51 protein-coding genes, 1 pseudogene and 1 riboswitch (1 of these 53 running past the window's edge) are annotated in these 57,671 nt (G+C 41.2%); of the genes and pseudogenes, 34 read left to right on the top strand and 18 right to left on the bottom strand.

Translation table 11 applies throughout. From position 1 onward, the window contains the following. The 3 genes in view from GLP24_RS14430 to GLP24_RS14420 are tightly spaced (at most 4 nt apart) and all read right to left on the bottom strand, a layout consistent with a single transcriptional unit that may run on beyond the window. Positions 1-717, bottom strand: the 5' portion of a protein-coding gene (locus GLP24_RS14430; RefSeq protein WP_232616189.1) for an HvfC/BufC N-terminal domain-containing protein. It extends 87 nt beyond the left edge of the window; 717 of the gene's 804 nt are visible here — the first part of the coding sequence; its start codon is at positions 715-717; its stop codon lies off the left edge, out of view. Beyond that, on the bottom strand, positions 692-1,555 hold the full coding sequence (gene bufB / locus GLP24_RS14425; RefSeq protein ID WP_407951511.1) for an MNIO family bufferin maturase: 864 nt from the start codon (positions 1,553-1,555) through the stop codon (positions 692-694). The genes GLP24_RS14430 and bufB overlap by 26 nt, the downstream gene beginning before the upstream one ends. Positions 1,556-1,559: 4 nt before the next feature. After that, complete coding sequence (locus tag GLP24_RS14420) at positions 1,560-1,835, bottom strand: BufA1 family periplasmic bufferin-type metallophore (RefSeq protein WP_101769542.1); 276 nt, start codon at positions 1,833-1,835, stop codon at positions 1,560-1,562. 247 nt (positions 1,836-2,082) lie between these two features. Between GLP24_RS14420 and uvrD the strand changes: the two genes are divergently transcribed. Beyond that, a complete protein-coding gene (gene uvrD, locus GLP24_RS14415) occupies positions 2,083-4,254 on the top strand; it encodes a DNA helicase II (protein WP_101769543.1) in 2,172 nt (723 codons plus the stop codon). Positions 4,255-4,332: 78 nt separating this feature from the next. Here the strand turns inward: uvrD and ggt are convergent, their stop codons facing one another. After that, complete coding sequence (gene ggt / locus GLP24_RS14410; protein WP_232616188.1) at positions 4,333-6,096, bottom strand: gamma-glutamyltransferase; 1,764 nt, start codon at positions 6,094-6,096, stop codon at positions 4,333-4,335. A 576-nt stretch (positions 6,097-6,672) separates the two neighbouring features. Between ggt and recQ the strand changes: the two genes are divergently transcribed. From recQ to GLP24_RS14395, 3 genes are all read left to right on the top strand, one after another. Next, complete coding sequence (gene recQ / locus GLP24_RS14405) at positions 6,673-8,517, top strand: ATP-dependent DNA helicase RecQ (RefSeq protein ID WP_101769545.1); 1,845 nt, start codon at positions 6,673-6,675, stop codon at positions 8,515-8,517. Between the two features lie 12 nt (positions 8,518-8,529). Next, on the top strand, positions 8,530-8,829 hold the full coding sequence (locus GLP24_RS14400) for a DUF3630 family protein (RefSeq protein ID WP_101769546.1): 300 nt from the start codon (positions 8,530-8,532) through the stop codon (positions 8,827-8,829). Between the two features lie 106 nt (positions 8,830-8,935). Next, positions 8,936-9,658: a 7-cyano-7-deazaguanine/7-aminomethyl-7-deazaguanine transporter gene (locus GLP24_RS14395; protein ID WP_232584096.1), complete on the top strand. Its 723-nt coding sequence runs from the start codon at positions 8,936-8,938 to the stop codon at positions 9,656-9,658. 293 nt (positions 9,659-9,951) lie between these two features. On the opposite strand, the gene elbB is transcribed toward GLP24_RS14395, so the two are convergent. Then, on the bottom strand, positions 9,952-10,602 hold the full coding sequence (elbB, locus tag GLP24_RS14390; protein ID WP_232616187.1) for an isoprenoid biosynthesis glyoxalase ElbB: 651 nt from the start codon (positions 10,600-10,602) through the stop codon (positions 9,952-9,954). Between the two features lie 376 nt (positions 10,603-10,978). Between elbB and polA the strand changes: the two genes are divergently transcribed. Together polA and GLP24_RS19990 are read left to right on the top strand one after the other, a co-directional pair. Then, a complete protein-coding gene (gene polA, locus GLP24_RS14385) occupies positions 10,979-13,750 on the top strand; it encodes a DNA polymerase I (protein WP_232616186.1) in 2,772 nt (923 codons plus the stop codon). A gap of 180 nt (positions 13,751-13,930) precedes the next feature. Next, positions 13,931-13,978 (top strand): hypothetical protein, encoded by a 48-nt coding sequence (locus GLP24_RS19990; RefSeq protein WP_438616993.1) that lies wholly within the window; start codon positions 13,931-13,933, stop codon positions 13,976-13,978. 678 nt (positions 13,979-14,656) lie between these two features. On the opposite strand, the gene yihA is transcribed toward GLP24_RS19990, so the two are convergent. Continuing rightward, entirely contained in the window at positions 14,657-15,325 is a 669-nt protein-coding gene (gene yihA / locus GLP24_RS14380; RefSeq protein WP_101769550.1) for a ribosome biogenesis GTP-binding protein YihA/YsxC, read from the bottom strand. 156 nt (positions 15,326-15,481) lie between these two features. Between yihA and GLP24_RS14375 the strand changes: the two genes are divergently transcribed. From GLP24_RS14375 to hemN, 5 genes are all read left to right on the top strand, one after another. Next, positions 15,482-16,099, top strand: a complete 618-nt coding sequence (locus GLP24_RS14375; RefSeq protein WP_232616185.1) for a c-type cytochrome — start codon at positions 15,482-15,484, stop codon at positions 16,097-16,099. A gap of 902 nt (positions 16,100-17,001) precedes the next feature. Next, positions 17,002-17,643 carry a class I SAM-dependent methyltransferase gene (locus GLP24_RS14370; RefSeq protein WP_232576184.1) on the top strand — a complete coding sequence of 214 codons (642 nt, stop codon included), beginning with the start codon at positions 17,002-17,004 and terminating at the stop codon, positions 17,641-17,643. Next, positions 17,643-18,197: a Der GTPase-activating protein YihI gene (gene yihI, locus GLP24_RS14365; RefSeq protein WP_101769553.1), complete on the top strand. Its 555-nt coding sequence runs from the start codon at positions 17,643-17,645 to the stop codon at positions 18,195-18,197. The genes GLP24_RS14370 and yihI overlap by 1 nt, the downstream gene beginning before the upstream one ends. A gap of 3 nt (positions 18,198-18,200) precedes the next feature. Further along, complete coding sequence (locus GLP24_RS14360) at positions 18,201-18,680, top strand: DUF2489 domain-containing protein (RefSeq protein WP_101769554.1); 480 nt, start codon at positions 18,201-18,203, stop codon at positions 18,678-18,680. A 147-nt stretch (positions 18,681-18,827) separates the two neighbouring features. Beyond that, entirely contained in the window at positions 18,828-20,201 is a 1,374-nt protein-coding gene (gene hemN, locus GLP24_RS14355; RefSeq protein ID WP_101769555.1) for an oxygen-independent coproporphyrinogen III oxidase, read from the top strand. A gap of 115 nt (positions 20,202-20,316) precedes the next feature. On the opposite strand, the gene add is transcribed toward hemN, so the two are convergent. The 5 genes from add to glnA form a co-directional block, all read right to left on the bottom strand. Further along, positions 20,317-21,321: an adenosine deaminase gene (gene add, locus GLP24_RS14350; protein ID WP_232576183.1), complete on the bottom strand. Its 1,005-nt coding sequence runs from the start codon at positions 21,319-21,321 to the stop codon at positions 20,317-20,319. Positions 21,322-21,454: 133 nt separating this feature from the next. Beyond that, the gene (glnG, locus tag GLP24_RS14345; RefSeq protein WP_101769557.1) at positions 21,455-22,864 is read right to left on the bottom strand and encodes a nitrogen regulation protein NR(I); all 1,410 of its coding nucleotides are present in this window, start codon (positions 22,862-22,864) and stop codon (positions 21,455-21,457) included. Between the two features lie 25 nt (positions 22,865-22,889). Further along, on the bottom strand, positions 22,890-23,942 hold the full coding sequence (gene glnL / locus GLP24_RS14340) for a nitrogen regulation protein NR(II) (RefSeq protein WP_101769591.1): 1,053 nt from the start codon (positions 23,940-23,942) through the stop codon (positions 22,890-22,892). 140 nt (positions 23,943-24,082) lie between these two features. Continuing rightward, the gene (locus GLP24_RS14335) at positions 24,083-24,661 is read right to left on the bottom strand and encodes a DUF4124 domain-containing protein (RefSeq protein ID WP_232616184.1); all 579 of its coding nucleotides are present in this window, start codon (positions 24,659-24,661) and stop codon (positions 24,083-24,085) included. A gap of 134 nt (positions 24,662-24,795) precedes the next feature. Next, positions 24,796-26,205 (bottom strand): glutamate--ammonia ligase, encoded by a 1,410-nt coding sequence (gene glnA / locus GLP24_RS14330; RefSeq protein ID WP_101769559.1) that lies wholly within the window; start codon positions 26,203-26,205, stop codon positions 24,796-24,798. A 599-nt stretch (positions 26,206-26,804) separates the two neighbouring features. Between glnA and typA the strand changes: the two genes are divergently transcribed. After that, positions 26,805-28,634 (top strand): translational GTPase TypA, encoded by a 1,830-nt coding sequence (typA, locus tag GLP24_RS14325; protein WP_101769560.1) that lies wholly within the window; start codon positions 26,805-26,807, stop codon positions 28,632-28,634. A 145-nt stretch (positions 28,635-28,779) separates the two neighbouring features. Here typA and GLP24_RS14320 read toward each other — a convergent pair whose 3' ends face one another. Continuing rightward, complete coding sequence (locus GLP24_RS14320; RefSeq protein WP_101769561.1) at positions 28,780-29,418, bottom strand: DUF2959 domain-containing protein; 639 nt, start codon at positions 29,416-29,418, stop codon at positions 28,780-28,782. Positions 29,419-29,565: 147 nt separating this feature from the next. Here GLP24_RS14320 and GLP24_RS14315 point away from each other — a divergent pair, with 147 nt between their 5' ends. Genes GLP24_RS14315 through GLP24_RS14305 form a run of 3 tightly spaced genes read left to right on the top strand, consistent with a single transcriptional unit; the run spans position 29,566 to position 31,922 of the window. Continuing rightward, positions 29,566-30,498 carry a virulence factor BrkB family protein gene (locus tag GLP24_RS14315; protein ID WP_407951510.1) on the top strand — a complete coding sequence of 311 codons (933 nt, stop codon included), beginning with the start codon at positions 29,566-29,568 and terminating at the stop codon, positions 30,496-30,498. Further along, positions 30,495-30,932 carry a D-aminoacyl-tRNA deacylase gene (dtd, locus tag GLP24_RS14310; RefSeq protein WP_232579376.1) on the top strand — a complete coding sequence of 146 codons (438 nt, stop codon included), beginning with the start codon at positions 30,495-30,497 and terminating at the stop codon, positions 30,930-30,932. The genes GLP24_RS14315 and dtd overlap by 4 nt, the downstream gene beginning before the upstream one ends. A gap of 60 nt (positions 30,933-30,992) precedes the next feature. Next, positions 30,993-31,922, top strand: coding sequence for a bifunctional GNAT family N-acetyltransferase/hotdog fold thioesterase (locus GLP24_RS14305; RefSeq protein WP_101769564.1), 930 nt, complete (start codon positions 30,993-30,995; stop codon positions 31,920-31,922). Here the strand turns inward: GLP24_RS14305 and GLP24_RS14300 are convergent. The 4 genes from GLP24_RS14300 to hslR form a co-directional block, all read right to left on the bottom strand. Next, a complete protein-coding gene (locus tag GLP24_RS14300; protein WP_232616183.1) occupies positions 31,868-33,847 on the bottom strand; it encodes an AsmA family protein in 1,980 nt (659 codons plus the stop codon). The genes GLP24_RS14305 and GLP24_RS14300 overlap by 55 nt on opposite strands. Positions 33,848-34,023: 176 nt before the next feature. Beyond that, entirely contained in the window at positions 34,024-35,655 is a 1,632-nt protein-coding gene (gene pckA, locus GLP24_RS14295; protein ID WP_152654082.1) for a phosphoenolpyruvate carboxykinase (ATP), read from the bottom strand. Positions 35,656-35,988: 333 nt separating this feature from the next. Beyond that, positions 35,989-36,867: an Hsp33 family molecular chaperone HslO gene (hslO, locus tag GLP24_RS14290; protein ID WP_101769567.1), complete on the bottom strand. Its 879-nt coding sequence runs from the start codon at positions 36,865-36,867 to the stop codon at positions 35,989-35,991. A 154-nt stretch (positions 36,868-37,021) separates the two neighbouring features. Next, a complete protein-coding gene (gene hslR / locus GLP24_RS14285) occupies positions 37,022-37,432 on the bottom strand; it encodes a ribosome-associated heat shock protein Hsp15 (RefSeq protein WP_101769568.1) in 411 nt (136 codons plus the stop codon). A 284-nt stretch (positions 37,433-37,716) separates the two neighbouring features. Here hslR and gspC point away from each other — a divergent pair, with 284 nt between their 5' ends. From gspC to GLP24_RS14205, 16 genes and pseudogenes are all read left to right on the top strand, one after another. After that, a complete protein-coding gene (gene gspC / locus GLP24_RS14280; RefSeq protein ID WP_101769569.1) occupies positions 37,717-38,601 on the top strand; it encodes a type II secretion system protein GspC in 885 nt (294 codons plus the stop codon). Positions 38,602-38,651: 50 nt separating this feature from the next. Continuing rightward, positions 38,652-40,670: a type II secretion system secretin GspD gene (gene gspD, locus GLP24_RS14275; RefSeq protein ID WP_101769570.1), complete on the top strand. Its 2,019-nt coding sequence runs from the start codon at positions 38,652-38,654 to the stop codon at positions 40,668-40,670. Further along, positions 40,670-42,172, top strand: a complete 1,503-nt coding sequence (gene gspE, locus GLP24_RS14270; RefSeq protein WP_101769571.1) for a type II secretion system ATPase GspE — start codon at positions 40,670-40,672, stop codon at positions 42,170-42,172. The genes gspD and gspE overlap by 1 nt, the downstream gene beginning before the upstream one ends. After that, positions 42,172-43,398, top strand: a complete 1,227-nt coding sequence (gspF, locus tag GLP24_RS14265) for a type II secretion system inner membrane protein GspF (RefSeq protein WP_101769572.1) — start codon at positions 42,172-42,174, stop codon at positions 43,396-43,398. Before gspE ends, gspF begins: the two co-directional genes overlap by 1 nt. 22 nt (positions 43,399-43,420) lie before the next feature. Next, positions 43,421-43,861, top strand: a pseudogene (gene gspG, locus GLP24_RS14260) (type II secretion system major pseudopilin GspG). Positions 43,862-43,872: 11 nt separating this feature from the next. Continuing rightward, positions 43,873-44,481 (top strand): type II secretion system minor pseudopilin GspH, encoded by a 609-nt coding sequence (gspH, locus tag GLP24_RS14255; RefSeq protein WP_221944477.1) that lies wholly within the window; start codon positions 43,873-43,875, stop codon positions 44,479-44,481. After that, entirely contained in the window at positions 44,481-44,840 is a 360-nt protein-coding gene (gspI, locus tag GLP24_RS14250; RefSeq protein ID WP_045036825.1) for a type II secretion system minor pseudopilin GspI, read from the top strand. The genes gspH and gspI overlap by 1 nt, the downstream gene beginning before the upstream one ends. Then, entirely contained in the window at positions 44,827-45,474 is a 648-nt protein-coding gene (gspJ, locus tag GLP24_RS14245) for a type II secretion system minor pseudopilin GspJ (protein WP_045036824.1), read from the top strand. Before gspI ends, gspJ begins: the two co-directional genes overlap by 14 nt. Further along, positions 45,471-46,505, top strand: coding sequence for a type II secretion system minor pseudopilin GspK (gene gspK / locus GLP24_RS14240; protein WP_101769575.1), 1,035 nt, complete (start codon positions 45,471-45,473; stop codon positions 46,503-46,505). Before gspJ ends, gspK begins: the two co-directional genes overlap by 4 nt. Further along, entirely contained in the window at positions 46,474-47,793 is a 1,320-nt protein-coding gene (gspL, locus tag GLP24_RS14235) for a type II secretion system protein GspL (RefSeq protein WP_232616182.1), read from the top strand. Before gspK ends, gspL begins: the two co-directional genes overlap by 32 nt. After that, positions 47,793-48,275, top strand: a complete 483-nt coding sequence (locus GLP24_RS14230) for a type II secretion system protein M (RefSeq protein ID WP_232616181.1) — start codon at positions 47,793-47,795, stop codon at positions 48,273-48,275. The genes gspL and GLP24_RS14230 overlap by 1 nt, the downstream gene beginning before the upstream one ends. A gap of 2 nt (positions 48,276-48,277) precedes the next feature. Continuing rightward, on the top strand, positions 48,278-49,036 hold the full coding sequence (locus tag GLP24_RS14225) for a type II secretion system protein N (RefSeq protein WP_232616180.1): 759 nt from the start codon (positions 48,278-48,280) through the stop codon (positions 49,034-49,036). A 143-nt stretch (positions 49,037-49,179) separates the two neighbouring features. After that, complete coding sequence (gene nudE / locus GLP24_RS14220; protein WP_107238088.1) at positions 49,180-49,737, top strand: ADP compounds hydrolase NudE; 558 nt, start codon at positions 49,180-49,182, stop codon at positions 49,735-49,737. Between the two features lie 3 nt (positions 49,738-49,740). Beyond that, on the top strand, positions 49,741-50,574 hold the full coding sequence (gene cysQ / locus GLP24_RS14215) for a 3'(2'),5'-bisphosphate nucleotidase CysQ (protein WP_232600425.1): 834 nt from the start codon (positions 49,741-49,743) through the stop codon (positions 50,572-50,574). A gap of 243 nt (positions 50,575-50,817) precedes the next feature. Further along, complete coding sequence (gene fabR, locus GLP24_RS14210; protein ID WP_101769581.1) at positions 50,818-51,450, top strand: HTH-type transcriptional repressor FabR; 633 nt, start codon at positions 50,818-50,820, stop codon at positions 51,448-51,450. Positions 51,451-51,477: 27 nt separating this feature from the next. After that, the gene (locus GLP24_RS14205; protein WP_101769582.1) at positions 51,478-51,840 is read left to right on the top strand and encodes a YijD family membrane protein; all 363 of its coding nucleotides are present in this window, start codon (positions 51,478-51,480) and stop codon (positions 51,838-51,840) included. Between the two features lie 70 nt (positions 51,841-51,910). Here GLP24_RS14205 and trmA read toward each other — a convergent pair whose 3' ends face one another. Next, positions 51,911-53,017, bottom strand: a complete 1,107-nt coding sequence (gene trmA / locus GLP24_RS14200; protein WP_152654074.1) for a tRNA (uridine(54)-C5)-methyltransferase TrmA — start codon at positions 53,015-53,017, stop codon at positions 51,911-51,913. 147 nt (positions 53,018-53,164) lie between these two features. Then, a riboswitch (cobalamin riboswitch) is annotated at positions 53,165-53,400 on the top strand. Positions 53,401-53,433: 33 nt separating this feature from the next. Between trmA and btuB the strand changes: the two genes are divergently transcribed. Genes btuB through murI form a run of 3 tightly spaced genes read left to right on the top strand, consistent with a single transcriptional unit; the run spans position 53,434 to position 56,840 of the window. Further along, on the top strand, positions 53,434-55,266 hold the full coding sequence (gene btuB / locus GLP24_RS14195; protein WP_232616179.1) for a TonB-dependent vitamin B12 receptor: 1,833 nt from the start codon (positions 53,434-53,436) through the stop codon (positions 55,264-55,266). 58 nt (positions 55,267-55,324) lie between these two features. Further along, the gene (locus GLP24_RS14190) at positions 55,325-56,023 is read left to right on the top strand and encodes a Dph6-related ATP pyrophosphatase (RefSeq protein WP_101769585.1); all 699 of its coding nucleotides are present in this window, start codon (positions 55,325-55,327) and stop codon (positions 56,021-56,023) included. 19 nt (positions 56,024-56,042) lie between these two features. After that, entirely contained in the window at positions 56,043-56,840 is a 798-nt protein-coding gene (murI, locus tag GLP24_RS14185) for a glutamate racemase (RefSeq protein ID WP_232578073.1), read from the top strand. Here the strand turns inward: murI and GLP24_RS14180 are convergent. Further along, complete coding sequence (locus GLP24_RS14180; RefSeq protein ID WP_221944417.1) at positions 56,809-57,270, bottom strand: RNA recognition motif domain-containing protein; 462 nt, start codon at positions 57,268-57,270, stop codon at positions 56,809-56,811. The two genes, murI and GLP24_RS14180, sit on opposite strands and share 32 nt — an antisense overlap. Positions 57,271-57,671: the final 401 nt, after the last annotated feature.

The raw sequence follows: 57,671 nt of genomic DNA, 5'->3' as shown, positions 1-57,671 counted from the left end.
GGCTGCAATTGGGCATTGCTGCTGACAGTCAGTTACTAAAGTGACTAATTCTGGCGTGACATGTTGCTGCCAAATTTGCCATTGGTAATGTTGTATCAGGGCGGTTTGCGGTTGATTAATATTTAATGTCGCTAATTGCTGTTGTTGGTGGTCATCATTGGTTTGATTAACGATTTCCCACAGTGACACTACCGCATATTGGCTGCTAAAGGTGTCAGTTGAGATTGGAATATGAAAATAATATTGCTGCGGAGTAATGTGACTAGCTTGATGTTCGAGTTGACGTAATTTCTCTAACGGTAGGTTGCCAGCGTGACAAGCTAAGCGGCTGACACAATCACGTTGCCATTCTAGCCGCGCTAAGTCGACCAAATAAGGCCGAGTGGAAACCAATGTCGGTTGAGCGGCGATGGTATCGCTAAAATGAGCGCCATAAACGGTGACATCCCCTTGTGGTAGCGGATGATTAAGAATGTGCTGTCGCGCGAGGAGGTTGAAACAATCGTCACCAATCATGGCGCTCACAGTGGAATAGACACTTGCCAGAACGTCGGTTAAGCCAATAATAAAATTATTACAGTACAGTTGTAGCCGTTGCTCTGCACTGAAATGATCATTGACGACGGTAGTGGCTAAATCATGTGGTTGATAATGCAATGCCGCCGCAAATTGATGTTGTAATTGCTGCAAATTAGGCGTGGTTGCTGATGGTGGCATTGGCGTACTCCTTCTCGATAATTGCTTGAGCCTTATTCGCTTCAGCCAATAATATTGCCAGTGGGGGAATATCAGCATCCCATTCAATTAAGGTTGGCGTCTCACTACCATGATTACGGATCCACTGTTGATACAATTGCCATACTTCATCACTGACAGGTTGGCTATGAGTATCAATCCAGATCTCACCCTGAGGCAGCTGTTTACGAATAAAGCCAGCAAGGTGTATTTCTTGTACTACAGCTGGATTGATCGCGGCTAAATACGTTTGGCAATCAAAACCATGGTTAAAACTACTGACATGAATATTGTTTAAATCTAATAACAACCCGCAGTCCGTTCGTTGTTGTACCGCCATTAAAAATTCCCACTCAGGAATGGTTGAGTGTTGAAACTGCAAATAACTCGATGGGTTTTCAATTAACATTTTCCGTTGGAGTACATCTTGAACTTGCATCACTTTATCGCAAAAATTATCTAACGCTTCTTCGGTGTAGGGCAGCGGTAATAAGTCATTAAAATAGTGACCATCAACCGAACTCCAACTGAGATGATCTGAAATTAAAAAGGGTTCTGTTTCGGTGATTAATTGTTTGAGCTGTTGTAAATGTTGAATATTAAGCGGATCGGCCGAGCCTAATGACAGCCCAATGCCATGACAGCTAATGGGGTAATTTGATTGTAATTGACGTAGTTGTTGGCGTGCTAAGGAATGGGGGTTGAAATAATTTTCGCTATGAATTTCTAACCACCCAAGTTGTGGCCGTTGAGTGATTATTTCAATAATATGAGGTGAGCGTAAGCCCACCCCAATAGATTGCTGAGATGAAAAATCCACTAAGTTACGCCTCCTTAGTTGAACCACCATGGAGGCGATCACAGAGTCCTTTGGGTACAACTACAAACGCATCTTTTTGAGCATCTTCTTTGGCTGAACCTGCGCAAGAACTGGTTTTAGTGGCGCAATCATTTTTACCTGCTTTACTGACGCCATAACATTTTTCTTTGGCCATTTTTTTGTCCATTCCGTCAGCAACGGCTGCTGTTGACGCGAGTGTTCCCGCTAATGCAATTAATCCCGTCATTACTGAGGCTAAGGCAATATTGGTCTTTTTCATGATAATTCCTTGATTATGATTAAGTGTTGGTTTGCTGTGATGTGGTGTTTTTTTAATAGCGTTAATACGCTCTCAGAATAATAGACAGGACAACCGCATAATTTATTACACTGAGATGTTAATTATTTTAATTGATATGTTGCTTTTGTGTTTCTGAATTTTGCGAAAATCGCAATAAAGATACCGAAGCAATCTTTATTGGGGCTGGTATAATCACCAGCATTGTATAAATAACCAGTAGATAGCGATGGACGTTTCACTTCTATTAGATGGACTCAATGATAAACAACGCGAGGCGGTGGCTGCGCCGTTGGGTAATCACTTAGTATTGGCGGGAGCAGGCAGCGGTAAAACCCGTGTGCTAGTGCATCGTATTGCTTGGTTGTTGGCAGTTGAACAAGCTTCCCCATATTCGATTATGTCGGTAACGTTTACCAATAAAGCGGCGGCAGAAATGCGGGGGCGTATTAATGAATTAATGCATGGTTCAAGTGCTGGCATGTGGAATGGTACTTTCCACGGCTTATGTCACCGTATGCTTCGCGCGCATTATTTAGATGCACGTCTGCCTGACGATTTTAATATTTTAGATTCTGATGATCAGATGCGGTTATTACGCCGTTTGATTAAAGCGCAGAATTTAGATGAAAAACATTGGCCTGCCCGTCAAGGTGCTTGGTATATCAATGCCAAGAAAGATGAAGGCTTACGTCCACAGCACGTTGAAACCTATAACGATCCGGTTGAAAAAACATGGTTACGCATTTATACCGCTTATCAAGAAGCGTGTGATCGTGCGGGTCTGGTTGATTTTGCGGAATTATTATTGCGTTCGTTTGAGTTATTACGTGATAACAAACATATTCGTGAACATTACCAAGCGCGTTTTAAACATATTTTGGTAGATGAGTTTCAAGATACCAACAATATTCAATTTGCGTGGCTACGGTTAATGGCGGGTCCTGATTGTCATGTGATGATTGTCGGTGATGATGACCAATCGATTTATGGTTGGCGTGGCGCACAAGTTGAAAATATTCAACGTTTTCTAAATGATTTCAGCAATGCATCATCGATATTTTTAGAGCAGAATTATCGTTCGACGGCCAATATTCTTAATGCTGCTAATGAATTAATTGCTAATAATACTGCCCGTATGGGTAAAAATTTGTGGACTGAAGATGGCGATGGCGAGCTGATTTCTTTGTATTCTGCCTTTAACGAACTCGATGAAGCACGGTTCGCTGTAGGTAAAATCAAAGAGTGGCGTGAACAAGGTGGAAGCCTTAGTGATACTGCCTTCTTATACCGCAGTAATGCCCAATCGCGAGTATTAGAAGAAGCATTGATTCAGGCAGGAATGCCGTATCGTATTTATGGCGGTATGCGTTTCTTCGAGCGCCAAGAAATTAAAGATGCGTTGGCTTATTTGCGTCTTATGGGTAATCGTAATGATGATGCTTCATTTGAACGCGTCGTCAATACGCCAACACGTGGTTTAGGTGAGCGTACCTTAGAAACAATTCGCTTAACTGCGCGCGATCGTGGCTTAACCATGTGGCAATCAAGTCTAATGTTATTAGATGAGAAAGTACTGGCGGGACGTGCGGCAAATGCATTACAGCGTTTTATTGAATTGATTAATGCGTTAGAAGATGACACCGCTGAATTGCCAATGTACCAACAGACGGATGATGTTATTCGTCACTCTGGTTTACGGGCAATGTATGAACAAGAAAAAGGCGAAAAAGCCCAAGCGCGAATCGAAAACTTAGAAGAATTAGTGACCGCAACCCGTCAGTTTGAAATTCCAGAAGAAGCGGCAGAAATGAGCCCGTTATCAGCCTTTTTAGCCCATGCGGCGTTAGAAGCCGGTGATGGTCAAGCGGATGCCTTTGAAGATGCGGTGCAATTAATGACAATGCACAGTGCCAAAGGCTTAGAATTCCCCGTGGTGTTTATGGTTGGCGTTGAAGAGGGAATGTTCCCAAGTTCACGGACTCTTGAAGAAGCTGATCGGTTAGAAGAAGAGCGTCGCTTGTGTTATGTCGGTATGACACGGGCAATGAAGAAGCTATATATCACTTATGCAGAAATGCGACGTTTATATGGCAAAGATAATTTCCATAAGCCATCGCGTTTTATTCGTGAAATTCCTGAGCAATATGTTGAGGAAGTACGAATGAAGGCACAAGTGTCACGTCCTGTAAGCAGTGGCCGTTTTAGCCAAACCCAAGTGAATAATAACTTCAATGAAACCGGTTTTAGTTTAGGGCAGCGAGTACAGCATCCTAAATTTGGTGAAGGGACGATCATTAACTTTGAAGGCAGTGGCGCGCAAAGCCGTGTGCAAGTGGCCTTTAATGGTGAGGGTATTAAGTGGTTAGTGACCCAATACGCTAAGTTAACCGCCCTATAATATCCTTTGAATAAATAAGCCCGCCAGTGATGACTTTTATGGTTAATCATTGGCGGGCTTTTTTATGTGTTGAGGTCGCTATTGAGCGATGACCTTACCTTCGCGGCGCGGATCGGCTGCTCCAATTAACTGCTGAGGCGCAATACTGATCGCTTGAATACCCGAGTTAAGATCTTTGACTGCGGTTTTATAACCTAATTGCTCAAACTTAGGTGCCCACGCTGTAGCTGAAGTATTTTGCTCAAGTTCAAAGGGACCAAAGCGATTATTGATGTTAGGTAAGTTAATGGCTTGCTGTAAATCCATCTCCCAATCAAGGTAAGCCACTAAGGTTTTGGCAATATAACCAATAATTTGACTGCCACCAGGCGATCCAATCGCTAATACGGGCTGATTATTGTGCATGACAATCGTCGGTGCCATTGATGAACGCGGTCTTTTTCCTGGTTCAATTCGATTTGCAATGGGTTTGCCATCAATGTGGCTGCGAAATGAAAAATCGGTTAATTCATTATTAAGTAAGAAGCCACCGACCATTAACCGTGAACCAAAACTGTTTTCAATGGTTGAGGTCATAGAGACCACGTTACCTTGGCGATCAACAATCGCAAAATGGGTAGTAGACGGTAATTCGATGGCTTCATCAGTCGTTTGAAGATTGGCATAATCCCATGGTGGCGATCCTGCTTCGACGCTGGTTAATTTTTTATTGGTGGCTAATAATTGCGCCCGCTGTTGAATGTAAGCCGGATCAAGTAGGCCTTTTGTTGGCATCGGTACATAGTCACTGTCTGCCATATAACTGCCGCGATCAGCAAACGCTAACCGTGACGCATCACCAATTAAACGCCAGCTATTAATATTATTAGCGCCCATTGTCGCTAAAGGATAATGGCTAAGCATGCCCATAATTTGGCCGAGGGTTAATGCGCCTGAGCTGGGTGGTCCCATGCCACAAATTTGATATTGGTGATAAGGGGCGCATATTGGAGCCCGTTGTTTAACCTTATAACTGGCTAAATCAATGCTGCTGAGTACCCCTGGATTACCGATGGCATTTTGAACCGTATTAACTATCTCTCGTGCAATATCCCCTTGATAAAATGCTTTTTGACCATAATCGGCAATTTTACGCAGGGTATCGGCATAAGGTTGATTAATTAATTTTTGGCCTGCTTGAATTGGCTGACCTTGGGCATCAAAAAAATAATTTTTAGTGACAGGCCAGCGTTGTAAATGAATGGCATCTTTCGCGACTAATGCGGCTAAACGAGGGCTCACAATAAAGCCATTTTTAGCCAGTCTGATGGCAGGTTGAAACAGTTTTTTCCAGTCTAATTGCCCGTATTGCTGGTGGCTATTCCACAATAATTTAATCGTACCGGGTGTGCCAACAGAGCGGCCGCCGACAACGGCATCATAAAACGCTAAAGGTTGCCCATTTTTATCCTGAAATAGGCGTGGTGTTACCGCAAACGGTGCTGTTTCGCGCCCATCAAAGGTCGTCATTTGGTGATTATCGCTATCCCAATACACTAAAAAGCCACCGCCACCAATGCCGGATGATTGCGGTTCAACCAGCCCTAAAACTAATTGGGTGGCGACCATAGCATCAATGGCATTCCCTCCCTGACGTAACATTGCCGCACCCGCTTCACTAGCATAATGATTGGCACTAGCAATCATCCATTGTTGTCCACTCACTAACTGAGATTGCTGGTGAGAAACACGGGTCTCAGGTGCAATAGCATCACTGATTTGTTGTGCGATTGCGGTAAAAGAGGGGACTGAACAGCAACCAATCGTGAGTAAACGTAACCATGATGGTGTGATTTTTAGCATGACAGATCCTTGTTATCAATAACACAACAGTGGGGAATAGTATGTTTGTCTTAAGTGTAATTAATGATGGCAGAAAAATGGCATATATCCCATTATTTTTAAGCATTATTGGTTGTGATTTTCGCGCTATATAGTGACTTTTATTAATTAGAGTAGCTTCAATGATATTAAGTTAATAAATAACACAAATTGCATCGGTATTTTGCGGCTAAATATGAATGTTAATTTAATGATTGTTGAATAACTAACCAGAGTGAATTATGAAGTTTATTGATAATTAATAATTTTATTATCTTATTAATTAGTTGGTTAAATTATAGTAAATAACTAACAGTGGTTTTTTTTATAAAAAATATTGAGTTTAATAAGATAAATTAAACAATAAATAGAGATTTATGCCGAAATGGTGATTGATAACGGTTAGTGTAATGAAATCGAGGTTGTTACAACGATGATGATCATTGCAGTTATCTTTTTTTAAAAAGCAAATGAATATGGTGTTCAATAGGGGGCTTATTCGCATCTAATGGTGATTTAGGTATAGAATGGCAGCCCTGTTTAGCGAAGAGTCTTACCATGTCAGCTGTTGCTCCTTTGTCCGTGTTGCCATCATTATTATCCAGCCAAGAAATTTTGCAGGATGTATTTGGCTATCAAGAATTTAGGCAAGGTCAACAAGCCGTGATTGATGCGATTACGGCGGGTAAAGATTGTCTGGTTATTATGCCAACCGGTGGTGGTAAATCTTTGTGTTACCAAATCCCAGCGTTAATGCAGTCAGGATTAACACTGGTTATCTCACCGTTAATTTCGCTAATGAAAGATCAAGTCGACCAATTAAATGCCAATGGTGTTAGTGCTGGCTGTATTCATTCAGCGATGTCACGTGAAGAGATTCAAGCGACGTTTGATGCGATGCAAACTGGCGAGTTACGGTTAGTTTATGCTTCGCCTGAACGGGTGCTAATGCGTGATTTTATTGAACGGTTGCAGCAACTTGATTTAGCGATGGTTGCTGTCGATGAGGCTCACTGTGTTTCTCAATGGGGACATGATTTTCGACCAGAATATGCGGCATTAGGGCTACTGAAACAGCAATTTTCACCGTTGCCTGTGATGGCGTTAACGGCGACGGCTGATGACGCAACACGACAAGACATTATTAGTCGGTTGGGATTAACCGATCCTCATTGTTATTTAGGCAGTTTTGATCGACCTAATATTCGCTACACCCTATGGGAAAAACATAAACCGTTAACGCAATTAAGCCGCTATTTGGCGACGGTGCGCGGTCAGTGCGGCATTATTTATTGTAATAGCCGCAAGAAAGTGGAACAGATCAGCGAAAAATTGTGTGAAAGTGGTATTCGAGCGGCGGCGTATCATGCTGGCATGGAGTATCAACAACGCAGCGCGGTTCAAGAGGCTTTTCAGCGGGATGATATTCATGTGGTCGTCGCGACGGTGGCATTTGGAATGGGGATCAATAAACCCAATGTGCGGTTTGTGGTTCATTTTGATATTCCACGTAATATTGAATCCTATTATCAAGAAACCGGACGTGCTGGACGAGATGGTTTGCCCGCAGAAGCGTTATTACTTTATGACCCAGCTGATTTAGCGTGGTTACGCCGTTGTGTTGATGAAAAACCTCATGATGCACAGCGTGATGTTGAATTGCATAAACTGCATGCTATGGGCGCATTTGCTCAAGCTCAAAGTTGTCGTCGCCAAGTGTTATTACATTATTTTGGTGAAGATCAACGTCAACCTTGTGGGAACTGCGATGTGTGCCTTGATCCCCCGCAACAATTTGATGCCGTTGAAGCCGCTCAAAAAGCCTTATCCTGTGTATATCGCGTGAATCAGAATTTTGGTCTTACTTATGTTATTGATGTTTTACGTGGAATGCAGAATCAACGTATTCGTGAATACGGCCATGATAAATTAACCACCTATGGTATTGGGCGTGAATATAGCCATGAATATTGGGTCAGTATTTTACGCCAATTGATTCATCGTGGATTCTTAACCCAAAATATTAGCCGTAATTCAGTGTTACAACTCACTGAGCAAGCTCGCCCATTATTACGTGCGGAAATGGCGTTATCATTAGCGGTTCCTCGGCTTGATACTGCTGCTCGCAGCAGTAAAGTGGATCGAATGGCTAATCGCCAGTATGACAAAAAATTATTTGCTAAGTTACGTAAACTACGCAAAGCCATTGCCGATGAAGAAAATATTCCACCGTATGTGGTTTTTAATGATGCCAGTTTAATGGAAATGGCAGAGCGCTTACCAAGCTCAAAAGGTGAATTTTTAGCGATAAATGGGGTTGGGCAGCGCAAGTTAGAAAAATTTGGAGTGGTCTTCCTGCAATTGATTGGGGAGCATTTAATGGCGGTCGATGAACATAACTAATGGAAGCTAATAATGGATTATGATTTTAGTCAAACGGAAATAAATATTGAGCAAGGCACATTAGTGGTCACCCCACCTTTGTTTGAGTTTGATAATTTTACGGTGGTCGCTAAGGTATTGTTACAGCGTTTAGATGCGACATTGATTGATCAAGAGCCAAGTGCCGACCTTCAACAATGGCTAATTGATTTTGAAGGCTGTCAGTTATTACTTAAAGCTGAATATTACACCGCATCGATGTGGCTTGAGTTACTAACCTTAAATGACATTGAGTCTTTAATTTTTATTCAACAGTTATTGTCTCACTACTAGGCAAATAAATGCTGTGCTGTATAATCGCCGCCCTGGTGTTGCTGGCGGTTATTGCTGGCAATGAAAATGTTTGGGTTCCCTCCCCCCAATGACAAAAAGGTCTTTCATGACTGCTTTATTTAAATCCAACGCAACAACATCTAATGTAACAACGACTGTTTTTTCGGCAGCTCAACAGCACAAGGCTTTATCATATTTGGTCGCGTTTCATTTATTAGTGATCGCCTCAAGTAATTATTTAGTCCAACTCCCGTTTACTATTTTTGGTTATCACACCACTTGGGGTGCATTTACCTTTCCGTTTATTTTTCTAGCAACAGATCTGACGGTACGTATTTTTGGTGCAGGAATGGCTCGCAAAATTATTTGGCGAGTAATGGCTCCGGCTCTTATTGTATCGTACGTATTGTCAGTCCTATTCTTTCAAGGTCAATATCAAGGCTTTGCTCATTTGGCTCAATTCAATCTTTTTGTTGCCCGTATTGCGATCGCGAGTTTTATGGCGTACCTATTGGGACAAATATTGGATGTGTCGGTATTTAATCGCCTACGCCAAATGAGGCAATGGTGGATTGCGCCAATAGCATCGACCATTATTGGTAATGCACTTGATACTACTGCTTTTTTTAGTATTGCGTTTTATCACAGCCCTGACGTTTTTATGGCACAAAATTGGACTGAAATAGCGCTGGTGGATTACAGCTTTAAATTAATTATTAGTTTGGGTTTGTTTGTACCTTTGTATGGGGTGTTACTTAACTATTTAATTAATAAGCTAACCACATTAAAACAATCATCACTTTCTGACACGGCAAGCGTGATTAAATAAGAGATGATGCTTTTTTGTTGAGGTAGGTTATAAAATGGCTCTAAGTGGGAATTAATCTCAATTAGATATTGTATTCTAGTTGAGAATGGTTATTATTGACGGGCTTTCAATCAACAGAGAACCCCCTTCTTCTGATGCTTGAGGCACGACATTGCTCACATTGCTTCCAGTATACTTCAGCTTGGTAATGGTGTTTAGTGTAGGGCTAAAAACCGATTACTACTTCTGCTGAGCGACGCATCACACAGTGCGTCGCTTTTTCTTTTTTAAGCGTTTAATTTTTATTATGCCGCTTATGCTAATTTTATTAATTCTCGTACCAGTTTATTGATCCCTGTTGCTGCTTCACTGATGTTGGTTGCCAACATATAAGCTGGTGTGGTTAATAGACGTCGTTTCTGATCCAACACAAAATCATCAACAGGGCACTGAATATGCTCACCTCCCATGGCATTAAATGCAGCAGCAGTGTCAGGATCATTACCGATCGTGGCTTTTGCGCCGGGACCATAGATCTGCGGGATCAAGGTTGGTGCAATACATAAATAACCCGCAGGTTTATTGGCTTGAGCAAACGCTTGGCAGGCTTGTTTAACGTCTTCGTTGATCTGGCATGCACTGCCATGGAGTGAAAAATCAGATAAATTGTTGGCGGCACCAAATCCACCGGGAACTAACAAGGCGTCATAGTCATTAATATTCAAGGTGGCGACATCAAAAATATTGCCGCGTGCAATTCGTGCTGATTCGACTAAAACATTACGGATTTCATGACTGACTTCACCATTGAGGTGATTAATGACCTGATATTGATCGATGTTGGGAGCAAAACAGTACCAACTTGCCCCTTGTTGTTCTATGGCTAATAACGCTAATACTGCTTCATGGATTTCGGTTCCATCAAATACACCTGAACCGCTTAAAATTACTGCAATTTTCTTCATAATGGCATCCTAACTAATCAAATATAGTTATATTGTTGTGATTATTGGCTTGATTAAGATTATCTAGTTAAGGTTGTCCACAATCAATGATCAATATGGGATCGAGGATCTAAATTGAAGTTTATTATTAAGTATATGAAAGTAAATACAATCATGAGTAAATTTTATTTTTATATAAAAAATGATCAACTGGCGTAAATTAAATACTAACAAAGTTATCCACAGAAAATGGATGAATAACACAAAACATCAGTTAACAGTTGCGGTTTGGCATGGCATTCTAGTCAATATTGCATTTTTCCTGTGGTGTAGGGGTAAATTTGGTCGATAATAGACCTAACCTGAACTACTTTCGCTCGGATATAAGAATAACCTTATGGCTACGATTCCTGAAAATCCATTGATCCTTATCGATGGATCCTCTTATCTTTATCGCGCTTACCATGCCGCACCTAACTTCACTAATTCTGATGGTGAACCAACGGGTGCAATTTATGGTGTGGTTAACATGTTACGCAGTATGTTACGTCAGTTTTCGACGGATCGTATTGCGGTTATCTTTGATGCTAAAGGTAAGACATTCCGTAATGACATATACTCTGAATATAAAGCAAACCGTCCACCGATGCCGGAGGATCTTCGCGGACAGATTGAACCATTACATGCAGTGATCAAGGCAATGGGATTACCGTTGATCGCGATCTCTGGGGTTGAAGCGGATGATGTGATCGGTACGCTAGCCACTCAAGCTTCACTGCAGGGGATGCCTGTATTGATCAGTACTGGCGATAAAGATATGGCTCAACTAGTTGATCAACATGTTACTTTGATCAATACCATGACAGATGTAGTCATGGATTCTGCAGGGGTTGTGGATAAGTTTGGTGTTGGTCCTGAGTTGATTATCGATTACTTAGCGTTAATGGGGGATCAGGCTGATAACATTCCTGGCGTTCCTGGTGTCGGTGAAAAAACGGCGACAGCGTTATTGCAAGGTCTTGGTGGCTTAGATACTTTGTATGCCAATCTTGATGATATTGCAGCGCTAGGCTTTCGTGGCTCAAAAACCATGGCTAAAAAGCTGATTGCTCATAAAGAAGTGGCTTATATGTCTTATAAGCTAGCGACGATCAAGCTTGATGTTGAATTAGAACTTGCCCCTGAACAATTATGTAAAGGTGTACCTGATACTGACGCACTAACTGAATTGTTTGGTAAATTACAGTTCCGTCGCTGGCTAACCGAAATGTTGGATGGCAGTGATGGCCGCATTGTTGCTGATGAAAGTGCAGCAACAGCGCCAACTGAACCTAAAATCATTGCGCCAACCATTGATCGTAGTGGCTATGAAACCGTCCTTGATGAAGTAAGTTTTAATAATTGGTTAACTCAGTTAAAAAATGCCGATGTATTTGCGTTTGATACTGAGACCGATGGTCTTGATTACATGACCGCTAATTTAATTGGGGTCTCATTTGCGGTTGAAGAAGGCAAAGCTGCCTATGTACCTGTTGCTCATGATTATCTTGATGCGCCAGTACAACTTGATCGTGATTGGGTCTTAGCGCAATTAAAACCATTATTAGAAGATAAAAATTTAGCTAAAGTGGGTCAAAATTTAAAATTTGATACCAGTATTGTTGCGCGTTATGGCATTGATATGCAGGGTATTAAATTTGATACCATGCTTGAATCTTATATCTATAACAGTGTGGTAGGTCGCCATGATATGGATAGCCTTGCATTACGTTATCTTGAGCATAAAAATATCAGTTTTGAAGATATTGCGGGTAAAGGTAAGAAACAATTAACCTTTAATCAAATCGATCTTGAGCAGGCAGGGCCATATGCTGCTGAAGATGCTGATATTACTCTGCGCCTCCATAATGCGTTATATCCAAAAGTTACCGCTGATGAAAAGCTGAATAAAGTATTTGAAACGATTGAAATGCCGTTAGTGCCAGTTTTATCTCGTATGGAACGTACCGGTGTTTACATTGATTCTGCCTTGTTAGGGGCGCAATCGATCGAATTAGCACAGCGATTAGATGAAATAGAAAAACTGGCTTATGAATTAGCGGGTGAAGAATTTAATTTAAGTTCACCGAAGCAATTACAAGCGATTCTATTTGAAAAAATGGGATTACCTGTTCTTAAAAAAACTCCTTCAGGCACACCGTCAACGAATGAAGAAGTACTGCAAGAGCTGGCATTAGATTATCCATTACCGAAATTATTATTAGAATACCGTGGCTTAGCGAAATTAAAATCCACTTATACTGATAAGTTACCTAGAATGGTTAATGCAGTAACCGGCCGTGTTCATACTTCTTATCATCAATCTGGAACAGTGACTGGGCGTCTATCATCAAGTGAGCCTAACCTACAAAATATTCCAGTTCGTAATCAAGAAGGGCGTCGTATTCGTCAAGCATTTGTTGCTAAAGCTGGGTATAAAATTCTGGCAGTCGATTATTCTCAAATTGAATTGCGTATTATGGCGCACCTTTCGGGTGACCAAGCGCTGCTGGATGCATTCCGAGAGGGTAAAGATATTCACGCCGCAACCGCCGCTGAAATTTTAGGGTTAGCGATTGATGAAGTGAGCACTGAACAACGTCGACGCGCGAAAGCCATTAACTTTGGTTTAATTTACGGCATGAGTGCATTTGGTTTAGCCAAGCAACTTGATATGGGTCGTAATGAAGCACAAGACTATATGAATGTGTATTTTGAACGTTACCCTGGCGTTTTAGAATACATGGAAAGTACTCGTAATAGTGCTGCCGAACTCGGTTATGTTGAAACCTTATTTGGTCGTCGTTTGTATCTTCCTGATATTAAAGCGCGTAATGGTTTACGTCGAAAAGCGGCTGAACGAGCAGCTATTAATGCCCCAATGCAAGGTACTGCAGCTGATATTATTAAATTTGCCATGATTGCCGTTGATGAATGGGTACAACAGCAACCACAAGGGCAAGTTAGTTTGTTAATGCAAGTACACGATGAATTGGTGTTTGAAGTAGAAGCATCAGTATTAGACAGTGTTACCGCTAAAGTACGAGAGTTAATGGAGCAAGCGGCAACGTTAGCCGTGCCATTAATTGCCGATACTGGTTGTGGTGATAACTGGGATCAAGCCCACTAATTAATACTGTTGTGTATTGATAATAAAATGATAGCTGATCGCAAGATTAGCTATTTTTTTGTTAAAAATAAGAACAATTATGTAAAAACTACTTACAATGTTATGAAAAAAAACTACAACAAAGACTTCCAAAAACTGAGCGATTGATATACAGTTGATGACGTAGGGTACAGAGGTAAGATGTTCTATCTTTCAGACCTTTTGTTTCACGTTATTGGATTTGGCTGATTCAGCTGCCCCAGTCTATTTATTGGACTGGGGCGTTTTTTATGGCGCCAATATCAAATTTATCTGCGTTATACTAACTCTCTAATATTATTTCTTTGTTTTATCTTTTCTATATTTTATCCCGATCTTGGCTTTTTTGTGTTTGTTTTTTACACAAAAGTGGCTGTGTTGCTGTTTTTTTATGATGGTTGTCACTTGTTTTTGGCTTTATGAGCTGTTTTTGTGGCTGGTTTTTATTTGCTGTCATATTTTTTAGAGCAAATACTTTAAATTTAAAATTGGCAGGCTATAATAGCGGTAGCTTCTTGTTCATATTTGATTTTGTTGGTTAGTTCATAATGATTAGCGGGCAAATAAAGACATGAAATAGCCATTCTCGGCATTGAGAATGGCTTTTTTTTTGGTTTTTTTAAATAAGCTATGATGTAATTTAATTTCATAAAAGTCATAAATTATTAATAATTAGCTGACTTGTTTTTTGATTAAAATAATGTATCGACATCAATTGGGTTAGCCGAATTTAATCGGGAAGCGGCAGTAGTATTAAGACTGGTGTGTTCTGAGATGATGCACTGCAAGCGGTGATCATTAGTATCGGGGATGGGGGATTTTAGTCATTAATAACCCCACCAATAATGATGGGGCTTTAGATGTTATTTATTGCATTGCGTGATGGTTTTATTCTGCAGATGGCAGATTAAAAACTTCACTATCGTCAGCGGCTAGTACACGTTGACGTTCTAATTCTGGTGCATACCACTCATCAAGTTTACTACGCACTTGATCTACGCCAATCCCTTTCAATGCAGAGAAAGCTTCAACCTGAACGTTACCGCCAAATTCTTTCGACATTTCACGGATTTTTAATACTTGTGCTTTACGCGCACCGCTTTTTAATTTGTCTGCTTTAGTCAATAGGACTAATACTGGCAAGCTACTTTCAATTGCCCAATTAATCATTTGCTGATCAAGGTCTTTCATTGGATGGCGAATATCCATCAGTACTACTAAACCTTGCAAACATTCACGGCGTTGTAGGTATTCACCTAATGCTTTTTGCCATTTTAGTTTGAGTTCAAGCGGTACTTGAGCAAAACCATAGCCAGGTAAGTCAATTAAGTTACAACCATTAATGATTTCAAACATGTTGATTAATTGCGTACGGCCTGGGGTTTTAGAAGTACGAGCCAAACCTTTTTGATCGGTTAGGCGATTTAGTGCACTTGATTTACCCGCATTGGAGCGACCAGCAAATGCGATCTCAACGCCGGCATCTTGTGGCAAGTGACGAATGTCCGGTGCACTTGTGATAAAACTGGTATTTCTATAGTTGAGAGGTTGATTCACTGTTAACTCCGTCAAGCGCTGATGTTGTAAAAAAAGCGCTTTTTTGTGAAATTGTCTAAGATATATTAAACCGTGTTTGGTTTATGGTCGTATTGTATACCATGTCACTGAGCATTACTTGTGGTACGGAAGCTCTATAATTATAAATGGAATGTCATGAAAAAATTAGTTTTAATATTTACTCTGATGGCAAGTTATTCGGTTGCTGCTCAAGGTGATATCGATGCGGGTAAATTAAAGGCCACTACTTGTGTTGGATGTCATGGCAGTGATGGTAATGCAATAATAGGACAATACCCTAAGTTAGCAGGCCAACATGCTGATTATTTAGCAAAACAACTTGCTGATTATAAATTAGCCGTGACCAGTAGCGGTGCTCTAGGTCGTAGTAATGCGATTATGGCGGGTATGGCTGCGGCATTATCAGCCACCGATATGGCCGATCTTGGTGCGTATTTTTCTTCTCTGCCTATTTCAGGCAATACCACGCCTGAAAATGTGATTGCGATTGCGGAGCCATTATACCGTTTTGGTGATTCCGACCGGGGCATTGCGGCTTGTATTGCCTGTCATGGCCCGCGAGGTAATGGTATCAGCTTATCGGGTTTTCCTAAAATTTCAGGACAGAATGCGGAATATATTCAATTACAACTACAGGCATTCCGTGCAGGAACTCGTAATAACGATCTTAATGCCATGATGCGCTCGGCGGCAGCTAAGCTCAGTAATGATGAAATTAGTGCACTCTCTGCTTATATTGGAGGGTTACATTAAGACTGGAATTATCAGCATAATTAACCTTGTTGCTTAGAATTACTCTTTTTTAATATTTTAGTAACGGTGGATTCGCCTGTCGTGTTGTAAGAGATTGACTATTACTAACTGTTATTATGGCAATTTCAGGTGTAGTCGATTATTTTTTGTTTTATAGAACAAAGACTTGTTTATTGCTGATATTTACGTATTCAAAAGTGTGATCTTGATACATTGTTTTAGATATGGCTTCAGGTAAATTATTCCCTGTCGACAAGGAGTGCGACACAGGATAGGAAGCGCTAGGATAGCTTAAGCAGTGACGCTTAAAGGAACCACAGGAAGTCTGGTCAGGAGACTAGGGTAGACGCGGGATGCATAAGGATTGTCAGGGTTGACACTCATGGAAAGAGAGTAGCTATAGCAATATGGCTCAGATACATCAGGACGATGTATCGCATAAGGATGGTGGTATAGTTATTGGAGCGTAACATTGCGATAGGGATCGCCAACTTAGGATGAGTTGTGACGCCATGGATGGGTGAAAATGGACGCGAAAATTCACTAGGATAGTGACGAACGATATTGGCATGGATAGCAATTATAATAAATGGATATTTGTTAAACCGGGACGTTGCTTGCTGGTTACGGAAAGACTAGACAGAATTATAAGCTCATAGCTTACCCCATAGAGCGATAGGTGCAGACCTATTGCTTTTTTTTTCGTCTAAATTTTGGTGTGAGTGAAGGTTATTTTCATGATTTACATGTGATATTTTACTTCTCATCCCGATATAATAGCTGAATAAATTGAACAATTTGTCAGCAGAACTACATCTTAACTGCAATTGGGTATAGAATAGCCCGCTCGATTTTACACCGCTGCTGCTGTTCGTAAACATTCAGTCGTTGTGGAGAAGATAATGGATAGATGTCCACTTTGTAAGAGTAAAGATAATCAATGGTTGGTGGCAGACACTAAACGTGATTATTTTCGTTGTTTACAATGTGCATTAATTTATGCCGATCCGACAACTCATTTAACGTCGTTCCAAGAAAAATATGTTTATGATCAACATCAGAATAATCCTGATGATGATTGTTATCGACAATTTTTAGGACGATTAGCAACTCCACTTGTGACACGATTACCATCACCTCCATTATTTGGATTGGATTTTGGTAGCGGCCCTGGGCCGACCTTGTCAGTGATGTTGGCTGAAATGGGGTATACTATGACAATCTATGACCCTTATTTTGCAGCACAATCTGCAGTATTGAATGGGCAGTATGATTTTGTTACTTGCACAGAAGCAATCGAGCATTTTTATCAGCCTGCGAAGGAATGGGGGCTGTTGCTACGTTTAGTCAAACCCGGCGGTTGGCTTGGGATTATGACCAAACTAGTAACTGACACTGATGCCTTTGGGCATTGGTACTATAAGAACGACCCAACCCATGTCAGCTTTTTTAGCCGTAATACGTTTTGTTTTTTAGCACAACGAGATGGCCTTGAAGTTGAGTTTGTTGGAAATGATGTGATTTTGCTGAGGAAACCCCAGTAATGACCCGTAAGAAAAGAGCTCGTGCTGTAGGATCAGAAGGTCCTGCTGTATACCGCGAAAAAACAAATACTAAAGTTGATGTTGAGACACGTGAACGCCAAAAAGCGAAGAAGCGTAAAGGTTTAAAATCAGGTAGTCGTCATTCTGCTGTTGAAGAAAATAAGCAGCGTAATGGTGGCCAGAAAAAAGATCCACGTTTAGGTAGCAAAAAATTAGTACCCCTAATTATTGAGCCTAAAAAGCCACAAAATAAGCAACAACGCCGTTTATCAGCAGAGCAAGAACTTGCAATGCTTGAAAATGATGCGCAATTAATGGTGCTATTAGATCGTATTGATGCTGGTGAAAAACTGGGTGCTGGTTTACAAAAACAAGTTGACCTGAAGTTAGACCGTATTGAGCGCTTAATGAAACAACTTGGTTTATTAGATGTTGTTGAAGAAGTTGCTGCGCCAGTGAAAGAAAGCGCTAAAGCTAAGTCAAAGCCTCGTTCAGATGATGATTTATTAGCGCAATTTGAAAATATGGATTTTGATAATTTCGATAAGGAGTAACCGTTGCAGGGAATAACACTTCTGTTTGTTATTGGTAGCGTAATTGTGGTTGGATTAGCATTATACGCTGGATTGTTATTGGCTAAGCTTTATAAGCAACAACAGCGGCATAAGCTATTTTTAGCTCGAGCTGCAAAGCAACAAGTTGAAGCAATTAAAACTAGAAATGACAATATATTAGAAAGCGTCTTTATTATTGCAATGGCATGTAAGCAAGATCAATGTGATATGTCAGAAGCCGCGATTCGGTTATATAAATTAATGGAAGTGTTGCAAGCAGATAAACAAGTTGATTTTGCAGCAACGTATCCGGCATTAACTGATTTATATCAAGTCGTTAAAGATATGCCGCGAGGCGATGCTCGCCAGCTAATAGAAAAACAAAGCCGTATGCGATTTGATCTTGAACGTATGAAAGCTGAGTCTCGTCTACAAGCTGAGATTAAACTTGAATTGGATGCAATCCTGTCAACTAAGGTTTAACTCGTCATCGTTATTATTAACACCGCCATTTATTGGCGGTGTTTGTTTTTGTACAGAGTGTAAATTGAACAACAGGGATAGGTTTTACTTTTTGTAAAATGGTGACACACTCTATGTATTATATATTTACCAAGTTGGAACAATGTCATGTCAAATGAGCAGATTATTTGGGATCAGGCCTTAATTGAAAAATATAATTATTCAGGCCCGCGTTATACTTCTTACCCGACCGCACTAGAATTTAATCAAGCATTTACTTCTGCTGAATTTGAGATGGCATGTCAGCAATACCCTGATCGTAAGTTATCGCTTTATATCCATATCCCATTCTGTCACAAGCTTTGTTACTACTGTGGCTGTAATAAAATTATTACTCGCCATCAAGATAAAGCAGATCAATATTTAGATGTACTTGAACAAGAAATTAAGCAACGTGCAACGTTATTGGGTGATCGTCAAGTCAGCCAATTGCATTGGGGCGGTGGTACACCAACGTTTTTAACGGCGGCACAAATTAGTCGTTTAATGACCGCGTTACGGGGTGCGTTTAATTTTGACGCGGATGCTGAAATTAGTATTGAAGTTGATCCTCGTAAAATTGAATTGGATATTCTTGACCATTTACGCAGTGAAGGCTTTAACCGCTTAAGTATTGGGGTACAAGATTTTAATAAAGACGTGCAGAAATTAGTTAACCGTGAGCAAGATGAAGATTTTATTTTTGCGATGGTGGAACGTGCTCGTGAGTTAGGTTATCGCTCAACTAATCTTGATTTAATTTATGGGTTGCCATTACAAACTAAGGCACTGTTTGCTGAAACATTACAGCAAGTATTGACCATGAAGCCGGGCAGATTATCAGTATTTAACTATGCTCATATGCCAACCTTGTTTGCTGCTCAGCGTAAAATTCATGAAGATCAACTGCCGAGTGCTCAAGAAAAATTAGCGATTTTACAAGATACGATTGCGACGTTAACTGGGGCCGGTTATCAGTTTATTGGTATGGATCACTTTGCGTTACCGGATGATGAATTAGCAGTAGCCCAACGCGATGGTATTTTGCACCGTAATTTCCAAGGTTACACCACTCAAGGTGATTGTGACTTGTTAGGTATGGGGGTTTCGGCGATCTCGATGATTGGCGACTGTTATGCACAAAATCAAAAAGAGCTAAAACTATACTACGGTCAGATGGCTGAGCAACAAACGGCATTGTGGAAAGGGGTGACCTTAGACGCTGATGATTTGTTACGCCGTGAAGTGATCAAGGCACTAATTTGTAATTTTCAATTAGATAAGCGTGCGATTGAAGCTGAGTTTAATATTGATTTTGATAGTTACTTTAGTGAAGACTTACAGTTATTACAGACATTTATTAACGATGAGTTAGTGACTGTGGGTGAAAATATTATCTATGTAGAACTGAAAGGTCGGTTATTGATTCGTAATATTTGTATGTGTTTTGATAAATATTTACGTAATCGTGCTCGCCAGCAGCAGTTCTCACGGGTTATCTAACCCTTAGTTAATTCTTAGTAATATTGTTATAAAAAACGCCTCGGTTTCACGTGAAACCGAGGCGTTTTAGTTTTGGCGTTATCACTTGCTTTGCTGGAGGGATAACTTACTGGAATTAGCCGCGTTGGCTAGCAATATCACGTAATGCCTGCTTTTCTGCCGCTGACAAGAACGCCAACTCAAGCCCATTGATTTGTGCTTGACGAATTTGAGCGATGCTTAAACCTACTTTTGGTGCGGCAACTTCATATTCGTAAGGTAGCTCAATCCCTTCAACTGCTGGATCATCAGTATTTAAACAAGCAAGAATACCGTGTTCAAGAAAGGTTTTTACTGGGTGTTTAGTAATATCTGCGACAGTACTGGTTTGAATGTTTGAAGTAATACAAGATTCAATACCAATACGGTGCTCAGCTAAGTAATCCATTAGTTTAGGATCGTTAACCGCTTTTACACCGTGACCAATACGGACTGCACCAAGTTCATTAATTGCTTGCCACATACTCTCTGGTCCCGCAGCTTCACCCGCATGAACGGTGATCTGTAAGCCAGCATCACGGACTTGTTTAAAGTGTGAGATAAACTGGGTGCCAGGTTGACCAAGTTCATCACCAGCAAGATCAATTGCGACTAATTTGTCTTTATGGCTTAGCAGCGCATCCAACTCTTGTTGACATGCTTGGATACCAAACGTGCGGCTCATAATACCAATCAGGTTCGCTTTAATACCAAAATCACGACAACCTGCTGCTACACCATCAGCAACCGCTGCAACGACATCGGCTACGGGAAGATTGTGTTTCATCGCCATGTAGTATGGTGAAAAACGCAGCTCAGCATAATCAATTTGAGCATTAAGGGCATCTTCAACGTTTTCATAAGCAACGCGACGACACGCATCTAAATCACCGAGTACTGCTACACCCCAATCCAATTTATTCAGGAAAGCGACGAGACTTGGTTCGGCTTCAACAATTTGTACGTGTGGACGCAATGCTTCAATTTCTGTTGCTGGTAAGGCAATATTAAATTGCTGACCTAATTCTAAGATCGTTTGTGGACGAATATTACCATCAAGATGGCGGTGAATATCCGTTAGTGGAAGATCTTTGTTTATCATGATTATTATGCTTCCCGAAGTTAAATATAGACTCAGTATACGCAATCACTAAATGACATTCATTACTGTTGCAGATAAATGTGCACTGGTGCAAGTCTGTAACCATATTACGATTAAGCTTTAATCATGAACATTAATCATGAATATGTAATTCTTTGAGCTTACGAGTGAGGGTGTTTCTTCCCCAGCCAAGTAATTTCGCCGCTTCTTGTTTATGGCCATGCGTATGCTGTAATGCAGTTTCAAGAAGAATTTTTTCAAACTGGGGTAATGCTTCAGCCAACAATTCAGTTTCACCTTGTTGTAGTGCTTGTTGTGCCCATTGTTGTAAGCCTTGATGCCAGTGTTGAGATTCGCGAGTCGTATGGGGTGTGACTGTATCGGTAATTTCTGGCGGTAAATCTGATGGTAATATTTCATTACCGCTTGCCATGACGGTTAACCAGCGACAAATGTTTTCTAATTGGCGCACATTACCCGGCCACGGCAATTGTGTCAGTTTCTCTGCTGTTTGTGGATGGAGTGATTTAACGTCGACACTGAGTTCATCTGCGGCACGTTGTAAAAAGTGGTGCGCGAGTTGAGGAATATCTTGGCGACGATCTTTGAGTGATGGCAAATGAACGCGAATTACATTAAGGCGATGGAATAAGTCTTCACGAAAATCCCCCGCAGTAACCAGACGTTCAAGGTGTTGGTGAGTAGCGGCAATAATTCGTACATCAACATTGACGGGAGCATGACCACCAACGCGGTAAAATTGCCCATCAGCTAATACTCGTAATAATCGGGTTTGAATATCTAAGGGCATATCACCAATTTCATCGAGAAATAAAGTGCCTCCATTGGCTTGTTCAAACCGCCCTTGGCGAACACTATTGGCACCAGTAAAGGCGCCTTTCTCATGGCCAAATAGTTCTGATTCGATTAAATCTTTGGGAATCGCCGCCATATTAAGTGCAATAAAAGCGTTACTGCTACGCGGACTATGGCGATGTAGTGCATGGGCGACTAACTCTTTACCCGTACCTGATTCACCATTGATGAGTACTGAAATTGACGACCGTGATAGGCGTCCAATGGCGCGAAACACTTCTTGCATTGCAGGTGCTTCACCAATGATCTCTGGTGCGTGTTTAGGCTCGATAGCGGGCTGTTGTTGACGTTTTTGTTCTTGGCTATGGCTAAGCGCACGTTCAACTAAGGTGACGGCTTCATCGATATCAAATGGCTTGGGAAGATACTCAAATGCCCCTCGTTGATAAGCGTTAACCGCTGAATCAAGATCAGAGTGAGCTGTCATTATGATAACGGGTAACGTTGCATAATCTTGTTGTAGTGCCTTGAGCAGCGTAAAACCATCAGTCCCGGGCATTTTGATATCAGATACGAGCACATCAGGTACACTGCGTTCTAATGCAGCCAATACACTATCCGCGTCAGCAAACGTTTTGCATTTCATTCCTGCATTAACGAGTGTTCGTTCTAATACCCAGCGAATCGAGTTGTCATCATCAACAACCCAGATTAATCCTTTGCTCATAATAAAATTCCTATGGTTGTCAGTGTTATGACTTAATCGGTAAATGAATGGTGAAATTAGTGTGCCCAGGCCAACTAAAGACTTCAATTTTCCCTTGATGCTGATCGATTAAATTACGCGCAATTGATAGCCCTAATCCAGTGCCACCTTCACGACCAGTGACCATTGGGTAGAACAATGTATCTTGAATATCGGAGGGAATGCCAGGACCATCATCGATGATTTCGATGGTGGCGGTAACACGGTGTCGTACCCCTTGAATTAAGCTTTGGTGGGCGGTACGGGTTTTTAATTTAATTGTGCCCCCCCCTTGACCTTTCAATGCTAATGCCGCGTTACTGACAATATTTAATAATGCCTGTTCCAGTTGTTCAGCATCCATATTTATATCGGGTAAACTCGGATCGTAATCGCGTTCAATGTTAATCGTGTCGTCTGTTTCAATGTTGACTAACTGACGCACTTTTTCTAACACCAAATGAATATTATCTGTTTTACGAACCCCTGGTCGTTGTGGGCCTAATAATCGATCGACTAAATTACGTAATCGGTCAGCTTGTTCAATGATCATTTGGGTATATTCGTGGTAGCTTTTATCGGGTAATACTTTTTCTAATAATTGTGCGGCACCACGTAAACCACCGAGTGGGTTTTTTATTTCATGGGCTAAACCACGCACTAATTCTTTGGCCGCTTGTTGTTGTGCATGTTGATTCAGTTCTTGGCTAATACGGCGCTGATGATCGATAGGCTTTAATTCTAATAAGATCAGTAATTGTTTTTGCCATGAAATGGGGCTGGCACTTACACCAAGTAAATGTTGTTGACCATCAATTACAAATGTTACATCGCTGTCGGCTAAACCTTGACCGCTGTGGAGCGTTGCTTTGACATGGTTAAAGTCGAGTGAGCTGTGTTGTAATAATTGTGGCAGTTGGCTACCGAGTAAACGACGTTTACTTGATGATAATAATTGCTCTGCGGCTGGATTGACGTAGCGGATCACTAAGGCTTCATCGAGTAATACAATGGCAGTGACTAAATTGTCGAGAATTATGGGCGTAAAGCTAGCATTCACAATCATCATCCTTATCGGTAACTAAGCAAAAGACGATTGATATTGGCATTCACCTTTCGCTGCTAAGTAATGCACCAAATTGGTGCATTAAAGTGTACTCGGTTTAATAGCGAACAGGCAGGGTTTATTGTAAATAGGTGTTAACGGGGTTGAATGGGACTATTTTTAGGGCGAGCCTGTGATACGCGGTGTAAATAAACCGTAATACTTTCAGATGAAGCAAGGATCTTGCCATTGTTAAGTAATTGGATTTGAATTTGGTGACTACCACGATCGATATTAGTCAGTTGCCACGTTAGATCGGTTTGAGGCGTGCCGTTAACTTTGCCATCGATGACTAATTGCGCTTGAAGCTTTTTATTGAGTTTACGGTTACTGACGGCACGCACTTTGATATCACCATCATTACTGCGAATGGTTTGCAGGTGCACTGGTGCGAGTAGACTAACGGTGGCAGCAGGAAGAGGGGGTTCAGTATCGGTAGTGATTGATATAAGTTCGATATTGTCAGCTTGATAGCTATCGATTACGGTTGTTTGGATATTTTGCTGCACTTCAGTAACGGAAAGTTCAACCGTGTTAGCTTGTTGGGTACCCGGAGTATCACTAAAATGGACCACACCATTATCATCAGTCCAAGAGTAGATCGTTGTTGTTGCTACTGCGGCGCTCGCTGCTGTTGTCAATAACAGCATTGATACTAGATTAATGAGTTTCATCCGTTAACTCTCCAGCAAGACCTTCATGGTCAATAAGGCCTGTATTGTTACTGCTTTTATTGTGGTAGCAAGATCAAAAAGACCTGCGTGTGAGGCAGGCCTAAATCTTAGTTGTTAAGTCATGAATCTATTACTTAAACTGAGTAGTAAAGTTCAAACTCTAATGGGTGTACTGCCATATTGATTTTCTCTACATCTTGCTCTTTTAGCGTGATGTAAGAATCAATAAAGTCATTAGAGAATACGCCACCAGAAGTTAAGAATTCACGATCATCGTCAAGCGCTTGTAGAGCAATTTGTAGTGACTCCGCAACTTTTGGAATTTCTGCGGCTTCTTCTGCTGGTAAGTCGTAAAGGTCTTTATCCATTGCTTCGCCTGGGTGGATCTTGTTAGCGATACCATCAAGGCCAGCCATTAGCATTGCTGCAAAGGCTAGGTATGGGTTTGCTGCTGGATCACCAAAGCGTACTTCGATACGACGTGCTTTTGGACTTGGTACGACTGGAATACGGATTGATGCAGAACGGTTACGCGCTGAGTAAGCCAACATAACAGGTGCTTCGTAGCCAGGGACTAGACGCTTGTATGAGTTCGTGGCAGGGTTAGCAAAGGCGTTGATTGCACGTGCGTGCTTAATGATACCGCCGATGTAGAACAATGCCATTTCTGATAGGCCGCCGTACTTATCACCAGCAAATAGGTTAACACCGTCTTTAGCCAGTGACATGTGAACGTGCATACCTGAGCCATTATCACCAACCAGTGGTTTAGGCATAAAGGTTGCTGTTTTACCAAATGCGTGCGCAACGTTATGAACCACATACTTATAAATCTGAATTTCATCAGCTTTATTGGTTAAGGTGTTGAAACGAGTTGCGATCTCGTTTTGACCTGCGGTCGCGACTTCATGGTGGTGAGCTTCAACAACCAGCCCCATTTCTTCCATGATCAAACACATTGCAGAGCGAATGTCTTGTGATGAATCAACAGGGGCAACCGGGAAGTAACCGCCTTTAACGCCTGGACGGTGACCTTTGTTACCACCTTCAATTTTGGTGCCGCTGTTCCATGCTGCTTCAATGTCATCAATCTTAAAGAATGAACCCGACATATCAGTATTAAATCGAACGTCATCAAAGAGGAAGAATTCTGGCTCTGGACCGACTAAAACATTGTCAGCAAAACCTGCTGAACGCATAAATTCTTCTGCGCGTTTAGCGATTGAGCGCGGGTCACGATCGTAGCCTTGCATTGTTGCAGGCTCAAGAATATCACAACGAATATTTAGAGTTGCGTCTTCAGTAAACGGGTCAAGTACCGCACTTGCAGCATCAGGCATCATTACCATGTCTGATTCATTAATGCCTTTCCAGCCAGCTACAGAAGAGCCATCAAACATTTTACCGTCTTCAAAAAAATCAGCATCGATTTGGTGAGATGGAATAGAAATGTGCTGCTCTTTACCTTTGGTATCGGTAAAACGTAGGTCAATAAACTTAACTTCATTTTCCTGGATCAGCGCTAGTACGTTTTCAACTGACATCTTGAGTAACCTCCGGTGTTTTTTGGGCGATGGCCGCAAACTTTGTGCTCATACTGTGGTGAGCAAATCTAAAAGTATTAAAGCGAAAACCATGCCAACTTTTAAAAGCCCCTAAAAATGCGTGTTTATAGCATTTAGAGAACTTTTCCCTATCCTTATTTGCACTATTATGGTGAAGCGCTGCACCAATTTAGTGCAGCGGTAGAATGTATTGAAAGAGGTGCAATATCTCTTTATTCATTCATCCATTCAATAGTCGTACTACTATGGTGATGAGGCTAAATATTGTCAATCTGTGAGGTAGATAATTTTGGGTTTTATTGTTAATTGAGCGCTGTCTAAACGTTGTAAAAAAGGACATTGATTATGCTTTTGGGTGAATTATTACTTATTTATCGTACGAATAAAGCGTATAAAAAAAATAAAAATAGCCAAAAAAGTGAGTAAAAATGCGGCTCTAGAGCGGAATCATAAAAAAGCTGGTGATATAAATCACATATTTCGTGGGTTTTAGCGTAAAATCTGTTAAATTATGAGCCGTTTTTTTAATCAAGTAGCCTCTATTAAGACGCTGCATGTTCTGAGTGAATCTGAAACTAATGTCTAATCAATCGATCGATAACTTAAGAAATATCGCAATTATTGCTCACGTTGACCACGGTAAAACTACCCTGGTTGATAAACTCCTACAGCAATCTGGCACGTTAGAGGGTCGCGGCGAAGCCGAAGAACGTGTTATGGATTCTAATGATATCGAAAAAGAGCGTGGCATTACCATTCTTGCTAAGAACACAGCAATTAACTGGAATGACTACCGCATCAATATCGTAGACACCCCTGGACACGCAGACTTCGGTGGTGAAGTTGAGCGTATCATGTCTATGGTTGACTCTGTATTGCTTATCGTTGACGCAGTTGACGGCCCAATGCCTCAAACTCGTTTCGTAACGCAAAAAGCGTTTGCATACGGTCTTAAGCCAATCGTTGTAATCAACAAGATTGACCGTCCAGGTGCACGTCCTGAGTGGGTTATGGATCAAATCTTTGACCTATTCGACAACCTTGGCGCAACTGACGAACAACTAGATTTCACAACTGTTTACGCATCAGCGTTAAATGGTTGGGCAACAATGACTGAAGGCGAAGTTGGCGAGAACATGGAACCATTGTTCCAAGCTGTTGTTGATAACGTTGCTGCACCATTTGTTGACGTTGATGGCCCACTACAGATGCAAATCTCTCAGTTAGATTACAGCTCTTACGTTGGTGTTATCGGTGTTGCTCGTATCACTCGTGGTACTGTTACTCCAAACCAACAAGTTACTATCATTGGTGCTAACGGTGTTAAGCGTAACGCTAAAGTAGGTACAGTTCTTGGTTACCTAGGTCTTGAACGTCACGAAATTAGTGAAGGTAAAGCTGGCGATATCGTTGCAATCACAGGTCTTGGTGAGCTGAAGATTTCTGATACGATTTGTGACGTAAACACTGTTGAAGCATTGGTTCCATTGTCTGTTGATGAACCAACTGTAACCATGACTTTCCAAGTAAACACTTCTCCGTTTGCTGGTAAAGAAGGTAAGTTTGTTACTTCACGTAACATCCTTGAGCGTCTACAGAAAGAATTAGTACACAACGTAGCATTGCGCGTTGAAGAAACTGAAAGTCCAGACCGTTTCCGTGTTTCAGGCCGTGGTGAACTTCACCTATCTATCCTGATTGAAAACATGCGTCGTGAAGGTTTCGAGCTAGCAGTATCTCGTCCAGAAGTTATCATCAAAGAAGAAGATGGTAAGCTAATGGAACCGTTTGAAATCGTAACTATCGATGTGGTTGAAGAGCATCAAGGTAGTGTGATGGAAAAAATCGGTATCCGTAAGGGTGAGCTAAAAGATATGGCACCAGATGGTAAGGGCCGTGTTCGCATGGACTTTATGATGCCTTCTCGTGGTCTTATCGGTTTCCAAACAGAATTCCTAACAATGACGTCTGGTTCTGGTCTTATCTACCATACGTTTGATCACTACGGTCCTCACAAGGGCGGTATTATTGGTCAACGTGCTAACGGCGTATTGATCTCTAATGGTATGGGTAAAGCAGTAACTTACTCACTATTTAACCTACAAGAGCGTGGCCGTCTGTTCGCAGAACACGGTGATGAAGTATATGAAGGTCAGATCATTGGTATGCACAACCGTGCAAACGATCTAACTATCAACTGTCTACGTGGTAAGCAGCTAACAAACGTTCGTGCATCTGGTACTGATGAAGCACAAACACTTTCTCCTGCGGTTAAGTACACGCTTGAGCAAGCTCTAGAATTCATCGATGATGATGAGCTAGTAGAAGTAACTCCAGAAAGCATTCGTATCCGTAAGAAACTTCTTACTGAAAACGATCGTAAACGTTCAGGTCGTGGCGGTAAGTAATTACCCCTAGCTGAAGTTTACTAATACAATCCCTCGTTTGGCAACAAGCGGGGGATTGTTGTATCTGGAGTGTGAAAATATTCCTGAGACAAAAAAAGAGCTAACACTGTTAGCTCTTTTTTTATATATACCAAATAAGCGCTGATTACTTTTTCAAATGACCAATAAAGCGATTTGATTCAGCAATCGCATGGTTCATATCTCGAATAGCACCAGAGATTTCAGTTTGTAATGAATTAAATTGCCCCTGAAGTGAGCCAATAGCAGCGGCATTAAGGTTATGCTTCAGATAAAGGGTGTTATCACGTAAAGTATCTAAAACGGGCTCCATCTTCTTCTCTGCGCGTTTCATGGCTGTTAGCATCTTATTGTACGATGCTTTTGTAGTTTGTAATTTACGTTGGCTGTCCCGTTTAAGAGTGGCACTTTTATACAATGACAGTTCTTGTTGCCATTCATCAAACATTGCATTCGCGACATCTTCAATTGCTGCAATACGATCATTTACATTTTTGACTGCGGCTTCGCTGTTTTGATATTGGCTGTCAATGTCCTGATAAGCTGACTCAAGCTTCCCGCCATTAAATTGATTGAGTGCTTTTAATCCTTCAAGGGCGCTAGTAAATTGTTTTTGGGCATCTTGTTGGGCTTGATTGGCGTCTTCAACCCGATCAACCATAATATCGCGTTTATAGACCCCTACTTTTTCCATGGCTGAATAGTAGGCGGTTTGACAACCTGAAAGTAAACTAACACTTAGAAAAAGTGCAATAAAATACGGCATGTTTTGCTCCTTGGTGAGACATGCAAAATAACAAATAATGATATTGCTGTTGCGGGTTAAAGTAACGATATTGATAGAGAAAGATCAATGGCAACACGTAACGGTAGTATGGCTATATTCCATAACAGATAGGTAGAACACACTATTATGGCCGACAAAGAACAACCTGTGAAATTTGTATTGTGGCTACGGTTACTGCGAATAATGGAATATTTTGGTTATTTAATCCAGCGTATAAACCATGACCGCTTAACCGTAACCGCAGGCTCAATGGCCTATGTGACTTTATTATCATTAGTACCGTTATTAGCGGTTATTGTTTCTGCGTTGTCGGTAGTACCTGCTTTTGCGGGAGTTGGCACTCAAGTTCAACAATTTGTTATTACACATTTTGTGCCAGCAGCTGGAGCGGTGGTAACCACGTACTTAAATGAGTTTGTTGCTAATGCTGGCAAAATGACGGTGGTCGGTATTGGTGCATTATTTGTGGTTGCTATGATGCTTATTTCTTCAATTGATAAATCATTAAATTATATTTGGCGAGTAAAGCAAAAACGGCGTTGGATAATTTCATTAGCTGTGTATTGGATGATTCTTACTTTAGGCCCTATCCTTTTGGGTTCAAGTCTTGCATTGAGTTCATATCTAGGCTCATTGGTATTATTTGAACATCAAATATTACACGGTGTAGTTCAACAATCATTGCAATGGTTACCTTCAATGATGTCTGGTTTGGCCTTTTTATTACTCTATGCTTTGGTCCCTAATTGCAAGGTACTGTTTAAACATGCGCTTTTGGGTGCTTTATGTAGCAGTATATTATTTGAATTGAGCAAAAAAGGCTTTGTGATTTACTTAGCCCATTTCCATTCCTATCAAATGATTTATGGTGCATTGTCAGTGATCCCTATTTTGTTTGTATGGGTATATTTATGTTGGTGTATCGTATTGCTGGGAGCTGAAATCACCGCCAGTTTAGGAGAGCGTGGTTTTTGGGACGTGAATCAATATCGATCACAAATAACAACAATGGTGACGAACCGTGACCATGATTTAATGACGAATAAGGAACAGCAATGATTGCGCTAATTCAGCGAGTAAGTGAAGCAAGTGTTACCGTCGACGGTAAAGTAACTGGGGCGATTGGCAATGGCTTGTTGGTATTATTAGGGGTTGAAAAAGGCGATGATGAAGCTAAAGCACGAAAGCTACGAGATAAAGTATTGGGCTATCGAATATTCAGTGATGCTGACGATAAAATGAATCTGAATGTCCAACAGGCACAAGGTAGTGTACTGGTGGTATCACAATTTACGTTAGCTGCGGATACTAAAAAAGGCATGCGTCCGGGATTTTCAACTGGGGCTGCGCCGATTGAAGCTGAACGCTTGTACCAATATTTTGTCGAACAATGTAAGGCACAGCCGATCACAACCGAAACTGGCGTGTTTGGTGCCGACATGAAGGTCGCATTGGTTAATGATGGTCCGGTGACATTTTGGTTGCAGGTCTAATTGGGATTGTTGCCTTGAGCATGTAATAGCTATAGACGATTAAGAGAAGAGAGGGAATGCATGTTTCGATTAGTCACTCCGCAGACAGAACAGCAGTTTGCACGTTATTATCATTTTCGGTGGCGAATGCTACGTCAACCATGGCAAATGCCGCTGGGATCAGAGCGAGATGCTTATGATGATGTCAGTGCCCATCGAATGTTAGTCGATAGCCATGATAACGTAGTGGCAATTGGGCGTTTGTATGTGACCCCTGATAATGAAGGTCAAGTGCGTTATATGGCGGTTGATGCTGCGGTGCAGCATCATGGTTTAGGTGGCATGATTTTAATGGCACTTGAGTCATTAGCTCGTTATGACGGTGCGAAACGTTTAGTTTGTAATGCCCGTGAAGCGGCGATTCCATTTTATATTAAAAATGATTTTGAGAGCCGAGGTGAGCTAAGCGATGAGCATGGTCCAATGCGGCATCAACAAATGGTTAAACAATTACCGCCGTTAACTGATGTTGCTCGTCAGCCGCAATGGTGTCAGGAATTACAAACGTTATGGCAAAGCCAAATTCCGATCAGTGATAAAATGGGGATCAAGATTAATCAATACACAGGCTATCGATTTGAAGTCAGTGCGTTGTTTAATGCTAACCTTAATCCGAATGAATTTATGTTTGCTGGTAGTATTTTTACCATGGCAACTTTGGCGGGTTGGGGCTTTATTTGGCTGTTACTTAAAGAACGCGGCTTACAAGGTAATATTATTTTAGTTGATAGCCACATTCGTTATTCTGCCCCTGTTACTGAGCGCCCAATAGCCGTCACCACTCTTGAAAATTTACGGGGCGATTTTGATCGTATTACTCAACAGCGAAAAGGGATGATCACTGTTGATGTTAATGTTCAATGCGGTAAAACGGTTTCATCAACGTTTACGGGGACCTATTTAGTGTTACCCGTACATGATGAGTCAACCGTTGTTACTGAGACGCCTTGAGACCATTGACGGGTTAGATTTTGACAGTCAGTTGTGAGCGTAAGTTTACATTGTTGTTGGTTAGAATCAGCGAGATTCCATTGACCTTCTATGTTTAGACCAAAATTATTGCCAGTGATGGTCGATGGTGGTAATTGAATAATGCCATCTTGTGCTGTTAGTGTCAGCGGGGAGGTCGTTAGTGGTAATGATGCTGTTGTCTCTAATGTGGCGGGTAGGGTTGTTGCTGAAAAATGCGGTTGTTGCCATTGGTTCAATAATTGCTGGGGAGTGATGTTTGTTAAGGCTAATTGGCGGAATGCAATATTAGCACTGCCTGTTAAATGAGTATTAAAATCTGCCCAGTTGCTGGCATGACCGTTGAGTTTTATTTGGGTGTCCATTGCTCCCGCAAGTGGAAGTGGCAATGCTAACCAGCGGTATAGTATTTGTGCTGGCATGGTGTCGCCCATGATGGTTAATTGCCATGGACGAAGTGGATTCTCAAGTGAAATCCGCGCGCGCGCTTTTAACATACCATCCTTAAATGGCAGGACTAACTTATCCAGTTGCCATTGACCCGCATTACTGTGCATGGTCGCGATGGCTTGGTTCATCACAATTTGATTGATACTGCCAAAACCCAAATTGGCTTCAATATTACCTTGCCATAATCCCCATTGATTATTTTGTTTAAGTACAGCATCTTGCGCATCAATATCAATCCCTGTCAGTTGAAACGGTACTGCTGAGGTTGATGCTGTGATTTGGCTGTTATTAATCTTGAGTTTTTTGACTACCACATCGGCGTATTGCTGTTGCCATTGTTGCCACGTTTGTTGCCAATGTTTATTTAAAAATAATTTAATACCGCTGGCTTTTAAATCATTGATAAATAATTGTTGTGGATCCATCCAACCATCAACGCGAACAATTCCATCCATAATATGTGCAGACATACCATGATTAATAATTTGTTGAGGTATAAATTGTAGTTCTGCTTGAGGTTGTTCTAGATTGATTTGATGCCATTTTGCGTGGCTGGCACTGAATGATAAGTGACTGTTTTGTTGCTGCCAATAGTTTTGCGGCCACTGCCAATTCTCTAATGATAAATTAATCCCATCAGCACTCCATTGTGGTAATTCAATACTGCTATTAACCACATCTAAGCGTTTTAATATAATGGATTTTAAAGGGGCGATACGTTGTGTAAATTGCTGCCGCCAGGTATTGAATAGCTGTTGATCTTGTAATTGGAATTGACTGACGGTGAGTTGATCGATAGTTAAATTGTTATTATTAAGCTGTGCTTGGGCGGTGATTGTTGCGTGGTGCCAGTTGGCAGAAATACCACTAAATTGCCATTGTTGAGCTTGCTTATCAGCATTGATCAGCAGTTGTTGTAATTGTAGTTGATGCCATTTAATGCTGGTGGCACTCATTTGTAAGCTACCATTAAAACTTTGCCACCATGGTGTATTGTCTGTTGGTGTTTGCCAATTATCCATTTGGATTATGCCGTGTTTAATCACAAGTTGTGGCGTATGAATATTGGTATTATTGAGCACTAATCGCTTAATAGTTAAGGATGGTAATTGGCTAAATAATGGCATCTTAGTGGGCGTAATATTATTAATTTGAACGCCGTCAAAGATGAGTTTTCGGGTGGCTAAGCTTGACTTTGATAACCATAATTGAATGCTGTCAGCGCGAACGATTACTTGTTGGTGTTGTGTGATTTCAGCATGTTCGAATTTGATTTGATAAGGTGTTCGAATATCGTAATCAATTTTTTTTGCAAACACTTGGTAAGGCGATACTTGGGCGAGAATAAAATTAATTACAGGCTCATTATAACGTGTATGTAATAACCCTATCAGCGTTGCCAGGCTAATCACGACGATTAAGGCAAGAATGAGCAGTGACTTGCTAAAGAATCGCATAATATTTCCTCGTAAGCTGAAAGCGTAATATCAATATAATGGCTTATTGAGGGTGAGATAAAAACATATTTTTAGCAAGGTTTTTGGTTAGTGCGTTAATTGGGGAATCTTGATATAAAATAAAAACAGCCCCTAATTAAAGAGGCTGTTAACGGATAATTCAATGAGGCGTTAAATTAACCGAGTTGTGGACCTGCAGTGACTAACTGCTGGCCTTCTTGAGTATCAGTGTACTTATCAAAGTTAGTAATAAAGCGATGAGCCAAATCTTCAGCCTTGCTTTGCCACTGTAGTGGATCAGTGTAAGTGTCACGTGGATCAAGAATTGTTGGATCAACACCAGCTAATGATGTTGGAACCGTTAGATTAAAGATTGGAATTTGTTTGGTATTTGCTTTATCAATTGAACCATCAAGGATTGCATCAATGATTGCACGTGTATCTTGAATTGAAATACGCTTACCTGTGCCGTTCCAACCTGTGTTTACCAAGTAAGCTTCAGCGCCTGCGGCTTCCATACGCTTAACTAACACTTCTGCATATTGAGTTGGGTGTAAGGTTAAGAATGCATTACCAAAACAGGCTGAGAACGTTGGTGTCGGTTCAGTAATACCACGCTCAGTACCGGCTAACTTAGCCGTAAAGCCAGAAAGGAAATGGTACTTTGTTTGCTCTGGGGTTAATTTTGAAACTGGCGGTAATACGCCAAAAGCATCTGCTGATAAGAAGATCACTTTATTGGCATGGCCGCCTTTGGATACTGGCTTAACAATGTTTTCGATATGATAAATAGGGTAAGAAACACGGGTGTTTTCAGTTTTTGAATTATCATCAAAATCAATGGCACCATTACTGCGTACTGTCACGTTTTCTAATAGTGCATCACGACGAATAGCATTGTAGATATCAGGTTCAGCTTCTTTTGATAGGTTGATGGTTTTTGCATAGCAACCACCTTCAAAGTTAAACACGCCATTGTCATCCCAACCGTGCTCATCATCACCAATTAATGCGCGCTTAGGATCGGTTGATAAAGTTGTTTTACCTGTACCAGAAAGGCCAAAGAATACTGCAACATCTCCGTCTTTACTCATATTGGCTGAACAGTGCATTGATGCAATGCCTTGCAGTGGTAAGAAGTAGTTCATCATTGCGAACATACCTTTCTTCATTTCACCGCCGTACCATGTACCACCAATAAGTTGCATTTTTTCGCTAAGATTGAAAACAGTGAAATTTTCAGAATTCATGCCGTGCTCTTGCCACTTAGGGTTAGTGCACTTTGAACCATTCATGATCACAAAATCAGGTTCAAAATTTTCAAGCTCTGCTTCTGTTGGGCGAATGAACATGTTTTTCACAAAATGCGCTTGCCATGCAACTTCAGTGATGACACGAATACAAAGACGTGTATCAGGGTTAGCACCACAATAACCATCAACAATAAAAAGACGTTTGTTTGATAGCTGGTTAGTGACTAATTCTTTAAGCTCTAACCATGCTGTTTGTGTTAGGGCTTTATTGTCATTCTTACCTTGATCTGACCACCACAACGTATCTTTGGTAGTGTTGTCACGCACAATAAATTTATCTTGTGGTGAACGACCCGTAAAAATACCGGTATCAACAGATACGGCACCTAGCTCAGTAACTATACCGCGCTCGTAACCCTCAAGTTCTGGTTTAGTTTCTTCATTAAAAAGAACTTCGTAAGATGGGTTACGAATAACATCTGTAACATTGGTAATACCGTATTGGGATAAATCCATGTTGTTTGCAACCTTATTATCGACACGTGTAGTGATCATTGGTGCTCCTAGGGTAAGATGTTGTATAACTACCAATCATGCTAACAACCCTAAATTGCTAAATCAGGGACGGTCATCAAAAAACCAACCATCAGTATGTTAATTTTAGGTAAAAATATCGAAATCGCGAGTGGTTTTATTTTGCGTAAATGTTAATTTTTATTTGTTGTGATAGTGGTCGATATTTACTCGGTCAGGTTGCAAAAAACACACAATTAAAGTTGAAATATAAACGCATATACGTTGTGGCGATGGTGAATGATATAAAACGTGAAAATTAAGCAAAAAAAAACCGACATTAATTTGCCGGTTTTAAAAAGAGTGGAATAGATGTTAGTGAATTTGATCGCTATCAGCAGGATTCGCATTATTGTCACGTAGCGCTGCAACGTCAATACTATCAAAATCGTAACTAGTACCACAGTAATCACAATGCAGTGATACTTTGCCATCTTCAGCAATCATATTATCAATTTCTTGAGGTTGAACACTCATGATGGCAGCTGCACTACGCTCACGAGAACAACCACATTCAAAACTAACAGGTTGTGCTTCAAATAACTGTACTTGTTCTTGGTGGTAAAGACGATACAGCACATCTTGTGCTTCTAGCGTAAATAGCTCTTCATCTTTAACGGTTTCAGTTAGCGCTTCTAAATGCTCAAAATCGCCTTCCGTACCTGTACCATCAGGCATGATTTGTAATAACATTCCTGCAGCTTTTACTTGGCCGTCAATTTCACCAGTACGTAACCAGATGCGGGTTTTTAATTGCTCTGAATTTTTAAAATAACTTTCAAGACATTCAGCCAATGTATCGCCATCAAGACCAACAACACCTTGGTAGCGCTCACCTTTGATTGGCGTAATGGTGATCACCATGTGACCTTTGCCCATTAAGTCATGAATGCTACCGGCTTCGATATCACCGTTCCAACGTGCAACACCACGTAATTGTTGGTTATGATCGCCATTGATAACCGCTAAGCTTACCGGACCATCACCTTGGACTTGAACAGTAATAGAACCTTCAAATTTTAAGGTTGCAGTTAATAGGCTGGTTGCTACTAATAATTCACCTAGTAATGTTACTACTGGTGCTGGGTAGTTTTTATCCGCAATAATTTGTTGGTAAGTTTGACCTACCTGTACTAATTCACCGCGAACTGCTGCGCCGTCAAAAAGGTAACGGTTTAAACTATCGTTTGTCATGAGTATGTATTCTCCAGCTATAGAGCCAACCCAGTAAAGGGATAAAATGGACTGTAATTACTTTATGGTCAACGCCGCAACCAAGGCGGGTTAAACCGTTGCAATAAAGCACTCACTGTTGAAATTATAATTTACTAGGTTAGCACTGAGTTATTTATTCAGATGCGTTAATATTTTTGAATCGCATAATGTCGCGGCGTTGCTTTTTATCCGGTCGTTTTTCTGGACTTGGATTGTCATAAGCATTGAGTTTGCGCATTTTTGCTGTCTGTTCGCGGGCTGTAATACTTTCAGCCGTTTCTCGATAGAGCAGTTGTGCTTCTGGTGCGCCACGGCGGCAGTCAGAAACTTGTTCAATGATGATTATTTTCTCATCGTTACTCTGCCGTAATTTAACCGTTGCGCCAAGCTCAATAATTTTACTTGGTTTTGACCGTTGACCATTGTACTGCACTTTACCGCCGTCAATCATCGCGCGAGCAATTGAACGTGTTTTGTAAAAGCGGGCAGCCCATAACCATTTATCAAGACGAACCTGTTTAATATTCGAGGTGTTTTGACCCATCACGGTGCCTTTATTTGCTGAAACGATAAATTATCACATTTTACGAATAACATCAGTAATGTGACTATTTATTATAAATGGTGATATTAGCCGAGGATTTCAATCACAGTGTCATAATTTATTACAAAAAATCATTAAATTCTTAGATACTATGGTGTTTTGTGTGGATTATTAAATAGTATTTCAGTGATGAACAGGCGATCATAGTCAGTTTAATTTCTATGTACGATTGCAGTGCACTTATTTGTTTAATGGTTCTTGGTATTTTAACAATGGATTTCACTATGCTTGCTTCAAAGTGGTTTGCTATTGCAGCAACCAAATGTCCGTTATCATTACAATCAGTTACACGTATTTTGACTTGTTTTTTTGTGGTGATATTAGCTTGGGTTGTGGGACGTTTAGTGTGGTCTATTGTTGAACCCACCCCTGCTGTTGCTCGCTGGCAACCTCTTGCAGTAACCGTGAATACCTCTCAGCAACAATTACCCGTTAATGAATTATTAAGCCTGAATTTATTTGGTCGTTATCAGGAAAATTCTGCCCCTATTTTGACTAAGCCCGTTAAACAAGACGCACCGCAAACTCAATTACGATTAACGTTAGTGGGTGTGGTGGCTAATTCAACGCCATCAAAAGCATTAGCTGTGGTGACTAATAACGGTAAACAAAATACTTACGGTATTAACGAAGTTATTGATAATACCCGTGCCACCTTAATCGCGGTGTATAACGATCGGGTTATTATTCGTAATAATGGTCGTGATGAAACCTTAATGCTTGAAGGCTTAAAATTTACTAAACCATCAGTAACGGCGGCTGAATCTCAACGTAATACTGTTCAAACTAATAGTAATACGGCTGAACTTGCCAAAATTAAACAAGAAATTTTATCAGAGCCACAAACCTTATTTAGCTATATCCGTTTATCTCAGGTAAAAAAAGATGGCCAAATTGAAGGCTATCGTGTCAATCCGGGTAAAAATAGAATTTTATTTGATCAGGTTGGTCTTAAAGCCAATGATCTTGCAGTGAGTATTAATGGTAATAGCCTTACCAATCCTGCAATTATGGCCAAACTTTGGGGTGAGTTGTCTTCAGCCACTGATTTTACACTGACGGTTGAGCGTAACGGTCAGTTACATGATATCCACATTGAGCTGCAATAACACCTTAGTGCTTAGCTTGAAATGAATATGCAATAAAGCAGGAGTTTTTTGTGAAAAAATGGATGGGTAAAAGTGCCCTATTGTTAGCCAGTAGCTTGTTCTGTAGTCAAGCAATGGCTGATGAATTAAGTGCCAACTTTAAAGGGACTGATATTCAAGAGTTCATTAATATTGTCGGTCGCACGCTACATAAAACGATCATTATCGATCCTGCTGTGCGCGGGCAAGTGAATGTGCGTAGTTATGATTTATTGAACGAAGAGCAATATTACCGTTTCTTCCTGAATGTGCTTGATGTCTATGGTTATGCTGTTGTGACGATGGAAGATGGCATCATGAAAGTTATTCGTGACAAAGATGCCAAAACAGCGGCGATTCCTGTAGTTGATGCTAATGACAAAAACATTCCTGGTGATGCGGTTGTTACTCGCGTCATTGCTGTTAAAAATGTTTCAGTGCGTGAGTTATCACCCTTATTACGCCAGCTTAATGATAACGCAGGTGCAGGTAATGTTGTTCATTATGATCCCGCCAATATCATTATGATCACCGGCCGTGCTGCGGTAGTAAACCGATTAGCAGAAATCATTGAACGTGTTGACCGCGCAGGAAATAAAGATGTGACCGTGGTGTCGCTTAATAATGCGTCGGCATCAGAAATGGTACGTATTATTGATTCATTGAATAAAAGTGCTGAAGCATCATCAACCCCAGGCTTTCTTATTCCTAAAGCGGTTGCCGATGAACGCACTAACGCTGTATTAATTTCTGGCGATCCTAAAGTCCGTGAGCGCTTAAAAAACCTGATTCATCGTTTGGATAAAGAGATGGCTGTTAGTGGTAATAGCCGTGTATTTTATCTTAAATATGCCAAAGCAGAAGATTTAGTCGATGTCCTAAAAGGGGTCTCTGAAAATGTTCAAGCCTCGACCAAAGGCAATTCAGGTCAAGGTCAGAGCGCAACTAAAGACGATGTCATGATCTCCGCGCATGCACCAACAAACTCATTAATTATCTCAGCACCTGCTGATGTAATGAAACGCTTAGAATCGATTATTGCTCAGCTCGATATTCGTCGTGCGCAAGTTCACATTGAAGCAATGATTGTTGAAGTTCAAGAAGGCGAAGGGGTCGACTTTGGTGTTCAGTGGGGTTCTGAAGATGGCGGTGTGGTTCAGTTTGGTAACAGTAGTGCACCGATTGGTGGATTATTATCTGCACAAGAAGCAGGTAAAGATACCACCACAACGGAAACGCGTTACGATTCTGACGGCAAACCTTATACGTATCAAACGACTGAAAGTGGTGATTTAGCACCAATGGCTACCTTCCTTGGTGGTGTTAAAGGCGCAGCGGCTGCAATTGCGTTAGGGGATTGGACAGCATTGGTGACGGCGGTGCAATCGAACCGTAATGTTAACGTGCTTTCAACTCCGAATATTACCGTGCTTGATAATCAAGAAGCTAACTTGTCTGTTGGTCAAGAAGTCCCTGTTACTACTGGCTCGCAAACGGGTTCAAATAACGATAACCCGTTTACTACCGTTGAACGTAAAGATGTCGGTATTCAACTAAAAGTCACGCCACAAATTAACGAAGGTGACTCAGTACAAATGAAGATCGAGCAAGTCGTCTCGCAAGTTGCTGATGCTAATGGCGCGGTTGATATTCGGTTTGATAAGCGAGAGCTAACGACGTCAGTGATAGTTAAAGACGGTAACATGATTGCACTTGGTGGTTTGATGCAAGAGAAAACCCTTGAGTCTGAGCAAAAAGTGCCGATCTTAGGTGATATTCCAGTATTGGGAGCGCTATTCCGTTCGACCAATAACCAAACTGAAAAAACGAACTTGATGATCTTCATTCGTCCAACGATTTTACGTGATGGAATGAGTGCCGATGGTATGACACAGCGTAAATATAACTATATTCGTGCTCAACAGTTGTACCAAGCAGATAAAGGCATGCGTTTAATGGATGTTGAAATGCCTGTTATTCCAAAATATGGTGATGATATGGCGCTACCAGCAGAAGTACGTGCATTTGTATCGCAGTTGGAGAAACACTAATGGCAGATGCGTCTTTGGCGTTAGAAACCGCAGTCTTATTCCGATTGCCGTTTTCTTTTGCTAAGCGCCATCATGTGGTGATTGAAGCCAATCAACAAGGATGGCAGTTGTACTATTGCGGTCAATTATCAGCAATCGTGTTAGCAGAAGTACGGCGGGTTGTTGGTGAGGGCTTTTACCCAGTTGCGCTATCAGAGTCGCAATTTGAGCAAAAGCTGACTGATGCTTATCAACGTGATTCGTCAGAAGCGCGCCAGTTAATGGAAGACTTAGGTTCTGACAGCGATGACTTTTTTTCGTTAGCGGAAGATCTGCCTGAAACGGAAGATTTGCTTGAGTCGGAAGATGATGCGCCAATCATTAAATTGATCAATGCGATGCTTGCAGAAGCGATCAAAGAAGGGGCGTCTGATATTCATATCGAAACCTTTGAGAAAATATTATCGATTCGTTTTCGTGTCGACGGTATGTTGCGTGAAGTATTACAACCCAGCCGTAAGTTAGCGCCGTTGTTAGTGTCGCGGATTAAAGTAATGGCGAAGTTGGATATTGCTGAAAAACGGATCCCACAAGATGGCCGTATTTCATTACGTATCGGTGGCCGTGCGGTAGATGTGCGGGTTTCAACTATGCCATCATCACATGGCGAACGGGTGGTTCTGCGTTTATTAGATAAAAATGCCACTCGCCTTGATTTACACAGTTTAGGTATGACAGCGACTAACCATCAGTTATTCCGCAAGATCATTGATCGTCCTCATGGGATTATTCTGGTAACGGGCCCTACGGGTTCAGGTAAATCAACCACGTTGTATGCTGGCTTACAAGAGCTAAATAGTGTTGAACGTAATATTTTAACTGTTGAAGATCCGATTGAATTTGATATCGATGGTATCGGCCAAACTCAAGTAAACAGTAAAGTTGATATGACCTTTGCACGTGGTTTGCGAGCCATTCTACGTCAAGATCCTGATGTGGTAATGATTGGTGAGATTCGTGATTTAGAAACCGCCGCGATTGCAGTTCAAGCGTCATTAACAGGTCATATGGTGTTATCAACCCTCCATACTAATACCGCTGTTGGTGCGATCACCCGTTTGCGAGATATGGGAATCGAACCTTTCTTGGTGTCATCATCATTGCTGGGTGTATTGGCGCAACGTTTAGTACGTACCTTATGTGCTGAATGTCGCCAACCTTATGATGCAGATACCGAACAGAAGAAACTGTTTAAGTTAACTGCAACAGATAGCCTGACTCTGTATCGTCCTTGCGGGTGTGATAAATGTAATTTTAAAGGCTATCGCGGTCGTACGGGTATTCACGAGCTTTTACAGGTAGATGAACGTATACAAGAGTTGATTCATGCGGAAGCGGGTGAACTAGCCCTTGAAAAATATGTCCGCCAAACAACACCAAGTATTCGTGATGACGGCTTAGATAAAGTGCGCCAAGGGATCACCACCCTTGAAGAAGTGATGCGCGTGACTAAGGAAAGCTAATGGCAGCATTTGAATATAAAGCGTTAGATGCCAAAGGCCGCCACAAAAAAGGTGTGCTAGAAGGTGATACTTCGCGTCAGGTTCGACAGCAGTTGCGCGAAAAAGGGTTAGTGCCGATAGAGGTTAACCAAACCTCAGGCCAAGGTAAAAAAACCGCGGCAGCACCGAGTAAATTCACATTTCGACGGGGTATTAGTACCAATGAGTTAGCGCTTATTACCCGTCAGTTAGCCACTTTGGTGCAAGCTTCGATGCCTCTGGAAGAGTGCATCAAGGCGGTAGCGGAACAAAATGAAAAGCCGCGTTTGAAAAATATTTTACTCGCGGTGCGCTCACGAGTGCTTGAGGGCTATACCTTGGCTGACAGTATGGCGGAATACCCACATGTGTTTGATCAATTGTTTCGCGCCATGGTCGCTGCGGGTGAGAAATCAGGGCATTTAGATACGATATTAAATCGCTTGGCTGATTACAGTGAAAACCGCCAGCAGATGCGCAGTAAGTTACAGCAAGCGATGATTTATCCGTTAATGCTAACGTTGGTTGCGGTATCGGTGGTGGCATTCTTGTTGGCGACGGTTGTACCAAAAATTGTCGATCAATTTGTGCAAATGAAACAAGGTTTGCCAGCAATTACTGAAGTGTTATTGGCTGCCAGTAATTTTGTTCAACATTGGGGATTGCTGGTAGTGATTGTTATTGTGGCATTCATTGCTTTCATTAAAAGCGCCCTTAAAAAGCCCGTCTTTCGAATGAAATGGGATCGAACTATTTTACGATTACCTGTAATAGGTAAAGTCGCAAGAGGGTTAAACACCTCGCGTTTTGCACGGACATTGTCTATTTGTACTTCCAGTGCAATACCACTGTTAGATGGTATGAAAGTCGCGTCTGATGTCATGACTAATACTTACGTTAATAAGAAGATCCTTGAAGCCGCAGATAGAGTGCGTGAAGGCTCAAGTTTACGTATTTCTTTAGAAAAAACAGCGCTGTTTCCACCGATGATGCTACACATGATCGCCAGTGGTGAACGCAGCGGTGAGCTTGAACAAATGCTCACCCGTGCAGCGGATAACCAAGATCGCGATTTTGAGTCTTTAGTCAATATGGCGTTAGGGGTGTTTGAACCGTTATTGATTGTAGCTATGGCGGGGGTGGTAATGTTTATCGTGATCGCAACCTTAATGCCGATTATTGAATTAAATAACATGGTCGGAATGTAGATTTTCTTTTGGAGGGTAAATAATGCAACAAAAACAACGTGGTTTTACGCTGTTAGAAGTAATGGTCGTTATTGTAATTCTCGGGGTGTTGGCAAGTTTAGTGGTGCCAAACCTATTAGGTAATAAAGAAAAAGCGGATCAACAAAAAGCCGTAACCGATATTAGTTCGTTAGAGCAATCATTGGAAATGTACAAGCTTGATAACAGTGTGTTCCCAACTACTGATCAAGGGCTATAAGCATTAGTAACCAAACCTTCATCTTCACCAGAACCGCGTAATTACCGTGATGGTGGCTATATTAAACGTTTACCACAAGACCCATGGGGTTACGATTATCAATATGTAGCACCGGGTGAGCATGGTGCGGTTGATATCTTCAGTCTTGGCGCTGATGGTCAAGAAGGCGGTGACGGTATTAATACTGATATCGGCAACTGGAATATGTTGAACTACAACAAATAAAGTTAAAAATGATGATGAAACGTAATGCAGGTTTTACTCTAATTGAAATTATGTTGGTGTTGGTGTTATTAGCCACCAGTGCTGTTGCTGTGGTGTCGACGTTACCCAATAATAAACGTGATGAGGTCAAAGAACAGGCGCTACGCTTTCATCATTTAGCCCAACTTTTGGGTGAAGATGCAATGTTAAATGGGGTTGATTACGGTATTCGTATTGAACCCCACCAATACCATTTTTTAAAGCTGACTCAAAATGGTTGGCAACCGTTAGAAGGCGTTAAATTTTTTACCAATGTCAAACTTGAGACGGGTATTACGACGACGGTGACTATTGGTGGAGCATGGAAAGATAAAGACCGACTTTTTAAATCTGATTCAATGTTTAAAAATGACGACATATTTAAAAAGTCTGATCAGGAACAGAAACAATTACCGCCACAAATTGTGGTGATGGCGAGTGGTGAATACACCCCATTTACAGTTAGTTTTGAAGTTGATAAACAACATCAGTTTTGGCAAGTTGTTGCGGATGAAGTGGGGAATTTAGTGTTATTAACCCCAGGGCAAACATTGGATCAATATCTCTCCGAACACGCGTTATCAACGCAGGAACGATCGTAATGAAACGCTCACAAGGGTTTACATTATTAGAAGTGTTAGTGGCGTTGGCTATTTTTGCTGTCGCGGCATTAAGTGTGGTGCGGGCAGTAAGTCAGAACTTAAATAGCTTAGGTTATTTAGAACAGAAAACTCTCGCGTCGATGGTGGCAGATAATGAATTAGCGCAGCTGCATTTAAGTGGCGAGTACCCAAGTTCAGTAAAACGGGGTAAATCAAGCTTAGCTGATCAAGAGTGGTATTGGACGGTCACCAGCACCAAAACCCAACAAAAACTATTACGCCAAATTGAAATATCGGTGGCTACCGATTCGCAGCGTAAACATTCAGTTATTACGGTAAAGACCTATGTCAGCAATTAATCATCGTCACCAACAAGGTTTTACGTTGTTGGAAGTTCTGGTGGCGATTGCAGTATTTGCGATGTTGAGCTTATCTGCCAATCAAGTGTTAACCAATGTATTACGCAGTGATGCACAATCTAAAGATCACAATCAACGCTTACAAGCCATTCAGCGCACCATGATCATGATGGATAATGATTTTCGGCAGATTGTGGCGCGTAAATTTAGATCGGATGCTGAAAAACCAACGGATAATATTCTACAGGCAAGTGAGTATTTATTAGATTCAAGCAGTGAAGGGATCACTTTTGTTCGTGGTGGTTGGCAAAATCCGCAATCAATGTTTCCTCGTGGTGATGTTACGCGTGTCGGTTATCGTATTATCGACGATAACTTAGAGCGGGTATGGTTTCGTTACCCTGATACTGTGACGGGGGCTAAGCCGTTGGTGCGCGTGTTATTAACGGGCGTCACCGATTTAAAGTTTGAATTTTATTATGATAAGCAATGGCACAAGAAATGGGATAAAGCCAAGAGCTTGCCTGCGGGTATCAAAGTGATCATGACCTTAAAAAAATTGGGTGAGATTGAGCGTATTTATTTATTACCCACTTCTTCGTTGACGAGTAATAAGCAGGAGCAAGAAGGATGATAAAGCAACGTGGGGTCGCACTGATCGTGGTGTTATTGCTTGTTGCCTTGATGAGTTTATTAGCGGTACAAATGACGGAGCGGTTGCAACTCAATTTTCATCGCGTTCAAAACCAAGTTGAGCATCAACAAAGTTATTGGTACAGCTTAGGAATAGAAGCATTAGCATCACAAGCATTAAAACAAAGCCTTAAAGACAGCAAAACCGTAAACTTAACCCAAGCTTGGGCTGTGGGTGAGCAAAGTTACCCTTTAGACAGTAATGCGGTAATTAGTGGTAATTTAACGGATAAACAAACTTGTTTTAATTTGAATGCTTTTAAAAATATTAAAGCCGGCGCAGGTAGTAGTAAGCAGCCTTTTTTAGTGACCTATTTACAAAACATTCTCACAGAATCAGGTGTTGATGACTATGAAGCGGAAGTGATTGCTGATTCAAGTTGGGAGTTTGTGGATGATAACACTACCGTGGAGTCAGCGTACGGTGCGGAAGATAGTACCTATGAAAGCTTTCAGCCCCCTTATGTAACGGCCAATGATTGGTTGGCGGATGGCAGTGAATTTAGAGCCATTAATGGGGTGTCCGATAAAATTTATCAGCAGGTTAAAGGTTTAATTTGTGCGTTACCGACCGATGACATGTTGATTAATGTTAATACCATTACTGAAAAAAATGCGGTGTTGTTATCAGCCTTATTTGCGCCATCGTTATCATTACAAGATGCGCAAAAAATCATTATTGAGCGTGATAAGAAGCATACCGTGTGGGACAGTGTGGCTGATTTTATGAAGTTAGTACCACAACCGCCAACGCAAGATGCTGATTCAGGAAAAGATAAGACGACAAATACAATGGAAAAATATTTAACTGTTACCAGTCATTATTTTTCGTTAGATGCTGAAATAAAAGTAGACCGTGCCCGAGTGCGAGCCGTGGCATTATTTAATCGTGATGATAAGAACAAGGTGACGGTCGTTCGTCGCCAGTATGGAGGAATCCGTGAGCGAATTTCTGACGATAAGGCTAAGTAGCCGGCCGGGAATGCCGGTGCAATGGCTAGTCTGGTCGCCACTACAAAATGAAGTGATAGCCTCGGGTCAATTGGCTGATATTAACCAGCTAAGTGAATTAACTGAATATGCTGTCACTCGTCCTGTTTATGGTTTAGTACCAACCAGTGAGATGCTGCTAACGCAAGTAGCGATCCCTATCGGCAGTAGCCGTCAATTAGCGGCGGTATTACCGTATCTGCTTGAAGAAGAGCTGGCTCAAGATGTCGATAGTTTACATGTGCAATTACTTAAACGTGAGAATGATATTGCGACAGTTGCAATCATTGAACACCAAAAAGTAGTGGCATGGTTAGCTGCATTTAGCGAATGTGGCATTGAGCTTAAAAAACTGATTCCAGATTGTTTATGTTTGCCACTGTTTAGTGAGGGCTATAGTGCCGCTGAAATTGATGGGCAGTGGCTTATACGACAATCAGAAGCAATGGGTGTATGTGCCGATTCAAGTTGGTTAGGATCATGGATCACGGCTCAAAAAGCCCCAATAGTGATTGAAACACCAGCAGATAACGCCGACGATGATAGTGATGACATCACGCCAGAAGTTGAAGCTGAACAGTTAGCTGAAGAGGTGGAATCGATTGTTGCGGCGACGGAGAGTTTGGCGCAAGTGACGATTCATCACTATACGCCAGCACCAGCAAATACCTCAGGTCATTGGCAACCTCAAACGCCGGAATTAGTGATGCAGTTGTTAGCTATTGGCGCTGCTGACTCTAAAGCAACTTTACTGTCAGGGCCTTATAAGCCACAAGCGGCATGGCGTAAGCATTTACAACCATGGCGCAAAGTAGCAATCACCGCAGCGGTAGTATTAATTGCGCTTGTCGGTGAGCAAGTACTAACTACGCAGCGTTTAGAACAACAAGCTAATGTATACCGAGCTGAAAGTGATCGTATTTTTCGTCAAGTTCTGCCTCAATTTAAACGTATTCCTTCGCAGAGTTATTTGAAAAATCAAATGAATGCAGCGTTGAAAAGTTTAGGTGGTCATGGTGAACAAAATGGCATGCTAATGTGGTTAAGCGAATTAAAGCCAGCATTAACTAAAGTGCCAACGATTAAGATTGTAAACCTTAAATATGATCAAACTCGAGGCGAATTACGTTTGCAAGCAACAGCGGCAGGTTTTCAAGATTTTGAGCAATTACGCAGTGCATTAGCAACTCAGTTTGTAGTTGATCAGGGCCAGTTAACCAAAGAAGATAATTTAGTCAGTGGTGCTGTGGTGTTGAGGAGAAAAGCCTAATGGCAGAGATTAAGGCATGGTGGAAAGCTCTCAGCCAACGGGAACAACATTTATTGCTTGGGGCTGGCAGTGCGCTAATGATTGCGATTCTTTACTGGGGTGTGTGGCAACCGTTGAATCAACGTGCAATAGATGCTCAAAATAAAATTAATCAACAGCGACAGTTATTAAATTGGGTTGAGCATAAAGCCAATCAAATTACGGCACTTAAACGTGCTGGTGGAACGGTAAATGTTAGTGATGAAGGACTTAACCAAGTTATTAATGAAACCACGACTCGATTTAAAATTGATTTGATTCGAATGCAGCCACGTAATGATGCGCTACAAGTGTGGGTGCAACCATTACCGTTTGATACGCTCGTTAATTGGTTAGTGTATTTGCAGCAGAGTTTTGGCATTAACACGCAGTTTATTGATCTCTCAAAAACCGATAAAAACGGTATGGTTGAAGTAAACCGTTTGCAGTTAGGGCGAGGATAAGTGTGAAATTTAAATTAGCAGTTGGTGCCAGTTTTGGTGCGGTATTTATAGCAAGTCTAGTCACTCATATTCCAGCGAGTTGGTTGTGGCAGTATGCGCCTAAAATACAAGGTCTCGATCTAGAAGGGATCTCAGGTACACCATGGCAAGGATCGGCGACCAATGTGCGTTGGCAAAATCAACCTTTTGGTCAGCTGCAATGGGATATGCAACTTGGTCGATTGTTGAAAGGTGAATTGGCGTTTAATGTCCGCTTTGGCAAAGGCAGTGAATGGCAACTAAAAGGGCAAGGTTTAGTGGGTTACAGCTTGTCTGGTCCATTTGCTGAAAAACTGTTGTTATCTATGCCTGCGGCGCAAGCCGTATCACAAGCGCCGCTTCCTGTTCCGGTATCTATTGATGGTAATTTAGAACTGACGGTTAGAAATTATCATTATGCTGCCCCTTATTGTAAAACGTTGAATGCGACATTAGCTTGGGTACAAGGTGCAGCAGAAACGCCAATGGGGACGATTAAACCTGGGCCTGTTTTTGCTGATCTTAGCTGTGAAAAAGGCGCGATTGTCGCTAAAGTCAAGCAAACCTCAGCGGATGTCAGTAGTGACTGGCATGTTAATTTAGCCACTAACCGCCACTATAAACTTAATGGCTGGTTTAAGCCTGGGGCAACGTTCCCTGATAAATTAGCAGCGCAATTAAAATGGTTAGGTGATCCTAATACCAAGGGACAGTATAAGGTTAATTATTCGGGACGTTTGTAGCGCTCGTTATCATTTCAATCATCAATTTGTTCACATTAGGCAGTCGATTACGGCTGCCTATTTATTTCTGATGATTATTTGCTTTTAATTCGAGTAAGCTTTTCTTATTCTGGTAATGCTTTTCATTAAACAGGGCCTTATAAATGGCGTTCAGCAAAGATAAACCCCAAATCTTAGCAGCCGAGGTTGTAGCACAATCACGACTTTTTAAAATTGAATCATTGGATTTACGTTTTTCTAATGGTGTAGAGCGTACTTATGAACGTATGCAGCCGAGCGGACGTCATGCGGTATTAATCGTACCTGTCACGGCTGATGGTGATTTATTATTGATTCGTGAGTATTCTGCTGGCACTGAGCGTTATGAGTTAGGTTTTCCGAAAGGATTAATTGATGCTGGTGAAAGTGCATTAGCAGCGGCAAACCGTGAATTAAAAGAAGAAATCGGTTTTGGTGCGCAGCGATTACATCCATTAAAAGAAGTGATTTTAGCGCCCTCGTATTTTTCTAGCCGAATGACATTGTTTGTGGGGCAAGATTTATATCCTGAGCGTTTAGAAGGTGACGAACCTGAGCCTCTAGAAATTGTACGGTGGCCATTAGCTCAAGCAGAAGAGTTACTCAATCATCTAGATTTTGCCGAAGCGCGTAGTATCAGTGCGTTATTTTTAGCGCTGAAGTATTTAGCTTGCGAGGAATAACCAATGACATTAAACCATCTTATTAATGATGTTATCGATATTGCCCAAGAATCAGGTCGGTTGATCTTAGATATTTATCAACAAGGGCAGTTTGAGCAGCAAATTAAATCAGATAACACGCCAGTTACTAGCGCTGATTTAGCGGCTAATAAATTAGTGATTGAGCGGTTGTCACAATTAACCCCTGATATTCCAGTATTGTCAGAGGAAGACACCGTAATATCATTAGCCGAACGTAGTCAGTGGCCACGTTATTGGTTAATCGATCCTTTAGATGGTACTCAAGAGTTTATTGCGGGTAGTGGTGATTTTGCGACAGTAATTGCGTTAATTGATAATAATAAGCCCGTTATGGGAGTGGTGTATGCACCTGTATCTGGCGTGACGTATTATGCGGCACAAGGTCAAGGGGCACATAAAATAACCGCAGCAGGTGAAACCAGTACGATCTCAACGACTAAACATCAGTTGCCATTACGTGGGTTAACCATCGCCATTAGCCGTCGGCAGGATATTGATACCACCAAGGCACGGTTTGATAACCAATATCACTATGATCTCGTTGCATTAGGTTCTGCTTCTCTAAAAGCATGTTTGGTCGCAGAAGGGGGCGCTGATTGCTACCTACGATTAGGGCCAACCGGTGAGTGGGATACTGCCGCTACCCAATGTATTGTTGAAGAAGCGGGTGGCCGTATTTTTAATACCCATATAACGCCTTTATCTTATAACCAGCGTCAGACTTTAGAGAATCCAAACTTTATTGTGCTGGGTGATGAGCTATTACCGTGGACATCGATTCTAACGGCAGATGATCGCTTAATGGTTGCGGAATAAAGAGCTAAAATAAGCAATAAAGTCAGTAACGGAGCCTAATGGGCTTCGTTTTTAATTGTGTGTTATTGGTTGTTAAATCAGCGCCACGTTTTGTGATGTAAAATGTACAATGATATCAATCTGGCTTTGCGTCGGTCGCGCTCTACCTTTACTATATGGAAGTATAGCGTCGTTGCAATGACGCAGATGTTACTGTGTAAGCAGAGCATCATTGTAATAAAATCACAGAGAAGCAGATAATTGATGGGAATTAGGGCTCAGCAAAAAGAAAAAACTCGGCGTTCATTGATTGATGCCGCTTTTAGCCAATTAAGTGCCGAGCGAAGTTTTTCTAATTTAAGTCTACGCGAAGTTGCGCGTGAAGCAGGAATTGCACCTACATCATTTTATCGTCACTTTAAAGACATGGATGAGTTAGGGTTAACCATGGTTGATGAGGGCGGTTTAATCCTTCGTCAATTAATGCGTCAAGCTCGACAGCGTATTGCTACTGAAGGCAGTGTTATCCGTATTTCAGTAGAGACTTTTATGGAATTCATTGAAAGTAGTCCTAACGTATTCCGCTTGCTGCTTCGTGAGCGTTCTGGTACATCAACAGCTTTTCGTGCTGCAGTTGTGCGAGAAATACAACATTTTGTGGCTGAACTGGCTGAGTATCTTGAAGCTAAAACGGGGGTAACCCATGAAGAAGCTTATACGCAAGCTGAAGCGTCAGTGACATTGGTCTTTAGTTCCGGTGCTGAGGCGTTGGATCTTGATTGTCATGCTCGTATTGAGCATGCTGAAAGATTGATTATGCAACTTAGAATGATTGCAAAAGGTGCTTATTGGTACCGCAAAGAGCGTGAGCGTCGAGAGCTCAGGCAGAAACTATAATCTTATATTGATTTTGGTGAATTATATATGGAAAAGCAAAAACTTAAAGCAGAGCGTAAAACATTAGTTTTATCTATAATCGCAGGTGTATGTGGTTACGGTACTCTGGCAGTATTGTTTTCAAGTTATGTAACATTCTCTATTTTTCCTGTCTTGGCATTTGCCATGGCAGTGTATTGTTTATATCAAGAATATATGCGTAAACCTATGGCGGAAGGTATTACTGCCGTTGCGAGTGCATGTTTCTTCGTTGGTATATTTGGTTATGCGGCATTACTTCGCGCAGAATACCCTGATATGGGCTCAAATTTCATTCCGCTAATAATTACATTGGTATTACTATTTTGGGTGTCATACAAAATGGGTGTCATGGATAAAAAAGCAGCGTAAGTTATATTCGCTGTGATTTGAAAAAGGCGCTGATAGCGCCTTTTTTATTTTTACCTTTGAGGACTACAGCTTATTTACGCTCTAGTAATATGCCCGCTTCCATATGATGGGTGTAAGGGAATTGGTCAAATAAGGCAAATCGAGTAATGTTGTGGGTTTCAGTTAAGATGGCTAAATTGTCACGTAATGTCTCAGGATTACATGAGATATACATGATGTTGTCGTAGCCTTGTACCATGCGACAAGTACCGTCATCCATACCTGAACGTGGTGGATCGACAAAAATGGTGTTGCAGTTATAACTTTGCAAATCAACATTCTGGTCTTTTAGACGACGGAATTCACGTTTACCCGCCATTGCATCAGTAAAATCTTCCGCAGACATACGAATAATTTGTACGTTTTCAATATTGTTTATCGCAATATTGTATTGTGCAGAATCAACCGATGGTTTTGCTAGTTCTGTTGCCAGTACACGCTCAAAGTTTGGCGCAAGTGCTAATGAGAAATTACCATTACCACAGTACAGTTCCAGTAAATCACCTGCGCTGTCTTGAGTACAATCAACTGCCCATTCTAGCATTTTCTGTGCGACTTCACCGTTAGGTTGGGTAAAGCTATTTTCAACTTGCTTGTAAGTCAGTGCGTTATCGTGAACCTTTAATTGTTCAATAACGTAATCTTGGTCTAAGACGATTTTCATCTTACGTGCACGACCAATCAGATTTAACTTAAACCCTTCATCATTTAAACGTTGCTTTAGCTGTTTTGCGGCTACTGTCCATTCATCATCAAGCTGACGGTGATAAAGCATAGAAACCAGAATTTCACCACTTAGGGTCGATAAAAAATCTACCTGAAACAGTTTGTGGCGCAGGGTTTTTATTGGCTTAATTGCTTCAAGTAGCATTGGCATTACATCGTTAATTAGACGACTTGCCGCCGGGAATTTATCAACACGGTATTTTTCACGAGTGTGTTGATTGAACATGATGTAATACAGTTCTTCGCCTTCGTGCCAAACACGAAATTCTGCACGCATACGGTAATGCTCTGCAGGAGAGGCAAACACCTCCAATTCAGGCGTTTCAAAATCGCTAAGTAGATCTTGAATACGCGCTGCTTTTTCATCCAACTGGGGCTGGTAATCAGCGATATTAAGGACGGTGGATGTCATAGTGTGTGCCTCGACTGCTCAAAATAAGACCGCAGATTTTATTGCATTGCACACTGATGTCCAGTGTTGATCCAAATTAAAATATTTATGTATCCAAAAACTCATAACTAATACCAAACAAAACTAGACATAAAAGCAATACAACACTAGCATTCTCGCTGTGCTGGTTAAGCCTTAGACGGCTCGGGAATACGGTGTAAATCCGTAACTGACGCGCAGCGGTAATAGAGAACGAACGCACATGGATGTAATCCAAACACTGTTGATGCTCCCTACTGATAATCACTGCATTATTTAGTATAGCGGCAATGGGAAGTTGTTGCCTAGGCGACCTAATGGTCATGCTCTTAAGTCCGAATACCAACCAGCAAGACAAGCAATATTGCTTTGTTATAAACGCGACTTAGGAAATTGTAATGAAAAAATCCCTTTTAGCCGTGACGGTAGCGTCGTTGTGCCTCCCTTCTTTTGCTTCATTTGCGGCTGATACAACATCTGATGATGTAATGGTGGTAACCGCCAATCGTTTTGAGCAACCTGTAACCTCAGTGCTGGCACCTTTTAATGTCGTGACTCGTCAAGACATCGATAAAGTACAAGCGAAAACACTAACGGAAGTGTTGAGTTTATTACCTGGGGTACAGATCACTCAAAATGGTGGTCGTGGACAAAGTTCTAGTATTTTTGTGCGAGGTGCAAACTCGGATCAAGTTTTGGTCTTGGTTGATGGTATTCGTATGGCTCGCTCTGTGGCGGGTAACGTAGATTTTAATCAAATTCCATTAACTCAAGTACAGCGGATTGAATTTACTCGTGGTGCTAGGGCGGCAATTTATGGTTCTGAATCCATTGGTGGGGTAATTAACATCATTACCCTGACTGGGACGGATACACCATCAAAAACGAAATTAGATTTAGGCATTGGTAGCCATAATTATCAAGAAGCAAATGTTTCTGGTGCGTATAACATCGGTGATAACAGCGTATTACAAGTTGCTGCTGGTTATGAAAATGATAAAGGCTATAACGTACATCCTCAACCTGGATTGAATGATGGTGATAAACATGGTTTTGATAGCCGTAATGCATCGTTAGCACTCCATCACCAGTTTAGTGACGAAATCTCGGGTTTTGTTGCGACTCGTTGGTATAAAAACCACTCTCAATATGATGGTTCTAGTGTGTATTCTGGCCATCAGTATGTGAGATCGGAAACTGAATTTAATGATTATTCTGCGGGTTTAAAATATGCGCAGGATAGCTATAAGTCATCACTGATTCTTGATTATCAAAAACAAGACAATCTTGATTTGATCGATAAAACTAATGCAGTGAATCGCAAGGATCAATATCACCAACGTAATGTTCAATGGCATAACCAATATCAACTATTATCAACATTATTAGTGAGTGGTGGTATTGATTGGCGCCAAGAGCAATGGAATGATTTAACGGGTTTTGCGGGCAATAAAGAACGAGATAATACTGGCTATTATGCGATTGGCTTATGGGATTACTCTCCAGTTAGCATCGAAACCAGTGTTCGTCTTGATGATAATCAGCAATATGGCACTCATTCAACGTACAATATTGCTGGTGGTTGGTTTTTAACTGACAACATTCAACTTCGTGGTTCGTACGGCACAGCATTTAAAGCCCCTAATCTTTACCAACTTTACGTTAAAAGTGCTTGGTCGACGGGTAACCCTAATTTAAATCCTGAAACATCAAAAAATATCGATGTATCTCTCCATGCTGATTACGATATTGCAAGCGTTGCTGTTACCGCTTACCAAATGCGTATTGATGATTTAATTGAGTATGTTAGTGGCACGCCATCGTATGACAATGTTAACGGGGAAAGTAAAATTAAAGGGGTTGAAGTCGAAGCTGACTTTGATACGGGTATTATTACTCACCAGCTGAACTTTGATTTTAAAGATCCTCGTGACAGTGAAGGCCAACGACTTATACGTCGTGAGAAGTTCTCATTTAAATGGGTGGGTACGGCAAGCTATGGTGATCTTGATACCGCAGTGACTTACCAGTATCACGGTAAGCGTCCAGATATTTCAGATGTTGAATTGCCTGCATATGATACATGGGATATTGCATTAACATATTGGTTGCAGCCAAAACTTGCTTTAAAAGGGCGAGTAGCTAACCTTCTAAATGAAGATTACGAAACGGCTGGTGGCTATGTGATGCCGGGTCGAACTTATTATACCAGCATTAATTATCAGTTCTAAGGTGTGATTTTTTATAGTTCAAGGCCGCCATTGTGCGGCTTTTTTGATGGTGATAAATATGAAACAAAAAGTGATTATTAGTTGGTCATCAGGTAAAGATTCAGCTTTAACGTTATGGCGGTTAATGAATGATCCTAACTATGAGGTTGTTGGGCTTTATACAACCCATGTTGATAACGATGTCCCTTTTCAAGCAACACCTATTGCAGTTGTTAAAAAACAAGCGCAGTTAATTGGTTTACCATTAGTGCTAATTGCATTACCTGAAGTATTTCCAGCCAATGATATTTATCAACAGATGATTGTTGATGGGCTAAAAAATTGTGGGTTACCGTTTGATGCTGTCGCTTTTGGTGATTTGTTTTGTAATGGTATTGCTGATTATCGGCGTCAGTATATTAAGCCAGCAGGTTGGGAGTGTGTTTTTCCATTACTTGGGCAGCCTAGCCATCAGTTAGCCAATGAAATAATTGAATGCGGGATTAAAACGAAATTGGTTACCGTTGATAGTACTCAATTGGATACGCGTTTCTGTGGGCGTTGGTTTGATCGTGAATTATTAACTGAATTACCGCCGACCATTGATCTCTGTGGCGAGAATGGAGAATTTCATTCGTTAGTCGTCGATGGTCCTTTTTATCAGCAACCACTTAACCTGATATGGTTAGGGTGTGAAACAGATTCACGGTTTTGCTATCAACGCTATGCACTGGTAGAGACTGACTCATCGCAGTATCATAACGACCCGATATCGTAATGTAATAAGGTAAGTGGTAGTGAAAAAAGTTGTCATTTTTGATTCAGGGGTAGGTGGTTTATCTGTATATCAAGAAATCTACGCTTTGTTACCTCAAGTGCAGTTTATCTATGCTTTCGATAATGCCGCTTTTCCCTATGGTGAATTGGATGATGCAACGCTAATCAAGCGTACTAATCATATTGTGTCGTTATTAGCTCATCAGTATCAGGCTGATTTGGTGGTTATCGCCTGTAATACTGCCAGTACTATCGTTTTACCTTCGTTACGTCAGCAGTTAACAATACCTGTGGTCGGGGTTGTGCCAGCGATAAAACCTGCAGCGCTGGCTAGTCAAACAAAATCGATTGGTTTACTGGCAACGCCTGCAACGGTTAACCGTCCTTATACTCATCAATTAGTACAGCAATTTGCGAATGGTTGTGACGTTAAAATGATTGGTTCTACTCGATTGGTGGAAATGGCAGAGCAGAAGCTACGCGGTAAGTCGGTAGATATGGGGGAATTAATTGAGATACTAAAACCATGGCAAGGTGTTGTTGATAGTATTGTATTAGGCTGCACACATTTTCCACTTATAAAGCAAGAAATTCAGCAGGCATTAAAATATCAGGTCAATATTGTTGATTCAGGTAAAGCAATTGCTAAACGGGTCGTATCATTATTAGAATTATCGAATGATGTTATCGTGGTGCCTAATGCGATACATAATGTCACATACAGCAGCGCCGCAACATATGATGCTGCGGCGCTGAATAAAAGCTTAAATGAAATGCAATTAGATATTATTCAAGATCTAAACTATCCGCATTTTTAGGTTCATTAGCTTCACGTACTTTTAATGTACGTTGGCCATATTCTTGGTTGTTGAGTTGATCAATTGCATGTTCTGCGTCTTGACTGTTCATGACAACAAAACCAAAGCCCCTGCGTTTTCCTGTGCGTTTATCTTTCATTAGGCGCACGGCAAAAACATCACCATGCTCTGCAAAAAGGTTTTTTACGTCACTCTCATTAGCACGATAGGGAAGGTTGCCAACATAAAGGGTTTTGCTACTCTGAGAAGGATCTAATTCATCGAGGATGGGATTTTTGTTTTCTTGCATAAATCGCAACGCCAATCCTGTTAGCATTGCACCAAGCGCAAAACTAATGGCTGGTGGAGTACTGCTGAACATACTGAAGATTAAGGCGCCAATGATGGCGATGGCAATCACTGTTATTGTGGTTTGATTATTTGATTTCATATTTAAAGTACATCTCAAAAGGGAAAGAGAAGAATGCGTTAATGGGTGTTTTAACATCAAGTCTATAATGATGCCAATTTTAATGGTCTGTAATTAATAATAATTGAGTATAAATATACTCGCATGAGCTTATTTACAGACACATAGTTCACATTAGATGAAATAATCAGCAATTACATTCTTTTTTTTTAAAAAGACTTGTCAGAGTGATCAAAGTCTCTATAATGCGGCTCCATCGAAAGAGAATACGGTTAAACAACTGATCGAGTTCAAACTTTAGATAAAATATTTTTCTTTTGGCATATTCTTAGCAAGAAGAAAGTCAACAAGACGTTTTAGTAAATAAAATCTCTTTTTGACTTTAGTACTGAAGTGCGAAGCGCTAATGTATTGAAAGTAAA

Origin of the sequence: Photobacterium carnosum, from assembly GCF_021236965.1 — a bacterium.
Classification (GTDB): Bacteria; Pseudomonadota; Gammaproteobacteria; order Enterobacterales; family Vibrionaceae; genus Photobacterium; species Photobacterium carnosum.
This window is presented reverse-complemented; position numbering and strand designations above follow the sequence as displayed.

Coding starts and splice junctions, on each gene's coding strand:
- GLP24_RS14420 (WP_101769542.1), bottom strand. CDS start 1,835: ATGAAAAAGACCAATATTGCCTTAGCCTCAGTAATGACGGGATTAATT.
- uvrD (WP_101769543.1), top strand. CDS start 2,083: ATGGACGTTTCACTTCTATTAGATGGACTCAATGATAAACAACGCGAG.
- ggt (WP_232616188.1), bottom strand. CDS start 6,096: ATGCTAAAAATCACACCATCATGGTTACGTTTACTCACGATTGGTTGC.
- recQ (WP_101769545.1), top strand. CDS start 6,673: ATGTCAGCTGTTGCTCCTTTGTCCGTGTTGCCATCATTATTATCCAGC.
- GLP24_RS14400 (WP_101769546.1), top strand. CDS start 8,530: ATGGATTATGATTTTAGTCAAACGGAAATAAATATTGAGCAAGGCACA.
- GLP24_RS14395 (WP_232584096.1), top strand. CDS start 8,936: ATGACTGCTTTATTTAAATCCAACGCAACAACATCTAATGTAACAACG.
- elbB (WP_232616187.1), bottom strand. CDS start 10,602: ATGAAGAAAATTGCAGTAATTTTAAGCGGTTCAGGTGTATTTGATGGA.
- polA (WP_232616186.1), top strand. CDS start 10,979: ATGGCTACGATTCCTGAAAATCCATTGATCCTTATCGATGGATCCTCT.
- GLP24_RS14375 (WP_232616185.1), top strand. CDS start 15,482: ATGAAAAAATTAGTTTTAATATTTACTCTGATGGCAAGTTATTCGGTT.
- GLP24_RS14370 (WP_232576184.1), top strand. CDS start 17,002: ATGGATAGATGTCCACTTTGTAAGAGTAAAGATAATCAATGGTTGGTG.
- yihI (WP_101769553.1), top strand. CDS start 17,643: ATGACCCGTAAGAAAAGAGCTCGTGCTGTAGGATCAGAAGGTCCTGCT.
- hemN (WP_101769555.1), top strand. CDS start 18,828: ATGTCAAATGAGCAGATTATTTGGGATCAGGCCTTAATTGAAAAATAT.
- add (WP_232576183.1), bottom strand. CDS start 21,321: ATGATAAACAAAGATCTTCCACTAACGGATATTCACCGCCATCTTGAT.
- glnG (WP_101769557.1), bottom strand. CDS start 22,864: ATGAGCAAAGGATTAATCTGGGTTGTTGATGATGACAACTCGATTCGC.
- GLP24_RS14335 (WP_232616184.1), bottom strand. CDS start 24,661: ATGAAACTCATTAATCTAGTATCAATGCTGTTATTGACAACAGCAGCG.
- glnA (WP_101769559.1), bottom strand. CDS start 26,205: ATGTCAGTTGAAAACGTACTAGCGCTGATCCAGGAAAATGAAGTTAAG.
- typA (WP_101769560.1), top strand. CDS start 26,805: ATGTCTAATCAATCGATCGATAACTTAAGAAATATCGCAATTATTGCT.
- GLP24_RS14320 (WP_101769561.1), bottom strand. CDS start 29,418: ATGCCGTATTTTATTGCACTTTTTCTAAGTGTTAGTTTACTTTCAGGT.
- GLP24_RS14315 (WP_407951510.1), top strand. CDS start 29,566: ATGGCCGACAAAGAACAACCTGTGAAATTTGTATTGTGGCTACGGTTA.
- dtd (WP_232579376.1), top strand. CDS start 30,495: ATGATTGCGCTAATTCAGCGAGTAAGTGAAGCAAGTGTTACCGTCGAC.
- GLP24_RS14305 (WP_101769564.1), top strand. CDS start 30,993: ATGTTTCGATTAGTCACTCCGCAGACAGAACAGCAGTTTGCACGTTAT.
- GLP24_RS14300 (WP_232616183.1), bottom strand. CDS start 33,847: ATGCGATTCTTTAGCAAGTCACTGCTCATTCTTGCCTTAATCGTCGTG.
- pckA (WP_152654082.1), bottom strand. CDS start 35,655: ATGATCACTACACGTGTCGATAATAAGGTTGCAAACAACATGGATTTA.
- hslO (WP_101769567.1), bottom strand. CDS start 36,867: ATGACAAACGATAGTTTAAACCGTTACCTTTTTGACGGCGCAGCAGTT.
- hslR (WP_101769568.1), bottom strand. CDS start 37,432: ATGGGTCAAAACACCTCGAATATTAAACAGGTTCGTCTTGATAAATGG.
- gspC (WP_101769569.1), top strand. CDS start 37,717: ATGCTTGCTTCAAAGTGGTTTGCTATTGCAGCAACCAAATGTCCGTTA.
- gspE (WP_101769571.1), top strand. CDS start 40,670: ATGGCAGATGCGTCTTTGGCGTTAGAAACCGCAGTCTTATTCCGATTG.
- gspF (WP_101769572.1), top strand. CDS start 42,172: ATGGCAGCATTTGAATATAAAGCGTTAGATGCCAAAGGCCGCCACAAA.
- gspH (WP_221944477.1), top strand. CDS start 43,873: ATGATGAAACGTAATGCAGGTTTTACTCTAATTGAAATTATGTTGGTG.
- gspI (WP_045036825.1), top strand. CDS start 44,481: ATGAAACGCTCACAAGGGTTTACATTATTAGAAGTGTTAGTGGCGTTG.
- gspJ (WP_045036824.1), top strand. CDS start 44,827: ATGTCAGCAATTAATCATCGTCACCAACAAGGTTTTACGTTGTTGGAA.
- gspK (WP_101769575.1), top strand. CDS start 45,471: ATGATAAAGCAACGTGGGGTCGCACTGATCGTGGTGTTATTGCTTGTT.
- GLP24_RS14230 (WP_232616181.1), top strand. CDS start 47,793: ATGGCAGAGATTAAGGCATGGTGGAAAGCTCTCAGCCAACGGGAACAA.
- nudE (WP_107238088.1), top strand. CDS start 49,180: ATGGCGTTCAGCAAAGATAAACCCCAAATCTTAGCAGCCGAGGTTGTA.
- cysQ (WP_232600425.1), top strand. CDS start 49,741: ATGACATTAAACCATCTTATTAATGATGTTATCGATATTGCCCAAGAA.
- fabR (WP_101769581.1), top strand. CDS start 50,818: ATGGGAATTAGGGCTCAGCAAAAAGAAAAAACTCGGCGTTCATTGATT.
- GLP24_RS14205 (WP_101769582.1), top strand. CDS start 51,478: ATGGAAAAGCAAAAACTTAAAGCAGAGCGTAAAACATTAGTTTTATCT.
- trmA (WP_152654074.1), bottom strand. CDS start 53,017: ATGACATCCACCGTCCTTAATATCGCTGATTACCAGCCCCAGTTGGAT.
- btuB (WP_232616179.1), top strand. CDS start 53,434: ATGAAAAAATCCCTTTTAGCCGTGACGGTAGCGTCGTTGTGCCTCCCT.
- GLP24_RS14190 (WP_101769585.1), top strand. CDS start 55,325: ATGAAACAAAAAGTGATTATTAGTTGGTCATCAGGTAAAGATTCAGCT.
- GLP24_RS14180 (WP_221944417.1), bottom strand. CDS start 57,270: ATGAAATCAAATAATCAAACCACAATAACAGTGATTGCCATCGCCATC.